At 39.1% G+C, this 56,261-nt stretch carries 61 protein-coding genes; 19 read left to right on the forward strand and 42 right to left on the reverse strand.

The genetic code is table 11. The features are described 5' to 3' along the window. Nucleotides 1–282: 282 nt before the first annotated feature. The 7 genes from ACRHOZ_RS19390 to ACRHOZ_RS19420 all read right to left on the reverse strand — a co-directional run bounded on the left by ACRHOZ_RS19390 (nt 283) and on the right by ACRHOZ_RS19420 (nt 6,099). Nucleotides 283–1,113 (reverse strand): RteC domain-containing protein, encoded by an 831-nt coding sequence (locus tag ACRHOZ_RS19390; protein WP_431129395.1) that lies wholly within the window; start codon nt 1,111–1,113, stop codon nt 283–285. 151 nt (nt 1,114–1,264) lie between these two features. Then, on the reverse strand, nt 1,265–2,848 hold the full coding sequence (locus ACRHOZ_RS19395) for a type IV secretory system conjugative DNA transfer family protein (protein WP_431129398.1): 1,584 nt from the start codon (nt 2,846–2,848) through the stop codon (nt 1,265–1,267). 16 nt (nt 2,849–2,864) lie between these two features. Continuing rightward, nucleotides 2,865–3,944 (reverse strand): MobB family relaxase, encoded by a 1,080-nt coding sequence (gene mobB, locus ACRHOZ_RS19400; protein ID WP_431129401.1) that lies wholly within the window; start codon nt 3,942–3,944, stop codon nt 2,865–2,867. Continuing rightward, complete coding sequence (locus tag ACRHOZ_RS19405) at nt 3,944–4,507, reverse strand: BfmA/BtgA family mobilization protein (protein WP_431129403.1); 564 nt, start codon at nt 4,505–4,507, stop codon at nt 3,944–3,946. The genes mobB and ACRHOZ_RS19405 overlap by 1 nt, the downstream gene beginning before the upstream one ends. Before the next feature lie 367 nt (nt 4,508–4,874). Beyond that, nucleotides 4,875–5,072, reverse strand: coding sequence for a hypothetical protein (locus ACRHOZ_RS19410; RefSeq protein ID WP_431129406.1), 198 nt, complete (start codon nt 5,070–5,072; stop codon nt 4,875–4,877). Nucleotides 5,073–5,082: 10 nt separating this feature from the next. Then, on the reverse strand, nt 5,083–5,532 hold the full coding sequence (locus ACRHOZ_RS19415) for a JAB domain-containing protein (protein ID WP_431129409.1): 450 nt from the start codon (nt 5,530–5,532) through the stop codon (nt 5,083–5,085). Nucleotides 5,533–5,616: 84 nt separating this feature from the next. After that, nucleotides 5,617–6,099: a single-stranded DNA-binding protein gene (locus tag ACRHOZ_RS19420; RefSeq protein WP_431129412.1), complete on the reverse strand. Its 483-nt coding sequence runs from the start codon at nt 6,097–6,099 to the stop codon at nt 5,617–5,619. A gap of 455 nt (nt 6,100–6,554) precedes the next feature. Here ACRHOZ_RS19420 and ACRHOZ_RS19425 point away from each other — a divergent pair, with 455 nt between their 5' ends. From ACRHOZ_RS19425 to corA, 4 genes are all read left to right on the forward strand, one after another. Continuing rightward, entirely contained in the window at nt 6,555–6,833 is a 279-nt protein-coding gene (locus ACRHOZ_RS19425) for a hypothetical protein (protein ID WP_431129415.1), read from the forward strand. A 193-nt stretch (nt 6,834–7,026) separates the two neighbouring features. After that, entirely contained in the window at nt 7,027–7,464 is a 438-nt protein-coding gene (locus ACRHOZ_RS19430) for an Hsp20/alpha crystallin family protein (protein ID WP_431129418.1), read from the forward strand. Between the two features lie 91 nt (nt 7,465–7,555). Continuing rightward, the gene (gene dps, locus ACRHOZ_RS19435) at nt 7,556–8,029 is read left to right on the forward strand and encodes a DNA starvation/stationary phase protection protein Dps (RefSeq protein ID WP_431129421.1); all 474 of its coding nucleotides are present in this window, start codon (nt 7,556–7,558) and stop codon (nt 8,027–8,029) included. Nucleotides 8,030–8,047: 18 nt separating this feature from the next. Next, a complete protein-coding gene (gene corA, locus ACRHOZ_RS19440; RefSeq protein ID WP_431129424.1) occupies nt 8,048–9,109 on the forward strand; it encodes a magnesium/cobalt transporter CorA in 1,062 nt (353 codons plus the stop codon). 8 nt (nt 9,110–9,117) lie between these two features. Here the strand turns inward: corA and ACRHOZ_RS19445 are convergent, their stop codons facing one another. From ACRHOZ_RS19445 to ACRHOZ_RS19485, 9 genes are all read right to left on the reverse strand, one after another. Continuing rightward, on the reverse strand, nt 9,118–10,278 hold the full coding sequence (locus tag ACRHOZ_RS19445) for a saccharopine dehydrogenase family protein (protein WP_431129427.1): 1,161 nt from the start codon (nt 10,276–10,278) through the stop codon (nt 9,118–9,120). 54 nt (nt 10,279–10,332) lie between these two features. Continuing rightward, entirely contained in the window at nt 10,333–10,905 is a 573-nt protein-coding gene (locus ACRHOZ_RS19450) for a DUF502 domain-containing protein (protein ID WP_431129430.1), read from the reverse strand. A 1-nt stretch (nt 10,906) separates the two neighbouring features. Beyond that, nucleotides 10,907–11,302 (reverse strand): hypothetical protein, encoded by a 396-nt coding sequence (locus ACRHOZ_RS19455; protein WP_431129433.1) that lies wholly within the window; start codon nt 11,300–11,302, stop codon nt 10,907–10,909. A 73-nt stretch (nt 11,303–11,375) separates the two neighbouring features. Next, nucleotides 11,376–11,627: a hypothetical protein gene (locus ACRHOZ_RS19460; RefSeq protein WP_431129436.1), complete on the reverse strand. Its 252-nt coding sequence runs from the start codon at nt 11,625–11,627 to the stop codon at nt 11,376–11,378. A 12-nt stretch (nt 11,628–11,639) separates the two neighbouring features. Further along, complete coding sequence (locus ACRHOZ_RS19465; protein ID WP_431129439.1) at nt 11,640–12,002, reverse strand: hypothetical protein; 363 nt, start codon at nt 12,000–12,002, stop codon at nt 11,640–11,642. A gap of 144 nt (nt 12,003–12,146) precedes the next feature. Then, nucleotides 12,147–13,082, reverse strand: coding sequence for a TerC/Alx family metal homeostasis membrane protein (locus ACRHOZ_RS19470; protein WP_431129442.1), 936 nt, complete (start codon nt 13,080–13,082; stop codon nt 12,147–12,149). Between the two features lie 282 nt (nt 13,083–13,364). Further along, nucleotides 13,365–13,949 carry an SET domain-containing protein gene (locus tag ACRHOZ_RS19475; RefSeq protein WP_431129445.1) on the reverse strand — a complete coding sequence of 195 codons (585 nt, stop codon included), beginning with the start codon at nt 13,947–13,949 and terminating at the stop codon, nt 13,365–13,367. Continuing rightward, the gene (locus ACRHOZ_RS19480; protein WP_431129448.1) at nt 13,946–14,734 is read right to left on the reverse strand and encodes an RMD1 family protein; all 789 of its coding nucleotides are present in this window, start codon (nt 14,732–14,734) and stop codon (nt 13,946–13,948) included. The genes ACRHOZ_RS19475 and ACRHOZ_RS19480 overlap by 4 nt, the downstream gene beginning before the upstream one ends. A 147-nt stretch (nt 14,735–14,881) precedes the next feature. Further along, complete coding sequence (locus tag ACRHOZ_RS19485; protein WP_431129451.1) at nt 14,882–16,066, reverse strand: cation:proton antiporter; 1,185 nt, start codon at nt 16,064–16,066, stop codon at nt 14,882–14,884. A gap of 106 nt (nt 16,067–16,172) precedes the next feature. On the opposite strand from ACRHOZ_RS19485, the gene ACRHOZ_RS19490 reads away from it, so the two are divergent. The 4 genes from ACRHOZ_RS19490 to ACRHOZ_RS19505 are packed head-to-tail and all read left to right on the forward strand — an operon-like array spanning nt 16,173 to nt 23,573. After that, complete coding sequence (locus tag ACRHOZ_RS19490; RefSeq protein ID WP_431129454.1) at nt 16,173–19,091, forward strand: PEP/pyruvate-binding domain-containing protein; 2,919 nt, start codon at nt 16,173–16,175, stop codon at nt 19,089–19,091. 3 nt (nt 19,092–19,094) lie between these two features. Then, complete coding sequence (locus tag ACRHOZ_RS19495) at nt 19,095–20,357, forward strand: serine hydrolase (protein WP_431129457.1); 1,263 nt, start codon at nt 19,095–19,097, stop codon at nt 20,355–20,357. 2 nt (nt 20,358–20,359) lie between these two features. Beyond that, nucleotides 20,360–22,291: a KUP/HAK/KT family potassium transporter gene (locus ACRHOZ_RS19500; protein WP_431129460.1), complete on the forward strand. Its 1,932-nt coding sequence runs from the start codon at nt 20,360–20,362 to the stop codon at nt 22,289–22,291. Between the two features lie 46 nt (nt 22,292–22,337). Then, entirely contained in the window at nt 22,338–23,573 is a 1,236-nt protein-coding gene (locus ACRHOZ_RS19505; RefSeq protein ID WP_431129463.1) for a cation:proton antiporter, read from the forward strand. A gap of 54 nt (nt 23,574–23,627) precedes the next feature. Here ACRHOZ_RS19505 and ACRHOZ_RS19510 read toward each other — a convergent pair whose 3' ends face one another. The 9 genes from ACRHOZ_RS19510 to ACRHOZ_RS19550 form a co-directional block, all read right to left on the reverse strand. Next, on the reverse strand, nt 23,628–24,044 hold the full coding sequence (locus ACRHOZ_RS19510; protein WP_431129466.1) for an MgtC/SapB family protein: 417 nt from the start codon (nt 24,042–24,044) through the stop codon (nt 23,628–23,630). Between the two features lie 4 nt (nt 24,045–24,048). Beyond that, nucleotides 24,049–24,348: a hypothetical protein gene (locus tag ACRHOZ_RS19515; RefSeq protein WP_431129469.1), complete on the reverse strand. Its 300-nt coding sequence runs from the start codon at nt 24,346–24,348 to the stop codon at nt 24,049–24,051. 21 nt (nt 24,349–24,369) lie between these two features. After that, nucleotides 24,370–25,008 carry a VTT domain-containing protein gene (locus ACRHOZ_RS19520; protein WP_431129472.1) on the reverse strand — a complete coding sequence of 213 codons (639 nt, stop codon included), beginning with the start codon at nt 25,006–25,008 and terminating at the stop codon, nt 24,370–24,372. Between the two features lie 11 nt (nt 25,009–25,019). Next, nucleotides 25,020–27,851 carry an NTP/NDP exchange transporter gene (locus ACRHOZ_RS19525; protein WP_431129475.1) on the reverse strand — a complete coding sequence of 944 codons (2,832 nt, stop codon included), beginning with the start codon at nt 27,849–27,851 and terminating at the stop codon, nt 25,020–25,022. A gap of 46 nt (nt 27,852–27,897) precedes the next feature. Beyond that, entirely contained in the window at nt 27,898–28,788 is an 891-nt protein-coding gene (locus ACRHOZ_RS19530) for a serine hydrolase (protein WP_431129478.1), read from the reverse strand. Beyond that, complete coding sequence (locus ACRHOZ_RS19535; protein WP_431129481.1) at nt 28,785–29,738, reverse strand: hypothetical protein; 954 nt, start codon at nt 29,736–29,738, stop codon at nt 28,785–28,787. The genes ACRHOZ_RS19530 and ACRHOZ_RS19535 overlap by 4 nt, the downstream gene beginning before the upstream one ends. Continuing rightward, nucleotides 29,738–30,799, reverse strand: a complete 1,062-nt coding sequence (locus tag ACRHOZ_RS19540; RefSeq protein ID WP_431129484.1) for a mandelate racemase/muconate lactonizing enzyme family protein — start codon at nt 30,797–30,799, stop codon at nt 29,738–29,740. The genes ACRHOZ_RS19535 and ACRHOZ_RS19540 overlap by 1 nt, the downstream gene beginning before the upstream one ends. 89 nt (nt 30,800–30,888) lie before the next feature. Beyond that, the gene (locus tag ACRHOZ_RS19545) at nt 30,889–31,962 is read right to left on the reverse strand and encodes a DUF1611 domain-containing protein (protein ID WP_431129486.1); all 1,074 of its coding nucleotides are present in this window, start codon (nt 31,960–31,962) and stop codon (nt 30,889–30,891) included. A 4-nt stretch (nt 31,963–31,966) separates the two neighbouring features. Further along, entirely contained in the window at nt 31,967–33,028 is a 1,062-nt protein-coding gene (locus ACRHOZ_RS19550) for a pyridoxal-phosphate dependent enzyme (RefSeq protein WP_431129489.1), read from the reverse strand. Nucleotides 33,029–33,151: 123 nt separating this feature from the next. Between ACRHOZ_RS19550 and ACRHOZ_RS19555 the strand changes: the two genes are divergently transcribed. After that, complete coding sequence (locus ACRHOZ_RS19555) at nt 33,152–33,673, forward strand: mechanosensitive ion channel domain-containing protein (protein WP_431129492.1); 522 nt, start codon at nt 33,152–33,154, stop codon at nt 33,671–33,673. A gap of 32 nt (nt 33,674–33,705) precedes the next feature. Beyond that, nucleotides 33,706–34,572 carry a universal stress protein gene (locus tag ACRHOZ_RS19560; RefSeq protein WP_431129495.1) on the forward strand — a complete coding sequence of 289 codons (867 nt, stop codon included), beginning with the start codon at nt 33,706–33,708 and terminating at the stop codon, nt 34,570–34,572. Nucleotides 34,573–34,612: 40 nt separating this feature from the next. Here the strand turns inward: ACRHOZ_RS19560 and ACRHOZ_RS19565 are convergent, their stop codons facing one another. The 4 genes from ACRHOZ_RS19565 to ACRHOZ_RS19580 form a co-directional block, all read right to left on the reverse strand. Further along, entirely contained in the window at nt 34,613–35,497 is an 885-nt protein-coding gene (locus tag ACRHOZ_RS19565; protein ID WP_431129498.1) for a bestrophin family protein, read from the reverse strand. Further along, nucleotides 35,494–35,676, reverse strand: coding sequence for a hypothetical protein (locus ACRHOZ_RS19570; protein WP_431129501.1), 183 nt, complete (start codon nt 35,674–35,676; stop codon nt 35,494–35,496). The genes ACRHOZ_RS19565 and ACRHOZ_RS19570 overlap by 4 nt, the downstream gene beginning before the upstream one ends. A gap of 68 nt (nt 35,677–35,744) precedes the next feature. Further along, nucleotides 35,745–35,915, reverse strand: a complete 171-nt coding sequence (locus tag ACRHOZ_RS19575) for a hypothetical protein (RefSeq protein WP_431129504.1) — start codon at nt 35,913–35,915, stop codon at nt 35,745–35,747. Further along, nucleotides 35,893–36,519, reverse strand: a complete 627-nt coding sequence (locus tag ACRHOZ_RS19580; protein ID WP_431129507.1) for an RNA polymerase sigma factor — start codon at nt 36,517–36,519, stop codon at nt 35,893–35,895. Before ACRHOZ_RS19580 ends, ACRHOZ_RS19575 begins: the two co-directional genes overlap by 23 nt. A gap of 130 nt (nt 36,520–36,649) precedes the next feature. Here ACRHOZ_RS19580 and ACRHOZ_RS19585 point away from each other — a divergent pair, with 130 nt between their 5' ends. Both ACRHOZ_RS19585 and ACRHOZ_RS19590 read left to right on the forward strand, forming a co-directional pair. Continuing rightward, complete coding sequence (locus ACRHOZ_RS19585; RefSeq protein WP_431129510.1) at nt 36,650–37,078, forward strand: TerB family tellurite resistance protein; 429 nt, start codon at nt 36,650–36,652, stop codon at nt 37,076–37,078. Between the two features lie 17 nt (nt 37,079–37,095). After that, nucleotides 37,096–37,941, forward strand: coding sequence for a hypothetical protein (locus ACRHOZ_RS19590; RefSeq protein WP_431129513.1), 846 nt, complete (start codon nt 37,096–37,098; stop codon nt 37,939–37,941). Between the two features lie 45 nt (nt 37,942–37,986). Here ACRHOZ_RS19590 and ACRHOZ_RS19595 read toward each other — a convergent pair whose 3' ends face one another. The 8 genes from ACRHOZ_RS19595 to ACRHOZ_RS19630 are packed head-to-tail and all read right to left on the reverse strand — an operon-like array spanning nt 37,987 to nt 44,786. Further along, nucleotides 37,987–38,799: a DUF4138 domain-containing protein gene (locus tag ACRHOZ_RS19595; RefSeq protein WP_431129516.1), complete on the reverse strand. Its 813-nt coding sequence runs from the start codon at nt 38,797–38,799 to the stop codon at nt 37,987–37,989. An 11-nt stretch (nt 38,800–38,810) separates the two neighbouring features. After that, nucleotides 38,811–39,752, reverse strand: coding sequence for a conjugative transposon protein TraM (traM, locus tag ACRHOZ_RS19600; protein ID WP_431129519.1), 942 nt, complete (start codon nt 39,750–39,752; stop codon nt 38,811–38,813). Nucleotides 39,753–39,764: 12 nt separating this feature from the next. Further along, the gene (locus tag ACRHOZ_RS19605) at nt 39,765–40,382 is read right to left on the reverse strand and encodes a conjugal transfer protein TraK (RefSeq protein WP_431129522.1); all 618 of its coding nucleotides are present in this window, start codon (nt 40,380–40,382) and stop codon (nt 39,765–39,767) included. A gap of 13 nt (nt 40,383–40,395) precedes the next feature. Beyond that, a complete protein-coding gene (locus ACRHOZ_RS19610) occupies nt 40,396–41,235 on the reverse strand; it encodes a hypothetical protein (protein WP_431129525.1) in 840 nt (279 codons plus the stop codon). Between the two features lie 3 nt (nt 41,236–41,238). Further along, complete coding sequence (locus ACRHOZ_RS19615) at nt 41,239–41,817, reverse strand: conjugal transfer protein (RefSeq protein WP_431129527.1); 579 nt, start codon at nt 41,815–41,817, stop codon at nt 41,239–41,241. Then, nucleotides 41,814–44,228 carry a TraG family conjugative transposon ATPase gene (locus tag ACRHOZ_RS19620; protein ID WP_431129530.1) on the reverse strand — a complete coding sequence of 805 codons (2,415 nt, stop codon included), beginning with the start codon at nt 44,226–44,228 and terminating at the stop codon, nt 41,814–41,816. The genes ACRHOZ_RS19615 and ACRHOZ_RS19620 overlap by 4 nt, the downstream gene beginning before the upstream one ends. Beyond that, on the reverse strand, nt 44,215–44,499 hold the full coding sequence (locus ACRHOZ_RS19625; protein WP_431129533.1) for a hypothetical protein: 285 nt from the start codon (nt 44,497–44,499) through the stop codon (nt 44,215–44,217). Before ACRHOZ_RS19625 ends, ACRHOZ_RS19620 begins: the two co-directional genes overlap by 14 nt. Beyond that, a complete protein-coding gene (locus ACRHOZ_RS19630; protein ID WP_350286901.1) occupies nt 44,499–44,786 on the reverse strand; it encodes a hypothetical protein in 288 nt (95 codons plus the stop codon). The genes ACRHOZ_RS19625 and ACRHOZ_RS19630 overlap by 1 nt, the downstream gene beginning before the upstream one ends. A gap of 201 nt (nt 44,787–44,987) precedes the next feature. On the opposite strand from ACRHOZ_RS19630, the gene ACRHOZ_RS19635 reads away from it, so the two are divergent. From ACRHOZ_RS19635 to ACRHOZ_RS19645, 3 genes are all read left to right on the forward strand, one after another. Then, nucleotides 44,988–45,617: an N-acetylmuramoyl-L-alanine amidase family protein gene (locus tag ACRHOZ_RS19635; RefSeq protein ID WP_431129536.1), complete on the forward strand. Its 630-nt coding sequence runs from the start codon at nt 44,988–44,990 to the stop codon at nt 45,615–45,617. Between the two features lie 140 nt (nt 45,618–45,757). After that, nucleotides 45,758–46,192, forward strand: a complete 435-nt coding sequence (locus tag ACRHOZ_RS19640) for a hypothetical protein (protein WP_431129539.1) — start codon at nt 45,758–45,760, stop codon at nt 46,190–46,192. A 269-nt stretch (nt 46,193–46,461) separates the two neighbouring features. Beyond that, complete coding sequence (locus ACRHOZ_RS19645) at nt 46,462–46,692, forward strand: cupin domain-containing protein (protein WP_431129566.1); 231 nt, start codon at nt 46,462–46,464, stop codon at nt 46,690–46,692. A 7-nt stretch (nt 46,693–46,699) separates the two neighbouring features. Here the strand turns inward: ACRHOZ_RS19645 and ACRHOZ_RS19650 are convergent, their stop codons facing one another. After that, nucleotides 46,700–48,352: a DUF262 domain-containing protein gene (locus ACRHOZ_RS19650; RefSeq protein ID WP_431129542.1), complete on the reverse strand. Its 1,653-nt coding sequence runs from the start codon at nt 48,350–48,352 to the stop codon at nt 46,700–46,702. Nucleotides 48,353–48,601: 249 nt separating this feature from the next. Between ACRHOZ_RS19650 and ACRHOZ_RS19655 the strand changes: the two genes are divergently transcribed. Further along, on the forward strand, nt 48,602–49,645 hold the full coding sequence (locus ACRHOZ_RS19655) for a hypothetical protein (RefSeq protein ID WP_431129545.1): 1,044 nt from the start codon (nt 48,602–48,604) through the stop codon (nt 49,643–49,645). A gap of 7 nt (nt 49,646–49,652) precedes the next feature. Here ACRHOZ_RS19655 and ACRHOZ_RS19660 read toward each other — a convergent pair whose 3' ends face one another. The 3 genes from ACRHOZ_RS19660 to ACRHOZ_RS19670 are packed head-to-tail and all read right to left on the reverse strand — an operon-like array spanning nt 49,653 to nt 51,571. After that, complete coding sequence (locus ACRHOZ_RS19660; protein ID WP_431129548.1) at nt 49,653–50,168, reverse strand: ORF6N domain-containing protein; 516 nt, start codon at nt 50,166–50,168, stop codon at nt 49,653–49,655. Nucleotides 50,169–50,170: 2 nt separating this feature from the next. After that, complete coding sequence (locus ACRHOZ_RS19665) at nt 50,171–51,286, reverse strand: hypothetical protein (protein WP_431129550.1); 1,116 nt, start codon at nt 51,284–51,286, stop codon at nt 50,171–50,173. A 3-nt stretch (nt 51,287–51,289) separates the two neighbouring features. Then, the gene (locus ACRHOZ_RS19670; RefSeq protein WP_410483452.1) at nt 51,290–51,571 is read right to left on the reverse strand and encodes a helix-turn-helix domain-containing protein; all 282 of its coding nucleotides are present in this window, start codon (nt 51,569–51,571) and stop codon (nt 51,290–51,292) included. Nucleotides 51,572–51,974: 403 nt separating this feature from the next. Here ACRHOZ_RS19670 and ACRHOZ_RS19675 point away from each other — a divergent pair, with 403 nt between their 5' ends. Genes ACRHOZ_RS19675 through ACRHOZ_RS19685 form a run of 3 tightly spaced genes read left to right on the forward strand, consistent with a single transcriptional unit; the run spans nt 51,975 to nt 54,506 of the window. Beyond that, a complete protein-coding gene (locus ACRHOZ_RS19675) occupies nt 51,975–52,859 on the forward strand; it encodes a DUF488 family protein (RefSeq protein WP_431129554.1) in 885 nt (294 codons plus the stop codon). Between the two features lie 5 nt (nt 52,860–52,864). After that, nucleotides 52,865–53,686, forward strand: a complete 822-nt coding sequence (locus ACRHOZ_RS19680; RefSeq protein ID WP_431129557.1) for a hypothetical protein — start codon at nt 52,865–52,867, stop codon at nt 53,684–53,686. Further along, nucleotides 53,661–54,506 (forward strand): HNH endonuclease, encoded by an 846-nt coding sequence (locus ACRHOZ_RS19685; protein ID WP_431129560.1) that lies wholly within the window; start codon nt 53,661–53,663, stop codon nt 54,504–54,506. The genes ACRHOZ_RS19680 and ACRHOZ_RS19685 overlap by 26 nt, the downstream gene beginning before the upstream one ends. A gap of 213 nt (nt 54,507–54,719) precedes the next feature. Here ACRHOZ_RS19685 and ACRHOZ_RS19690 read toward each other — a convergent pair whose 3' ends face one another. After that, nucleotides 54,720–55,952, reverse strand: a complete 1,233-nt coding sequence (locus ACRHOZ_RS19690; protein ID WP_431129563.1) for a site-specific integrase — start codon at nt 55,950–55,952, stop codon at nt 54,720–54,722. Nucleotides 55,953–56,261 lie beyond the last annotated feature (309 nt).

A 56,261-nucleotide genomic window follows, 5' to 3' on the forward strand; every position in this document is an offset into this window, starting at 1 on the left:
AATGAAAAACCCTGCTAATCAATAAATTAGCAGGGTAATGAAGACCGCCAAAAGGCGGTTCGTCGGGGTGGCAGGATGACAACCTTTCCACCTAATTCCTTCAAAAACCGAACTTTAGGGTATTTTTTTAAATCTTGTTCCCGAATTGTTCCCGATTTTCTTGATTTAACTTGTGTTAAATTCTAGGCAAAGATAGACAAACCAAAAATGCAAAACAACTTAAACCCTAATAAATATGCGACATTCCAGAGGTTTTTAAACCATTGAAAATGTGGCAAGTAATCAAATATCCTCCTTGTCCATTCGGAACAACAAACTAGCGGATAGCTCATCCAAAAACTTGGTACGGCTCTTTTTTCTTGCCTTGATTTCAGAGTAGGTCTTATAGAAATCCTTTAGATCAAAATCGAAAATCTCCTGAAACCGGGTAACGATTTCTTTCAATTCAATGTTTCCATTGTTGATAGACCTCGTGTGATTAAGTGCATAGATAAGTTCGACCAAAGCAGCTTTGGAAGATGTCCACTGGAACCCCTTCAAAACGTTTTTCACCTTTGCACCATTACGCCTGTTCAGATTCCTTAATCGTTCCTCTAGGTACTTGATCAATCTTTTATTGGCCAACAGTTTGGCCAAAAGCAAATCGTGGGAGGTACTAAAATCGGGGTCACGATAGTAGTATTTTGAAGTGGTGACATTGAACTTATTGAAATAGGCCCTGGTAAAATAACGGTCATCCAAATACATCCTCCCCTGCTCTATATACTGGTTGAAGTCCATATTGACTGTAAAGAACCTGTTGAGCTTGTTTATCTTCTTGACAACGGCTTGCTTTTGGACCGTCTTATTTCCTTTGGGAAACTGAGCTTCAAATGACCTTAAGTCAGAGAAATAAATCAGATTGGATAAGGGAATCTGCTTGGTCTCTTTAAAAAACTCTATCTCCTGACTTGGGTCTTCGCAACCATTTTCAAGCACCATTTTTTTGAATTTGGACAATAGGTTTCTGCAGAGCACGATGGATAGGTCGGCTTGTTTGATAATGTCCAGTGTCGTTGAATGAATGCTTTCCAGTTCATTCAATAATTCTTGAGCTAGTATTTTCTTTTCCATACATCCCCATTTTGTATAAATTGAATGGCCTATTTATGTAGGGAGGTTGTTTACTTCTATGCATCTTATAACCAATTCATTGAATTCTTTTTTTTAAGAATTTACATCAAGAATTGTGCCTTTATACCAATGTTACAAGTACCTACGCCGTTTAGGAATCAAATATGGACTGTGCTTCCCGATGGATTTTATCAAAGTTTGCCTTTAATTCCTGTTCCGTGATTTGGATAGGTTCTGGAAGTTTTCTCTCAATGACGGGCATTTTAAACCGTACTTTTTTATCCTTACCATCGAAGAATACAACGAACTCTCCCTGTTTTAAACCATAAAAAGCATCAGCGCGTCTTTTGGCGACCTCCTTTTCCCCTTGGGTAATTCTAGTATCAAAATTCAGGGAATGTCCTTTGCTCACGCTTCTGGTCTCTTTCTTTACAATCTCAAAGAACCTTTCGTAATATTTAGCGGTATCAGGGTCGTTTGCCTTGCCAAAAAATTGATATGAAAGATTGCTCAAAATGGCTTTGCTCGCCTTATCGCCATACATCATATCATTCTGTATCTTATCCTGAAGTACGTAAATCGTTATAATATCATAGCTCCTTAAGGTGGCTGGAATGCGATGCATATTCAAGAGTCTTAGCGTTGCAGCCTCTTCCATCAACAGAAAAGAAGAAAGTCGATTGCGTTCGCTCATTTGCTTCGTAATCGAATGTATGATGGTGGCAATCACGGGGGATAACGAAGTTTCCTTTTTAGGGTTGTTGACCACTGAAATTATGGAAGGGGTATCGGTATGGTTGATACCTAACGGCACTTCATCCGCCGATAACACCATAAATATCTTTTTTGTACTTATTTTTTTGAAGGCATTCGCCAAAGTACTTTTCACACCAGCGGTCTGTCGGTCGGAATCCACTCCAGAGATAAAGGCATCCGCCATTGCCTTAGCCGTCACATTGGCGCTTAGAAAATCCACCAGTTCTTCTGTGGTCAGATGTTGGTATAGGGCAATCATATGGGGTATGGTGCAATAATCGGGGTAGTTCTCCTTCAACCGCCAAATCAATCCCCCAATAAGCCCTTCCACGGCATCATTGAAAAATTTTGATGTTCCCGTACTTCCTGATTCTTTTAACTCCAACAGGTTTTCCAGAAGGACACGGGAGATTTCGTGAACACTTTCTTCATCGGGAATATAATGGGGTGCTATAGGGTTTACCCTGTTATATATCGGGTCAAAGGAAATGGTATAAAACTGCCTGTCCGTTTGCGTAAAGATGGGATAGGCCATTTCGGTAATCTCAAAATTCTTGTAATCGTGCATCACCCCACAAAAGCCAAACTTGCTTAAATGGCCGAACAGATTGTACACCACACTTTCGGTCTTTCCGCTTCCAGCCGAACCAATTATCGATATACCGCGACGGATGTTATCCAATTTCAATCGATACCCTTTTGTATCTAAGATGACCCTGTATTTTTCATTGATATTGCTTTTCGTTTCTTCTTCGGCCACAAAAACAAACAATAGAATGGCCGTAAACAAAAGCGGCAATCCTCCATATAAAACCAGCTTTAGAAATTGATGGAAAGGGACATTGTTTTTGAGCAACAATGCAGCCACTATTAAAAGTATCAATACGATATAAAACCCTTTTCTAAGGAATCGGATGAGAAGAACTTCCAGTACCAAAACTGAAACCAAAATCACAATAAAAAGACCTACATTTTCCATAATACTTGTTCTTATCTTATACACCTATAGAGCCTGATTGAATGGCCCTATCCAATCCTTTTTTGAGTTTGTTGAATGCTTTGATGGCGAGTTGCACCTTATTGGTGGGAATGCTTGGAACATTCAGCCCAGCCTTGTGCAACATTGTATAGAAAGCAGATTTTTTGCTTGTCGGTATTCCAATCTTATGCAAGGCCTTTATCGTCAATTCCCGCTCATTGGTTGGCAATTGGGCGACTAGTGCAAAGAACTTTACAGGGTCTTTTCGAAACAGATTTTTGCTACTGTACCTGTCTATAAAGTTCCTATCAAATTGAAAGGTTTGGTCAAATCTTTTCTCGGCAGCATCAAAAAATTTTGTCTTATTAAAACCCTGTTTAACCTCTTTCCCATTCAAAATTGTGGTGTTTTCCTTATGCTGTGTATCTGGGGAAAGGCTATAGGTATTGGTAACATCTTTTCGACTGACGATGATATGGATATGGGTCTGCATTCCTTCTTTTTTCATTCCTTCGGTCAAGATTTTGCCATTAACTTTATAGGGAGCTTCCGCAATCAGTTTATCAATTTCACGCTGTGTTTTTCTGGCACTTCCCTTTAGTTCTCCCCTATTAATTTTAGCAAGGTCGTTCTTAAGTTTTGCAATTCGTTTCCGATAGGGTTCATTGGCCTTCACCTTTTTTTCGAAGCCCCTGTAGGTTCGTTCGTGTTCAATTTTTGCATAGTACTTTATGTCATCTACGGTAACCTTTCTGTCCCTATAAAAAGAAGCTGCATAATCCTTCATCAACTCCCTGGTATACTTGCGAAGCAAGGCAGGGTCATTATTGATATGTTTGAGTTCCTTGGCACTTGGACTCACCACTATGGAATAAAACTTTGGGTCACGTTTTTTCAATTTTTTGGTGTTCCCATCAATCTCAGAGATGACAGTTTCAGGACTGATTTGATTGTTGTTTTGGTCAAAGAAATGCTCCTGTAATTCTGGATGTTTCCCTTCATTTTCCTTTTCCAAGTAGTTGACATAATCGGTCACACTACCGTTATAGGTCTCGAAGTTTTCTCCAATCTTTTGAGGTGTGATATTGATGTGCATTACATATTGTTTTTTAATATTCTTTTGAATTTTTCCAATTCGGATTTGGAGATGTTCAATCGTAAATATTCCTTTCCAAAACTGCCTTTTACCAGCTCCACATTGCCCAAAATATGTCCATAGTCCCTGACTAGATTTTGCATCTTTTCAGATAGTCTTTCGTATCGGATTTTGGGGACGGTGATCTCAATTTCAGCAGCACTATCCGCTTCCTTTTCCAATCGTTTCCTTTCTTTTCTCACAGGCTTTTTGTTCTTTATGTTCTCACCAAAAAGCGAAAGCAGCATTGCATTATTGGGCTTGGTCTGGTTGATTTCTATGTCCCTGATAATGGCAATGGTGGCCTCATTACGTTTGATGGAGGTATCGGTACGTGCTCGGTTCTTAAGTATTTCCTGAACGATACTTTTGGCGAATTTCTGGGATGGATTCAGCCCGTGCCACTCAAAAAAATCCATTATGGATTCCAAACACTCTGAATAGGATTTCGCCATTTTCTTGGAGAATACCCTAAACCTTTTCACGGTGCTTTCCTTAAAGCGTATCGATTTGAATCCGTCCATTGTCACAATATTTTTCCCTGTTTATAGGGCTTCCCATTTGATTTGTCACAATCCCTCAATATTTCCAATATTGAAGAAATCCATATAAACACCTGTGTTTATAGGCCTTTGCGCAGCAAATCAAACTCGTAGCGTCGCTTTAGCGCGCTACCCTCTTGCTATTCCTTTTCGCCCGCATACGGACGAAAAACAATACAAATACCAAGGTATTCGCTGGCTCTTGGTTTGATGTGAAAAGGATTGGTTTTAAGAAAGTTGAAGGAGGGATATTAGCGTATTCTTAGGGGATATTCCTTTTTGTTGAATATGCATCAAAGAAAAAAGGACAGTCGTAAAACTGCCCTTTCAAATTGTCCATCTGTATAGTTTAAATATTGAAAACGTAATCATAGGAATATAGATTACGTTGTGCTTCTTGTTCTAAAACATCGTTGTAATCCGAATTATTTCTTTCGGCAAACTTTTTCAGTTCTTTACCGTATCGGTCCTCAACATCTTTTTTTGAAAGCTGTATCAAGTACTGCTGAGTTTCCTCGTCTAGATTTGTGAAGTTTAAATAAATCATAACCCAAATTTTACAACAGTCCTTCATCTGCAAAACTGAAATATTCCGCATTGGGCGTTATGATAATATGGTCTAAAACCACGATGTCAAAAAAGGCTGTGGCAGCTTTTATCTTATTTGTCAGGCTTTTATCGGATGCGCTTGGGACAAGTGTCCCGCTCGGGTGGTTATGGGTCAAAATAATTCCCACGGCAAGGCTTTTTAATATGACTGCTAGTAATAACCGTAGGTCAACGGGCGTACCTGTAATGCCCCCTTTTGAAAGTTCAAATACCCCCTTGACCTTGTTACCATTGTTCAGTAACAATACCTTAAAACTTTCGTGGGCTTCAATGGTGTCTTTATCCCAATAATCATATATAAAGGTCGCTGCACTTTGTGACCCTTTTATCTTTATCCATTTATCGGATTTTATTCGGTCTTTGTAACTAATCTTTATTTCGTTAACTTGCTCTCTCATTGTTATCTGTATTACGTTAATAATGAAAAAGAGGGCGGAACTTTTGCGGGTGCGCCCTCTTTACTTTTTAAAAAACTACTGCATTTAAGCTACTTTCTCCGTGTTATTCTTACGGTTTGCTGTTCTTCTCGTCCGTGGACTTTTATTTTCTGTAGCGGTTTCTTTTTCACCCTCATTTGGACTTTCCTCTGTTGTTTCTTCCACTTCAATTTCATTGACGGGAACACTTTCATTCTTGGAACCCAACAATAAAATTTCACTGGCCACAATTTCGGTCACATAGCATTTCACACCCATTTCATTCGTATAGCTTCGTGAAATCAATTTCCCCTCAACGGCTATCTCTTTGCCCTTGTGGGTGTACTGTTCGATAATGTCCGCTTTCTTATCCCAAGCGACCACATAATGCCATTGGGTTGACTGTACCTTTTCCCCCTGTGCGTTTCGGTAGTACTCATTGGTTGCCATTGAAAAACGGGCAACCTTATTACCGCTTTCAAGGTTCGTGATTTTTGGCTCATTACCAATGTTTCCGATCAATTGAACTTTGTTTCTTAATGTACTCATAACTTAAAAATTTAAAATATTACTACTTGATTTTGCCTTTTCCATAAGGCTATTAAAACTGATTTACTTATTATATCCAGAGCGTTTTCCTTTTTTTGATTTTTTAACTTTTGTATCGCTTCGGTTTTATTGTTTCTGTATGATTTCATCTTTTTTGTTTTTGATTTACTTCCCATAGAGCCGTCACTGTTACCTTTTTTGATGCTGTTGTAGACTCAATATTTAAAGCGTAGCTGGCGTATAAATAGTGGAGTTAACGAAACGGCTTTATGCCGCCCGCTACGCTTTAAATGTTGTTGTTTTGCTGTCAAAAAAGAAACTGTGATGGAACTGTAATTGGGGAAATAAAAACGGAAATGTCAGAAATACAGAAGCAATAGAAGTGATATAAAAAATTTGTTCAATACAGGTGACCCAAATTCACATTGGGGTCATAAAGGAAAAGTGATTTCAAAATGAAAAAAGTAAATATTGACTATGAGTATCTAACGGCAGACCTATTAAGAAGAGTGGCCGCTGCCTATCCTGATGGTTTTAAGGAGAACGACGTAATTGTGTTTTCGGAAGTTGAAACCGAGTTAGAAGATAGGGTAAAGATAGTGTTGGACAACAAGGTATACCTAGTTAAGAAATCCTTGGTTGAAAACTTGCCCGATACCTTTGATGATGAGTACTTCAAATCCATAGGTGGAGAGCCGGAAGGCAATTGTGACGCAGAATACTGTGAGTCGTAAAAAAGGGCAAAAAAAGGAGTGACCCTTTTTGTGGATTGGGTCAAAAGAAATACAAAGGACGGGTTGGTTGAGCACATTCGAAATCGTTTCTGAACCGTTAAAGTTCAGGATGACAAAGTTTCGACCGAGGTTGGTCTCCAACAGCCCCTCCTTTTAAGAAAGATATAAAAACAACAATTAAATAGTTAAAACAATGTCATTAATTAGATGGAACAATCAAGACGAGGTGTTCCCCTCATTATCATCTTTCTTTGATGACTTTTGGGGACGCGATTTTGTAAGTGGCGTACAAACAGGGACAACTGTACCCGCAGTAAACATTACGGAGAGTACAGAAGCTTTTGATATCGAGGTGGCAGCACCTGGGTTGAAAAAAGAGGATTTTAAAATTAACCTAGAAAACGGTATGCTCACCATATCTTCAGAAAAAAGTGAAGAGAAAGAAAGTGAGGAGAAGAAAGTAACCCGAAAAGAGTTTAGTTTCAGTCGCTTTCAAAGGTCTTTCACATTGCCTGAAAGCGTACAGGCAGATAACATTAATGCTTCTTACAAAGAAGGTGTGTTAAAAATTAAATTGCCAAAGAAGGAAGAGGCCAAAAAACAGCCTCCAAAGCAGATTGAGATTAAATAATGTTTTGGCATTTCATGATGGTTGATTGATGATGGCCGGGATTAAGGTTCCGGCCTTTATATTTTAAGTTGTAACTAAAAAACAGTAAAAAATGATACGATATAAAAGTTCCATTAAAATGGGTAATAAAGAAGAGCTGATAGGCCTTTTGAACCAGCAACTGGCAGATACTTTTGACCTTTACAGCCAGCTGAAACAGGCGCATTGGAACGTTAAGGGAATGGAATTTCATGCCCTTCATAAGTTGTTTGATGAACTTGCGGCAGAGACGCTATCTTTCGTAGATATGATTGCCGAACGAGCCACTGCCTTAGGGGGCGTAGCCCGAGGTACAATTCGAATGGCCTCCAAGCTTACCCGATTGGAGCAAAGCCCCGATTCTTTTGACAATAGTGAATATACAATTACCAAGTTGGTAGAACGGTATGCGCAACTTTGTGAGTCCACAAGAGATAGTATTGATGTAAGTGAATCCTTTGGAGATAAAGCCACAGCAGATTTATTTACTGAAGTTACCAGAGGTCTTGACAAATCTCTTTGGATGTTAGAAGCGCATTTACTTTAAACTAAATCAGGCGCACTCATGGGAAAATCAAAAAATATTAAAAAGAGTTTGGGACAGGCACCGGGCACCATAGTCTACACCGGTACCAAGGAAAGTATCGAGCTGTTTATAGATGTGTTCGATTATGATGTTGACTTCTTTGAGGAGAAGGAACTGGGGACCATTGAGGATTCCTTTCCGTACATTGCTAGTAAACCTGCAACATGGATAAACATCAACGGATTGAACCATGTAGACGCCATTGAAAAGATTGGTTCGCACTGCAACCTGCATCCCTTAATTTTGGAGGATATTGCCAACACGCACCAACGGGCAAAGATTGAAGAATATGACGAATACCTCTTTGTGGTACTCAAAATGCTTCACATCAATTCTGATGGACAACTACACACAGAGCACGTTAGCTTCATATTAGGCGAAGGTTATGTGCTGTCATTCCAAGAAGCAGAGGGAGATGTGTTCGACCCCGTAAGAAACCGGTTAAGAAATGCAAAAGGACGCATTCGTTCCAATGGGGCGGATTATCTGTTATATGCACTTATGGATGCGGCAGTTGATAACTATTTCACACTTATGGAAACCGTGGGTGAAAAGATTGAAACCCTAGAAGATGCACTCTTCGAAGATAAACCCAACGACGATATTGTTTATGAGATACAGCAACTAAAAAAGGAAATTCTTAGGATAAAAAGGGCGGTGTCTCCCTTGCGTGAGGTTGTCAATCGATTGGAAAAAGGCGAACACAGGCTTATTTCTGAAAAGACAGAATTTTATCTTAGAGATTTACATGACCATGTCATTCAAGTTTCTGAAAATGTTGAGATTTATCGTGAAATGATTTGGGGTTTGATGGATATGCACATGACCACCCTAGGGAATAAAATGAACCAGATAATGAAAGTACTGACCATTGTAGCCTCCATTTTTATTCCACTTACGTTTTTGGCGGGTGTCTATGGAATGAATTTCGAGAACATCCCCGAACTAAAATTCAAGTATGGCTATTTCGTACTCTGGGGCATTATGATTCTCATTTTTATTGCCCTGCTCTATTACTTTCGGCGGAAGAAATGGTTATAGGATTCAGCTTATTTTTTGACCAATGTATCAGTATCACCATAAACTGCAGTGATATAATTGCCGGCCAAAAAGGTTTTTGGGTCAATTTTGCTTTGAAGAATTACCCCTTTCAGATTCGATTCTAAGAGCAGTTGAGCAGACTGTATCAATGGAACAGCCGTGGTAATTTGTATGGCACGTAAAAGATGCTTGCCTACCAACTGTGGAAAGATTTGTTTAGCGACCTCTCTTTTGTGGAGTCTTCCCGTTTTATCCCTCCCTTCTACTGTGGCATAAAGTATTACTTGGTCATCTTCGGTATGTGGAATATGTTTTTCCATCTTGCTCTGTAACTTTTCTATGGTGTCCATCTTACTTTCAATATTTTTTAGTTGGTCTTTCACCCAAGTATAGTGTCCAGGGTAGCGCAAGGTCTTATAATCGAGCGTGCCTACTTTTCCAGCCAATGCGTCTGGCAGGTCTGACACACCTCCTGAGGTCAAGTCCTCTTCATAAGTGACACCATTAATAATGAGTGTTGCACTTTCGGATAAAGAAGGCAGGTTTTTTCTTTGATACTTTCTGATTACTACCGCATCCTTAATATACTCGGTAGCCACTCCAACAGGGCTCCAAGTAAATCCATAGTAATGTGGTGGGGTAGCGTGTTTGGTCAATGCGCCTACCCTAAATTTTAGGCTTTCCACTTTTGTAACCCTAAATTCAAGGCAAAACTCTTGAAATAATTTATGTGCTAGCACATTGATGTAACCTGGAGCCAACCCTGTTTGCAAAATAAACCCGGTTTTGGCATCCTTAGCAAAATCTATTATTTGTTGGGTCTCATCAACATACTCGGTAAGGTTGGCATAATGGAGATGGTATGTTTTGGCGTAAGAGGCCATACATGGGGCAAGGCTACCGGGAAGGCAGTCCAATAGGATATCCCCCTGTTTTAAAATTGTTTCTACTTCAGGGCTAAGTATGGCATCACTGAGTTCAAATGTTTGAATGGCACAGGGCTTGTCTGTACCTTTTAGGATCCATTGGGCCATATCCTCTGCATTGGAAAGTGTTCGGTTGCCAATAAAGAGAGTTGGGGTAACCTTGCTCCATTCCACGAGAATAAGCCCTACTGCTTGCGCGATGCCGCCTGCTCCGGCAATGATGATGTTGTGATGTTTGTTCATATACAATGATGTTTAACTACCCTGAACAAAACCTTTTGGGCATAATTGGTTAAGCTACTTTTCCTGCCCCATGAGTCCCGCTGAAACTATAAACTTCATCACTTCGCTGGATGGGATATCAAGGGGCGTTATATTTTCCTTTGGTACTATAAAAAGTTCTCCAGAGATATTGTAAGAGTGCGGAAAGTAGACGGCAACTTTGTTCTTTTGCCCAAGAAAACCTAAATCGTCCTCGGTTATAAAACCTAGTTTTTCAAGCGCATAATGCAGGTTCAGCTTTACCAAAACGGGTTTATTGAACTTCTTTTCCTTTCCAACAAAGGCCGAGAACAAATCGGTCAGGGCAGAATGTACAAAGCGTAACAAGGGAACCTGGTCGATGGTTCTTTTAAAAATGCGTTTCAAAGGTTTGGCAATTATGGTATTGCCCAAAAAGCCAATAAATATTAAGAACAACAATAAGGTCAGAATTCCCAAGCCAGGTATGGTGACGTCAAATACATCCACAATCATCTTTTGCAACAGACTATCCGCAACTATGAAGACTCTGTACAGTATATAAATTATTATGGCCAACGGAGCTATATATAAAATACCTTGAAAAAGGTAGTTGATAATTCGTTTCATTTTAAGGGTCTTTAAATAAAAGCTTATGTGTTTTGGTAAGCAACACCAGTTCTGATTTGTTCCTCCTGGATGCCGAAATTGCTATACTATCTATTGTTTCCATCAATTTTTTATTTATTTCGAGTGGAAACTTTTGAGGATTCTCGTTGAAGTATGTTTTAAAGATTTGGAAAGCTTCTTCAGAACTCACTTTTTCTTTGATAAGAACTCTAAGGGTTTCGTATATGATTTCAGCACTATTAGTACTTTCGAGGGAGACCATCCAATACTTTTCTACATATGCAACAATTTTGCGCTTTTCATCCACGACCATTTTTTTATCGGCCATGGCAATAGAATAGAACAAATAGGCAAGTTTTTTGTAAAATTCCTCGGTATATGATGGTTCAAAAATCATTATTTTCTAATTAAAATGCTATTAAAGAATGCCCACATTTTTGTGGGCATTCTTTACAAGAGTTGAGTTGATGTTACTCCTCAACAGATAAAGAATCTATCTCTTTTTCTGATTCTTTGATTTCATTCTCTTCATCGTTATAACCTTCGTCATCATTAAAGTTCTCGTTTTCATTATCATACTCTTCAGTAATTTCTTCTTCCTTAGGAGTTACTTTTTCGGTTTCTGATTCTGCATTCGGTTCTTCCTTTTTTGTATCTCGACAGGAAGTAAAAGTTAAAGCGAAAAGCAGTACGAAAAATGTCAAAATTCTGTATAGTTTCATTGTATTTAAAATTTAGTTTAATTGTTTTAAAGAAATAATGGTTGTTTTGGTATATTCCAATTCTTCTCCTTCCTCATCTTCCTCCGTTTCGGTGGTTTCCTCATAGGTTACCTCAAATTTTTTCCCTTCCAATTTTTTGGATTTCAGGTCAAATGCCTTTAATACTTCGTCAGTGGCGTAATCAAAGAAGATACTTTCTTCTTCACCTTCACCGTTAATGAATGTGAAACTATAGCTATTACTTGTAAAACCGTCATAGGTTGCAGTAATTGTTACAGGTTCTCCAGAAATTTGCTCATCATCTTGTGCCATAATGGTGTAGCAAGTAAATAAGGCAATCATGGTAAGGCCGAATACTTTTTTTAATTGTTCCATTTTTAATTTTGTTTTGGTGTTATCATCTATTTTTTCCAGTACATATCACATCAAAGCTGGTCTTCTTTATGTGGATTATGTTCAATCCATCATATATGCGATTGTTATATCCTTATGACCCCATACAAGAATTGGGTCACCCTGTTATTTTGTGTTTTTATGCAGTAACGAAACCAAAATACCCAGGAGCAGGGAAACCCCTATAAAACTTAGGGAAAACCATTCAGGAAACTTAAAAAAGTGAATGGTCATTAGTTTGAGGCCTACGAACACCAAAATGGTAAACACACTGTACTTTAGGTATTTAAACTGTTCAAGCATATTGGCCAAAAAGAAGTACATTGACCTAAGACCGAGCACTGCAAAAATATTTGAGGTAAGTACTATAAACGGGTCCGTGGTAACGGCTAAAATTGCGGGGATGCTATCTATGGCAAAAAGTAAATCGGTGGCCTCAATCATTAGCAAGGCAATGAATAGAGGCGTGGCGAACTTGATGCCGTTTTCTACCACAAAAAACTTGTCGCCGTTTTGGGTGTCGCTCACCTTAAACTTTTGGTACAAATAGCTTTTAAACCTGGAAGGTTTCTCGCTATCCCCTTCATCCTTTACCAACATTCTGAATGCGGTAAACAACATCAATACTCCAAAGATGTAGGTAATCCAACTTATTTTTTGGATAAGCAGGATACCTGCCCAAATCATCAGTCCCCGGAAGACAATAGCCCCTAAAATTCCATAGAAAAGTACCTTGTGCTGGTGCTTTAAGGGAATTTTAAAAGAAGCAAATAGCATGGCGATTACAAAAAGATTATCCACACTCAAGGACAATTCTATAAGGTAGCCTGTGATATACTTTATGACCGCTTCCGTAGGGCTTAGGTTATTGATATTCTGTACCAAACCATTGTTGTATAACCAATAAATGACAAGGGCAAAAGACATCGCAAGGGTTATCCATAAAAAGGTCTCTATGGCTGTTTTCTTATGGGTGAACGCAACCCCTTTTCGGTTCAATACAAGCAAGTCGATGAGTAGCATCACTATTATAAACACAATAAAAGCAATCCAGATGACCATTGGTATATATGATTTGATGAAAACTTTAAGGCACTTCCTTCTTTGTTATCTTAGCATTAAAGCTCTACTATTATTATAGATGAAAAGACTACACTCCTCCAGTTGTACTACATCCGAAGGTGTGTAGTCCTCTTTTCTATGACTTTATGACCCTATTTATTTTTTGGGTCACCCTTAGTTTCAAGAGATTATAGACCACTATTAAAAATGTAGCAGTTGCCTGCCCAGACATATTGCTAGCAGACCAACAAAGCCAGAAAGTAAATGTATACAGAGACTACTTTAGGGTTTATAATAGTTGGCGAGTATTGATTTCATAGGTGTTTTCCTATTTTGGATATCTATGCAAATACCCCATAATTCCCTTGAGATAAGTTTTGCTAAGGGTTGTTCGACTGCACCAATTTGATTAAAGGCTAGTGCAAGCTTTTTGTCCCAACCCTTGTGATACTTCAACAAATCATCGGGATAGACCGTCTTTCTTCTCGTCCCTTCATCAATGCCCTTAAATGGTTTGTCCATATTCAAATAGCCATAATCATCGGTAAGTTGTTCCCCGGGTAAAATGTCCCTTATCGCCAATTCAAAATTATAGGCTGTAGTTAAACAATTAGAATTGAAGCTATGATTTACAAACCGACCATTATCCCAACACAGCACCATATTGCCCAAATTGTTCTTAAAGGCATATGTGTCCAAGATTTCTTGGTAAACCGGAGCCATATTTCTTATTTGTGTTGGGGTAAACTCTTGGTCAAATTCGTCCAAAACCCATGTTATGGTACCCATGGGTATAAGCGACTTGGCCACTACGCCATAGCCTATTTCGTCGTTGATGTATTGGATTTCAGTATTGGGATGTATCATTTGAAAATCTTTAAAATGAACATATCTATGACTTCCACCAAAATCAGAATAATAATAATCCACTCCAATCGACTACTTTCCCTGTGGTACATAATGTCCTTAAAAAGTTCAAGATTTTCCTTCACGATATTAAGCTGTTGGTTAATGGTCTGGTAACGGTCTTTAAGGTCAAACTTCTTTTTGAGTTCAACGTTCAACTTGTTAAGGTCTTCATCGTCCCAAGCCACATCTGGAGAGTCAAAAATGTATAGGTTCTCTGAAATCTGGTTCTTCACGTTCAATACTTTACCAATATATTTTTTCAGGGTTCTACCACTAATGTCCAGCTTTCCCTTGGCCTCCAAAAAATTTGTATGTTGTCTGGTATCTTCCAAAAGCTGTTCCGTAATCCCTGCATAGTAGTCCAAGGCTACGGATTGGGATGCATTCAGCATAGTGAGACATATCTTTTCTTGGTTATTGTCGATTAAATAAACACTGTTGAAATCAACCTTTACGGTTTTCGCATCGGTTTTTACTTCAACGGTTTCAACCAAAGAATCTTCTGGAAATTTTGGAATACTGCAAAATGGATATAAGGCTCTTTTAAGCTCTCCTATCTGCGCCAAATCAAGGTTGTGAACGCAAATGGTACCGTACCTAAAAATATAGACAAAGCTCTGCTCCTTATACTTCAGTAAAAGTTCATCTTTGTCAGCAAAGAGTACTTCATCTTTAATGTGCTTTTTACACTCCAATATGTCAATACTGTCAGCAATTTGTAGTGCGGTAATTTTTGTTTTCATTAATTAATGTTCAGCTACACTCTTTTATCTGTGTGAATAGATAAGCCACACTCGTCAAATTGTACTACAACATCCAAAAATGTGCAGCTATCTTTTTGTTACCATATGACCCTATTTATTTTTTGGGTCACCCTAAATTGTAAGAGATTATAAATTACTTTTTCTAAAAAAAGTATGAATCATTTTTTCGGTAGTTGCTATCCAAAAGGGGCTAATGATAAGGGTCAGTGATATGATACTAATCGTAAAGTGATAACTGAACGCTTCGATGATTCCATAGGCAAAGGCCGTTGCTGCCAACAGAAAACTTAATTCCCCAATTTGGGCGAGGTACGCTCCTCCCAAAAATGCATCCTTCCAGTTGCCCGAAAAATAGCGGATGATAAGTGTGTTGAGCATATGGTTGCATAAAAAAACAATTGCAATGGCACTACCTATGGTCCAGATATTATCCTTTATAAAGGCCAAATCTATTTGAAGACCTATGCTAATAAAGAAAAATGAAACAAACAGTATACGGAAAGAGTGTAACGTGTTCTGAATCCAGTGTGCCTCCTTGGTTGCATTGATGAGCATTCCACCGACAAATGCCCCGAGGGCGGCGGAGAGGCCAAAAGTAGAAGTAACAAGAGCCCCGCCAAAACAAAGTAACACCGCTACAAAGAATTGTAGTTCATGGTCTTTCTCTATACGTTTTAGAAAAGGAAAGTGCAAACTTCGTTTAATATAGATATAGGCTAGTAGCCCAATTATCAGTACAGAACCAAAAATCATAAGAACTAAATCCCAGCTTGTCATTTGAGAACCTCCCAATTGGGAAATAATCAGAAGAAGTGGCACAAAGGCAACATCTTGGGCCAAAAGTATACTCAAAACATTTTTTCCCATTTCTGTATCTATGAGCTTTTTGTCCTGCAAAAGTTTTATTACTACGGCCGAACTGCTCAGAGCGACCACAAAGCCCAAAACAACAATACGGGCCGTACCCCAATCAAAATAGGTGCCGATACCAAATATGAGCAGGACGCTTAATGAAAGTTGGGCGATGACACCTAGTACAGCAATTTTCCACTGCTTCACAAAATCCACCAAATTAATTTCCATACCGATAAAGAAAAGTAATAGGATAATGCCCAATTCACCGAGTAAGTGCAAATTATCCATGTTTTCAATGGTTTCCAGATTACTCTGCTTTATTAAGATACCAACCAAGATGTAGCCAATGATATAGGTTTGTTTCATACGCTTTAACAAAAGGCTTATGACTACGATGCCTACGGATATGAGCGCGATTAACGCTATATAAGGGTCTGTGATATTTGCTAGTACCATTAAGAATATTGATAAAGGTTTGCTTTAAGACCTCATTTTAGGGTTAGGGTCACTTTTAAGGGTGACCCAAAAAATAAATAGGGTCGTAACGGGAAAATACATCAGTATGTTTAGAGTGCTATTTCGATATCTATTTTTAGGGGTTGGTCTGTTTGTGTATAGTCAACCGCTATTGGGTCAGGAGATTCCGACGGAATTGATTAAAAAGCGTATTGCATTTTATAAGGAAGATACCAGAGGGACCTATGAGAGCATTCGATGGTTCTGTAAAGATGGTACCATTAGAATGCCCAAAGACCCATGCCCCGATGCTATTGAAGGAATACAACATGCCACCTATAAACCCGAAGTAACAGCTCTTGGGAAATCGAACCATATCTATTTGGGGCAAATTTTGGCCTATACGGACAAAAATGATTTTTGGGATGCCTCCAATGCGCACTCCCGATTAAAACAGTACCAGTTGGGCAGGTATTTGATGCGGGTAGATGATGGCTGGGTCAACCGCAAAGGGCAATACTACCGCGGTGCCATTCAAATTGAGGATGAGGAAGACTGGGGAGTAAAATTCTATACATGGCTATTATCTAAAAATGAAGTGCTTGAAAAGGAATATTACCTGGTTTTTCAATCGCTTAAAGATATTCCACATAAAGGGGACGATGACCTCTCCCAACTCATGCGTGCACAGGCCAAAGCAATTTCGGACCAGTACAAGGCCTTTATGGACCTCAGGGTTAAAATACACAGCAATCCTGAACCCGTCGATGTTGATAATACCATAGAATTCCTAAAGAAAAACAAGTCTAAATTATCCACCTCCCAGAACAAGACTGTGGAAGCGCTTGTTGAAACCATGCGCAAATTCCATGAACCTGTAAATTTTCAAAATCTGGCGAAAAGGATAAACGCCTTGTCAAGCACCAACATTCTAAAACAGGATTTACAACGTTTTACTGCCACAGCTAATAATTCCAACAATCCCAAGCAGTTAATAGGGACATCGGCCAACATGCTTCTAAAGCTAAGGGAAACTGTTACCAAGGAAAAAAGTGCTGCCCAGCGACTGGCCTTAATGGATATTGCCCACCAGTTGGAGGCCATTATTTTTAAACAGTCCCAACTATGGCAGCCTTCAACGCTCGTAGAACTACTGGAAAAGAATTATATGCTTGCCAAGGCGGCGACGGGAGTCGGGCTCGTTGAGCTTTGGGAATGGAAGGCGGTAGAATCCCCTCTAAATCCTACAACTGCCAATAACATTAAACTCTATCAGCTTACGGAAAAAATGGAAGCTGCCCGCGGTGTGTTGGAATGGAGTGCTGGAATGGTAGATGCCGTGTATGGAGATGTAGTTGACACCTATGTGAAGTTTGAACCGCTTGCACATGGATTCATTGATGATAGAATTCGTTCGTCGGTCGCCCTGCCTTTAGGAAAAACAGTGGGTGAATTGGGAACTATCATTGCCAGAGAATCACAGCTAACGAACAAGGTGTTACAGCTCACTAACCAAAGCACCATCCGTGGGTTGAACCCGGGATATGCCTTTGGTGAGTTGGAGGTAGTGGAAGGCAACCACGAAGATATCGAGGTTTCCAATAAAAAAATCTATGTGTTTGAGAAGGCACCTTCCGATTTAAAACCCGTGGCAGGTATTGCTACAGTCGCTGAAGGAAATTTGGTGTCACACGTGCAGCTTCTGGCTAGAAATCTTGCTATTCCCAACATGGTACTGTCCAAAGAAAATCTCGATGCCCTTAAGCCATATAGCGGTAAGAACGTATTCTTTGCAGTCTCGAACAAAGGCAATGTGATATTGAAATTGGAGCAAGACATGACTCGGGAAGAGGCACAACTATTTATCATCACGGAGCGTAAGGAAGAACGCATTGAAGTCCCTGTTGAAGCACTAAAATTATCCGTAAACAGCATTCTTGACCTTCGAAAGGTGAATGCCGATGATTCTGGGGAATTATGTGGTCCCAAGGCCGCCAATTTAGGTCAATTGAAGGCACTTTACCCCGATAAGGTGGTAGAAGGTTTTGTAATACCCTTTGGCATTTTCAAAAACCATATGCAACAACCTATGCCCGGACAAAAAGGCTCGTACTGGGATTTTTTAAATACTGTTTTTGCGGAAGCCGAAAGGCAAAGGAACAATAGAGTTAGCGATAGCGAGATTGAAACCTACCAGCTGCAACAATTGGAGGTTTTGAGGGAGGCCATAAAAAAAATGCCGTTGAAACAGACCTTTGTTCAGGATATCGAAAGCTCGTTTCAAAACATCTTGGGCAAACCCATAGGGAGTGTCCCTGTTTTTTTACGCAGTGACACCAATATGGAAGACCTCAAGGATTTTACAGGGGCAGGGCTCAACCTTACCATTTTCAATGCCCTTCAGAAAGAAAAGGTTCTTCAGGGTATCAAGGACGTATGGGCATCCCCGTACACCGAACGTAGTTTCAAATGGAGGCAAAAATACTTGTTGAACCCAGAAAATGTATACCCGTCCATCCTGGTCATTCCTTCAGTAGATGTAGCGTATTCCGGGGTGTTGATAACCAAAGGGGTGGTGTCGGGAAATGAAGAACAACTGACGATTGCCTTTAGCCGGGGTGCAGGAGGAGCGGTAGATGGGCAAGTAGCGGAATCCTATGTGATGGATACCGAAGGGAACCGGAAATTAACGGCTCCTGCACGTGAAGCCAACTATAAGACCTTACCGGTTTCAGGTGGTACGGGAGTGGGCAGGGCAACTTTTGAAACGCCTATTTTGAACCCTAAAAACCTGCAAGACATAAGTGATTTGGCTATCTCCGTTAGAAAACGTTTTGCCAAAGACACCAAATCAAAGTATAAAGGGGCGTATGATGTTGAACTAGGGTTTAAGGATGATAAGCTCTGGCTTTTCCAAATTCGGCCATTTGTGGAAAATAAAAAAGCCCTTGGGTCAGATTATCTGGAATCCATCACTCCGAAAATTGATAAGAACAAAGTGATTTCACTTACCAAAAGACTGTAAAAAATGAAAAGAATCGGTATCATATTCATCACTTTATTGGTATGCACAGCTTTTACTGTACCTTACCATTATCCCATTGACGGCTACGAAACCACAGGTATCAAACGCTTAAAACGTTTACAATTGGCCAAAGAAGGCAAATTGCCCGATGCCGGGCTTCCTGCAGGGGCCTATAAATCCATCAAGGACATCAAATTGCATCTACTCTCCCGTAAAATGGACAGTACCCCCCAAATTTTAAAAGGTGAAACTGAACTGCAAAAGAAAATAGATGCCGTGTTCCCAAAACTGCACCGGAGTTATTCAATCACCATTTTGGACATTACCAACCCTGACAAGTTACGCTATGCACAGCAGAATGAAACCAGTGGTTACCAACCCGGGAGTGTTGGCAAACTGGTCGTAGCAACAGCCTTGTTTGACCAATTGGCAAAGTTGTATCCGAACTCTTGGGAAAAACGGATTGCATTATTGCGGGATAAAAACGTAGAAGGTGGTAATTGGGTGCTTACCGACGAACATACCATTCCTGTTTTTGATATTACCACAAATAAGTTGGTGAAGCGTCAGGCAGTGGTAAGCGATGTGTTCTCATTGTTCGAATGGGCAGACCATATGTTGTCGGTAAGCAACAATGGCGCGGCAAGTGTTGTATGGCGCGAGGCGTTACTTATAGCTGCGTTTAAGGATAAATACCCAACAATGACCCAAGAAGATGCGGATGCCTATTTTAAAAATACGCCCAAGACTGAAATCACGGACTTGGCAATTTCTGTTGTAAACCAACCGCTGCGCAATTTGGGAATTACCGAGGACGAATGGCGTTTGGGCAGTTTCTTTACCCGTGGGGCAAATCCATATGTGGGGAGTAAAGGAGGAAGTATAGGCTCACCATTGGGGTTGATGAAATGGATGTTGCAACTGGAACAGGGAAAGGTAGTTGATGAAAAATCAAGCCTAGAAATCAAAAGGCTGATGTACATGACCGACAGAAGAATACGTTATGCGCAAGCCCCTGAATTGAAAGAGGCAGCGGTGTACTTTAAATCGGGGAGCCTTTATAAGTGTGATAAAACCAAGGATGCTTCCTGTGGCAAGTACAAAGGCAATGTGTACAACTATATGAACTCCGTAGCCATAGTTGAACATCCAGACGGCACCAACTACATGGTGTGCTTGATGACCAATGTATTGAGTAAAAACTCGGCAGGAGACCATTTGGCCTTGGCCAGCAAAATAGACCGGATGATACGGGAAAATAAATAAGAATGCAGTATTCAACCGATAAGGTAACATATGGCGGTTTGTTGGTTACACTGGGTATTGTCTTTGGTGATATTGGTACCTCACCCTTGTACGTGTTCAGTGCCATCACCGACGGGAAACACTTCGACAGGCAACTCATCATGGGAAGCCTTTCCTGTGTTTTTTGGACCTTGCTGCTTATAGCCACTTTCAAGTACATTTATCTGGCGTTGAATGCAGATAACAAAGGAGAAGGAGGCATTTTTGCCCTATATGCGCTTTTGTCCAAGACAAAGTCAAAATGGATTATTTTTCCGGCCTTAATAGGTTGTGCGGCATTGATTAGTGATGGTTTTATAACCCCTGCCATTTCCATATCATCGGCTGTTGAGGGCATTACACATATTTACGAAGAAGTACCCACATTGCCCATAGTTTGTGCAATTGTAATCATACTGTTTGCAGTCCAACAATTTGGCACACTGCGTATAGGAGGTGTTTTTGGCCCCATAATGTTTCTATGGTTTACCTGCATTGGCATTTTGGGATTGATAAATATTGTAAAGTTTCCTGCGGTCATTGAAGCTATTAATCCAGTTTATGCCTTTAGTTTTCTCACAGAATACCCAAGAGCTATTTGGGTATTGGGAGCTGTTTTTCTCTGTACCACAGGGGCAGAGGCCCTTTATTCAGACTTGGGGCACTGTGGAAAGAAGCACATCCGTTATTCTTGGTATTTTGTACTGACCACTCTTTTGTTGAGTTATTTTGGGCAGGCGGCATTCTGCCTTTCCCTCCCTGTGGACCGTGAAGTGTCCTCTGTTTTCTATGCCTCTGTGCCATATGGTGTTTTACCCTATGTAATTGTTGTGGCAACCGTAGCCGCTATCATCGCAAGTCAGGCTCTTATCACGGGGATATTTACCCTGGTCAACGAAGCTGTCAAATTGAAACTTTGGCCCTATGTGAAGGTAAAGTATCCTGCACTGCTTAAAGGACAGGTATACATACCACAGGTGAACTATTTTTTAATGGCAGGCTGCCTTGCCATCATTTTTTTGTTCAAAAAGGCCTCCAATATGGAGGCTGCTTATGGCATGGCCATTATTGTCAATATGTTGATGACAAGCCTATTGCTGGGCTATCTTTTGTGGACAAACCAAAGAAAGCAATGGGTGATTTTAGCAGGCTTCTTGGTTATAATTGGGGTTGAAATACTATTTTTTGTTTCCAATCTGGGTAAAATATTCCATGGTGGCTGGTTTACACTTTTGGTAGCAACCGTACTATTTACCCTGTTGTACTATTACAAAAAAGCGAGGAACCTGCGCAGTAGTGTCTTGCAGTATAAAAAAGTAGAAACCATACTGCCGTTGTTGAAAAAAGTACAGGGAGATAGTAGTTTGCCTTACTTGGCATCAAACCTAATTTTTCCTGTGCGTTCCTCAAAAAGCAACTTAATTGATGCCGTAGTGGTTCGCTCGCTTTTTTACGGGCAACCCAAAAGGGCAGGTATTTATTGGTTTTTACATCTCGAAATTGACGATGTGCCCCATGGTGCTTCCTATACGTGTGAGACCCTTATCCCCGAAAAAGCTTTTTTTGTCAAGTTGAAGCTGGGCTTCAAAGAACCTCATTTTATTGAGGATACCATGCGAACCATTCATGATGAGTTGACAAGCAACGACGAAATCGTTGGCACCAATGTTTTTTTTAAAGAAACTGAAGCCACAGTGCCTCCGGACTTCAAGTTTGTGCTGGTTCAAACCGTTATTGCAAGCGATAGAAACCTTAAAGTACACGATATGGTTGCGGCGCGTATATATCGGTTTATGAAGACCATTGGGCTTTCCATCAAAAACGACTTTGGGCTGAACAGTGCAGTTACCATAAACGAGGAAATAGGCATTAATGTTTCCAGCGACAGGGAAGTTAAAATAGAAAGAATTAATTGATGGTGGCTTCAATGAACAGGAATTGCCCAAATAAAATTTTGACCCAATGGAATACGCAAGTATGAATTTTATAGAATTGCCTTTCTTTACGAACCTGTTACTTTTGTTGGTTTTGGCAAGGGTGCTGGGAGAATTGGCAGAACGCTTGGGCCAACCTGCCATGATTGGTGAAATACTGGCTGGGATAATGTTGGGGCCTTCTGTTTTCAACCTCATCCACAAAACCGATGAAATAGGCACTATTTCCGAACTTGGCGTTTTCCTACTGGTCATTATTGCTGGGCTTGAGATTCGTCTTGACGATATTTTGAGGTCGCTCAAGGGGAGAAACATTATCATTTCAATTTTGGCCTTTTTTCTGCCGTTTTTCAGCGGACTTGGTGTAGGCTATTTCTTCGGGAAAGAAGCGATGGTAACCGTATTTCTGGGTTTGTGTATTGCCATAACCGCTTTACCTGTTAGCATTCGGATGCTCATGGATATGGGTAAACTGGATTCGGAAATCGGAAAAAAAATTATAACGGTGGCCATTTTTGATGATGTACTCGCGTTGACCATACTTGGACTGATAATCAATATTGAACATACCGACAAATCCTTGACCGCCATTGCCACGGTGGCCTCAATTTCCTTGGTGAAATTGGCATTGTTCCTGCTTCTCTTGGGCATCATTCATTACGCCATGAAGCGGTTGTCAAAAAAAGAGCATTTCATAGAGGAGCAGTTGAACAAACTTGTCAACGGGTTAAAAGCAAAAGAGTCGTTGTACGCGTTGCTGTTTATTTTCATCCTGATTTTTGCGATGATAACTGAATCTTTAGGATTCCACTTTATTATCGGAGCCTTTTTTGCAGCCATGTTGCTTGATGGCAACCTAATTGGAAAAAACCATGTACATGCTTTTGGAAAGACCACCAATGGGATGGCCATGAGCTTTCTTTCCCCAATTTTTTTCGCCGGCATTGGGTTGGAATTCAGTTATGCTTCCATAGCGGATTACGGATTGTTATTTACCGTACTCGCCGTATCCTTTTTCTCAAAAATTGTGGGAGGTTACCTAGGGGGTAAACTTTCCGGATTGGACGGAATGAGTGCATTCACTATTGGAATAGGACTCAATGGCCGTGGTATCATGGAATTGGTAATAGCCAATATTGCCTACACTTCGGGGATGATAAATCTGGAAATATTTTCAATTTTGGTCATTATGGGCATCGTTACCACCCTCACCACACCAATTTTACTCAAATGGAGTTTTGCTCGCCTGGATAAAAGAATGTAAAATCCAAAAACCAGAATTACTTTGAATAGTGACATAGGTATATTCAGTGTATGTCTATTTTCTGGCCCGTAACCATTTGTCCAAAGGTTCAACAATAAGGTTGATGACAATTATCAGCATTGCCGCAAATATGGCTTCCTTCACAAAACCTCCCCCTGCCATACTTCCAATCGCTGCGCTGCACCAAATGGTAGCGGCAGATCCCAACCCCTGAATGTTGGCCCCTTCGCGAAAAATCACCCCAGCGCCCAAAAAACCTACACCGGAGACAATCATGGCGATGATTCGGGTAACGTCCCCATCTTTTTCTGTAATTAGAAGGGACAATAACACAAAAATGGCAGAACCCGTAGATACCAGCATATTGGTTTTGACCCCGGCGGTTTTATTTCGCCATTGTCTTTCAAAACCGATACCAAGCCCCACGGCAACAGCCAAGAGTAGCCTGGTTAAAAAATCAAGTGATGTCATATAGTTAAGTTTTTGATTTTCGTAAAATAGTTCCTATGTCCGAATTGCCGTAAGTGCCATAGGCATCAATGAGTACTCCCTTGCACCCTGAATCAATGTCGATAACATACAGTATGGCGAGGTCACCAACATCGGAGTCACTCTCAAAATGATGTACTTCGGTAATCGTGATTTGGTCCGCGGTAAAAACTTTTTTTGTCAAGGGACAATAGAGTCCCTTTGGGGTCAGGCTAAAGGATTGGATATAACCTCTTGCATTGAGGTCATCCAAGGCTTCCAATAGGTTTTGATATGTTTTTTTCATTTTTAGATTGTATTAGGTAATTCAAGTTTTTGAAAATGATTTACGTAAAAGAGTTACCAACAAAGGTATAAGCGTTAGTATGACCAAGGAAAGAAAGATAAGGCCATAGTTGTTTTTCACCCATGTAATCTCCCCCAAAAGGTTGCCAAGACATAGAAAAAGTGAAACCCAAAGGATGGCACCTATGGAAGTGTTCTTAAAGAATGCCCTTTTTTCCATCCTGACCAGGCCAGCGACAAAAGGAATATAGGTTCTGATAACGGGAAAGAAACGCCCCAATATGATGGCACGCCCTCCATGCTTCAGATAAAATTCCTCAGCTTTTGGAAGGTGTTTTGCGATGTAGGCTCTTATAAAGTAATTGTTGCTGCCTCGAAAGGAACCTCCAAACAAGGCTCCGGTCCTATAGTTTATGATATTTCCCGAGATAGCGGCTACTATCAAAATGGGCAATAAGATATATAGGTTGAGTTCGGTGGTTGCTGTTATGACCCCGGCAGAAAACAGGAGTCCGTCCCCTGGAAGAAACGGAAATAAGATAATTCCGGTTTCAAGCAAGATAATTGTAAATAATACTAAATAGGCCTTTATAACATTGTCAGATACCAATGCCAGCAATGCATCGTCGGTGTGTACTATAAGGTCTATCAATTCATTCATAAGAATACAATTTAATGGCTTTCCAACAAGGGTGCCTTCATATAAGCAAGATGGGCGAAATGCTTTAGCTTTGGTTCCTGGTGGTTCAAAAGGGGTTCTAATAGGGGTCGGTATTTAGCATCTTGCTGTTGTAACATGAGATATAGTACGGCCAGCTTTAGTCTTAGGTCTTTCCCTTCAAGGATATTTTTAAAGCAGTCGAACTCTGTATAACTGTTGTTGGCTATATGGGCGATGACCTCTTCGGAAGACGTATCCAGTATAGTGGCTTCAACTATGGGGATTAGTGTACTCTTTAGGTCAACGTTCAATAGCAAATCCAAAAACTCAATGGCATTGGTACGTCTTTCCTGCTCCTCGCTCAATATGCCCTGATACACCGAACGCACGTCCCTGGGATTATAGCGTAGTTCAAGCAGTTTAAAAATACGTTCAAGACCGCCTTCCAAACGGCGCTCCAACAGCAACATTAAACTTTCCCGTGCCTCCATTTCACCTGCCTGTATTGACGGTCTCATCTTTTTTCTTCGAAGGTAGTGCACGATAATTTGCGTGTGCATCGCCATTAGGGTTAGGTCGTACAGCTTGCATTCTTCAAGAATTAATCTTGCTACTTTCTTTTCATCAAAATGGAGATGAGGGGCTGTTTCCTTTAGCTTGGTAAGCTGATTAATACAGTTGAGACGTACCGTTAGGTCCTCGGCTTCAATAAACCCCTCAAAAAGAGCGTGTACCGCTTGCTGGGAGCCAAAAGCCCCAAGGAGTCCCGGAAGCGTTCGCTTGGTATCCAATGGCACCTCTTTACTGTTAAGTTTGGAACTAATAATTGGAATGATGCGAGTTCCATAACCCAGAAGGGAACGGGTGGCAAAAGGTTTAAGTTTTTTGTCTGGAAGTACTGAAAAGAGCATTTCCAAAAAACGGAAGTCACTGGTAAATACAGCGGCCGAATACGCCGCTTCCACGGTTACGGGGCTTTCACTCTTCAATCCCTCAAAAATAGCATCATAAAAGGTCTCATACTTTGACCACCCCACCAATTGAAGAAAATCTGCATGTTCTTGTGTTTTTGTGGCTTCGTTGATTTTTAAGTACTGTGCTTTTTCATGGATGCGTCGATGCAGTTCAAATCTCCCAGCCAATTCAGGATGGTCACTCGATGCCTTGGCAAGACAGACCAATGCTGCTTTGGCAATTGATGGATTGGAATGGTCAAGGTAAGTTTCAAAAATAATGTCCCCATTCAGTTCGGCATGGAACAAAAGGTACTCAAGTACTGCCAGAACTACTTCTTCATTTTCGGTGTTGAGCATATTTCTTACCTCTATCGGAATTGTTCCCGAGTCAAACTGATGCAAGGCTCTTAAAGTGGCAGCCTTAACTTTATGGGATGGGTGCTTCAATAGGTTCAATATATCATCAGAGAGCCTCTTATCGTTTATCTCTTTTGCTTTTTCCAACATGAATAGGATTTCCCGTTCCTCACCCTCAAGAAAAACACGCTGCATTCCATTTAAGAAAGATTCCTTGGTTACCATTTTCTTGTTTTTTTTATCGGAGTTGTGAAGCTGGACAAGGTTTTTTCTAAAGGTCAAGAAATATTCCTTACGAACCTTTATGATGAAGTAAGACCATACCAGTGTCAATACCAGAATAAGGACAATAACATATCTGCCTTGAAGCTCCAAGCCCTGAACAAGGAAAATGAGTAGAGTCCCGCCAATACCCGTAGCAACACTGTCCACAACAACATCGATAAAGGATTTTGTCTTCTTTTTTAGGGCGTAAGGCAGTGGAAGGGCAATCAATTCGGTAGCAGACCGATTGATGGATTGCTTAAGACTGCCATCTGTGGCTCGCATAAGAATGACCACCCATAACTCTGGGAATACCAGGAACAGTACGCCACCCACAAAAAGCAGTATGGGCAACAAGAGCAGCGAAAAGCCCACTCCCCATACACCCACAATTCTTTGGGTGATAAAAAGCTGAATCAACAGAGATATGACATTGAATGAAGATAGCCAAAACCCAAAAAAAGAGGCAAGTTCATCGCTGTCCTGTATGTTTTGTGACGCCGCATAGCTAAACTGATAATCAACCAAACGTGCGGTAAGCACTCCCAGGCCAATGATTCCTGCGAGATATAGTAGATGTTTTGAACCCAAAATGAGTTTGAATGCACTTTCTTTGGTCTTTACCGGGCGTCCTTTTTGCTTTGAAAATTGAAACTTTTCAGGAAAGCTGGTCTTAATCTTGCCCAGTACCGGAAAACAAAGGAGTAGCAATAGGGCAGCCAGTAACATCAGGTTTCTGTTTCCTATGACAGGAGCGAGAATTGTGGTAAGATATCCGCCAAAAATACCCCCAACAATAGCTCCGGCACCTATAAAACCAAATAGACGCTTGGCTTGCCTGACGTTGAATATAAGGTTGGCCAATACCCAAAATTGGGAGCTTGCCAGTACTGCGTATATGGCCACCCCCGCATAAAAGAGGAATAATACCCATCCTTTGGCAAACTCCAGATATAGTAATAGCCCTAAAGCCAATATGCAGAAAACACTGATTAGTAATGTGGATTTAATAAGGTTTAAAATTGGAAGTCGCTCACTAAGCGCGGCATAAATGACCGAACTTAGTATGGCGGTCACGGCAACCAACAAATAGGCGAACGGCAACTGTTCCGGACCAGGACCAGTAAGGAACAAGGAGTTTACAACAGGTTTGATAATAAGCAAAGTGGCAATGACAAGGAAAATATAGGCCTGCATGTGCAGCACCGTTCTGAATTCACCTGCGCTAACTTTGAATATTTTTTTTAGTCTATTGGATAGTGTCATGGTTTGGTTGCGCCTTATGCCCTTAAGACCCTCCTTCTACAGGAGGTCACTTTTTGAGCACTCTTTCTATGGGCTCGACAAGGTTTCGTATGATTTGCTCCCCATTGGCATCATCTATCAGCGCAACCAGAATATAGCGTCTAGAGGGTTTTCCCCAAACCAATACTGAATCAGAATGGTAGGTTTTCCACGAACCTGATTTTCGAAACAAGCGCGCATTTGGGGCAATACGGTCGAGGGTGTTCACAAACTTATGATGTAAGGCTGGGTCTTCCATGATGTTAAGCATTTCCATGGAACGTTCTTCGGTCACCAGTTTGCCTTGTGCCAACAAAAAATAAAAACGGCACACCTGTGTTGCTGTAGCTGCATGGCTCAAATTTTTTAATGGCTCCCTATTGGTTGTGCCTCCACCGCCATATCGTTTTCCAACCCACAGACCTCCACCGCGTTCTTCGTCATAAAGGTTATAGCGTTCGCTGGTAAGTACGGTTTCAATTTTCTCATAGCCCAAACGGTCTATCATCCTTGTGGTTGCAGCATTGTCTGATTTGCTTATCATGAGTTTTAAATCACTTTTTACTTCAGAAGTTTCGACCAGCTCCCCTTTTTCAATAGCATCCTTGGCTGCCAATAGGACTGCTATTTTGGGCAAACTTGCCGCATACATCATATGGTTACCATTGATTCGGGCAAACCGTATGTGGGTCGTATCAGAAAGGTCTACCACCCCAATGGCCATTTTCTTTTGGTCAATGAGCCTCTTCCACCTAGGTTTTTTTCCTATTTCCTTGATGAGTTCGTCTTGTAGCTTTTCATCAATGAGCTGTCTAAGGGTTGTACTGTCATTGGAGATATGGATGGGCAGCTCCTGAGCATTTGTAACTACAAAAGCACTGAATATTGTTAGTGTTATAAAGGTTTTGATGACTTTCATGATTTAAAAAGTTGAATACCATAGGCTACCAGGACACTGATAATAAGTCCAATGTTTACCTTGGCCAAATCCTTGAAAATTACAGTATAGGTATGGTTGAGTTGTTTGCGGTTCAATAAATAAGTGATGGCAATTTCGCGTCCTGCCAAAATTCCTATGAAGGTCCACGTGGTACTCATAGGTATTGAGCTAAGCGTGCTAAGTATATATAATAAAATCCCATAAATAAAATCGATAATGGTGGCAGAGCGAATATTTTCGGTATTGGCTTTTTTGGTAACGATATCCTGAATCTTACCTCCCTTGCTCTTAAAGATATACGCCATAATAAGCAATATCACGGCTAAGGAAAGCAACAACTCATTTAAAGAAAGTTGCCTTGGAAGAAACACATAGATATTGGCAAAGTCCTGGATAAGCCATTGCGACCATAAGAAACCCGTGGAAAACCATTGGGCTATTAGCCAGTATTTTTTCTGCTTCTTGATGCTCATAAGTCTCAACGAGGCTTTGGATTCCAGCCACTTTGAGACTGCCCAGTAGATAACAATAGCCGCTACAAATGCCAATGCATACCCAAAAACCGATTTTAAAATCATCTTCTCGATGACCTGACTTGTTGAAAACACACTGAGAATCATAAATGTTGTACTTACAGGTACTCCATATCGGGTGATGACCAAAAGTGCCACAGGTGCCAATAGGTACCACCACTGAACCACTTCGGGCAAAGGTATTTTGCTCAATCTGCCGTAGGACACATCACCATTATTTACCTGCCAGCCATAACACAATGTTAGGGTTAATATAAGGCCTGCAAAAACCCAAAGCAGCCACCATTTTATCTTTTGGTTTGAGGCAATAAAGGTGCCCAAAGTCTGTATGACGTCGTTTGCGATTACGGCGTAGGCCGTTATGATGAAACCCGAATAGATGATAAGATGTTGCATTATAATTTTATTTTGCCCAATCCTGGGTGTTTGGATGGGTAAAGTATACCATTCTCTAATTTGAACAGTCCTTTGAAAGGGTCGTTTTCAATGCCCAAATGACCATCTAAATCGGCATACTGGATATTGGGGCGTGAAAGGGCAAAATGGAGACCCGCTGCTATCCCAAGACTGCATTCATCCAAGCAACCTACCATGGCTTCGAGACCTGCTGCCTTGGCCACCGAATTGATGTGCATGCCCTCACGGATGCCTCCTACCTTCATAAGCTTTATGTTGACCATATCAATAAACTTATTATGGGCTAAGTGGTAAGCATCTTGCAGACTTTTAACACTTTCATCCCCCATTACGGGAAAGGCAACTTTCTCGGTTACCGCCCCTATCTTTTTTCCAGAACCGACCTTAGTAGGCTGTTCAAAGATTTCTATTTTTAGGTCTTTGGTCGCTGCAAAAAAACCTAGGGCTTCTTCTACTGAATATCCTTGGTTGCCATCAAAACGTAAAGTGATATCGGGGAACTTCTCTCGTAGCCGTACCATTTTTTCAATATCCTCTCCCAAAGAAAGCCCCCCTTTTATTTTTAGGATGAAGAAGCCTTGACTTATATATTCCTCGGCCGTCAATAAGGTTTCCTGTAAGGGCAAAATTCCTATGGTTATACTGGTAGGGATATGGTCTCTATATCCACCTAAGAATTGGTAAAGGGGTACTCCGGTCTTTCTTGAAACAATATCCATAAGTGCCATGTCTACCATGGCCAAGGTGGATGATTTTTTGTTAACTAATTCTGATACACCCTCCAGCAGTTGGGATACCATATAAGGGTTTTTACCTTTTAGAAAAGGAACAATTAAACTTTTTATATTGCTTTCGACCTCATGAACGGTTTCTTGGGTTACCTCTTTATCGGGAGCCGCACAGCCATAACCCACTATTTTGGAATCCGTTTCAATCTTCAATATAAAATTCACAGCACTGGATACCGTCTCATAGGCAATGGTATAGGGCTCTTTGAGTTTCAAGTCCAACCGTTCAAAGCTTACTTTTGTTATCTTCATCAATATCGTTTTTGATATGGTTGCCCCAAAGCAGTGTTTTTAAAACCTCTAGGAAGCAAACAATATATAGCTTCACTCCACATTTTGTATCACTTTATATGCTTCTTAATCAGTTGAACAAGGGGTTCTGCACCGTGCTTCAACACATCAAAGGCAGGCAAGCCGGTTTCGATGGAGATACGTTCGCAAGCAGGAATAATCTCATCGTCCTTCAAACCTTCATGGTTAACTGTTATGGCAATGACTTTTTTACCTGAGATGGTTTGTATGGCACTAATCTGTTTCTTTAATGGATGTAGTTTATATCCCGGAAACCCATCATATTCCTTTCGAGTTGGAGCGTGCTGTAAGATGACATAGTCGGGTCTTCCAGCTGCCAAAATTTCAAATCCCCCGGGGTAGGCTGGGTTCATTAAACTGCCCTGCCCCTCAATAACAATAACATCAGGATTTTCATTTTTATAGGCACTAACTACCGCATGCTCAATTTCACCCGATACAAAGTCGTTGATACAACTGTCCATTATCATACTATATTTGGCGCCCTGTAACCAGGCGGTTTGGCCGGTACCTATCATTTCTGCCTTTTTGCCCGCTTTTCGTAGGGCATGTACCAATAACCAAGCGGTTGTGCGCTTGCCAATCGCAGAATCGGTGCCTAGTATAGCGAGTTTAAGACAATCTACCTTTTCAATAGCTCCTGTAAAGAAATGAAGTTTGTGCCTTGGAGGTGTTTTTCTAATGTCCCTGATTCGGCCACCATACTCTTCAGCGAGCTCCACCATTTCGGTATCATTGGAAATAAAATCGTGAAGACCACTGTCTACATTCCATCCATAAGTCAAAGCTTTTTTAATGACCGCTTTGGCCTCTACAGGTAAGCGGCCCCCATCAGGAGCAAGACCAATGACTAAGGTCTCTGGGGTGTCTCCCATATCACGCAGCTCCCGGATGGCTGATTCCAAATTTTTAAAGATGGAAATACCATTCTTTTTTCCATCCAGTACCATTCCTGCATCTTGATTGGAATAGGTGCTATCCAGAACCCCCACAATCTCATACCGCTCGGTAAACCGAACTAGTCCGTGAGCCGTTTTGCCATTTGGGGTATTGAAGGCACCCTCACAATATACCAGCGCCTTGCCATCTATAGTTCTTTTCATTTACTTAATTCTTAGCTGTTAGGACCGCCACAAAGCGGTCGAGTTCAAAATTTATTTTTTCGTCCAGTTCCAACAGAGCGATAAGACCTGCTGTGGAAGCCGGAAGTATTTTCATGCCCTCTTTCTTTAAAAGGAAGGCAGCCATATCCTTCATTTTCTTGTCGCTGATATGAAAAGCTTCTCCTTGCGATTCGCGCAAGGCGTATAGAGCTTCCTCACCGTCAAAACTGTGCCAGTTAATAAGGGGTTCATTGTATTTGCTCTCTTTTACCAATTCTGGGTTCAAATCTTCACAATGCTCCAATCCTTTTTTGAAGGAAGCAATGATGGGGTTTTTAAAGCTTGAAGACGCCGCTATCATTTTTGGGATTCTGGAGGTTTTTCCCCTTTTGTAAAGGGTTACAAAGCCACGATAAATGCCAGCGAACAGGGTGCCATTGGAAACAGGTACTGCACAGTACTTTGGGGCATCCCCCAAATCCTCATAGATTTCCTGTGCTATTTGGGCATAGGCACTTATTTGTAAAGGTGTATTGGCCCCTCCTGGGTTGGCATCGTACCAATCATATTCCATGGCATAATCCGAACTTGACCGTACAACCTCTTCATAACTGCCACCAAGACGAATGACCTCTGCGTTCAAACTTTCCATTTCCTTAATTCGCTCGGTATGGTAGGACGAAGGAATAAAAATCTTGCAATTGAGCCCAGCCAAATTTGCGGCCAAAGCAACTGCTACTCCATAGTTGCCACAGGTTGCCAAAGCCACGGTATCAAAATCTCGCCGCAGTGCATCATACACCTGTGCAAATGCGATGCGGTCTTTCTGCGTACCCGAAGGATTTTCACCTTCGTTTTTAATGTAGAGTTGTCGCATATCAAATTCACGCTCCAATGTTTTAGCACGTGATAGGCTTGTATCGCCTATTTCGATATTAATGATGTCTTCAAAGCTCTCCAAACGGTCTATGAGTGTCATGGTCTTGTCTTTCACAAAAGCACTTAGTTTTTGCGTCTCGGATGACACTTTGATATATGATGACTTTACACCGTCTCTTAGGTTCATTGTATATACCGTTTATTTTCCTTTGTGACCCCCTATCGTTTTTTGGGTCACCCATTATTTTTGAATACTTAGAGGGTGACCTGTTTTCTGGTAATGGGTCACAAATGCAAATACCAAAAACCTATGTTTGAGCTTAAAAAAGAAATACTGTTTACCCTTGTTCTAATTGCAGCAATTATATTGATTGTTTTACTGGTAAAAAGGGCTGTAAGGCAGTTTACACTATTGCGTAAAATTGAAGTAAACCGTAAAAAAGTTATCCTAAATTTGTGCTATTTGTTATTGTATATTTTTGCCTGTTCAGTACTTGCATTGATATGGGGAGTAGAAATTAAACAACTTACTTTATTCATCTCTTCTGTACTTGCTGTATTGGGCATTGGTTTTTTTGCACAGTGGTCTATTCTTTCAAACCTGACGGCAAGTGTAATTCTATTTTTGCACCATCCTGTAAGGATAGGGGACAGAATTCGAATTCTGGATGCGGATTTTGATTTTACCGGAGAGGTTAAAGATATTACAGGTTTTTACTTCTTCATGAAAACCGATAAAGGTAAATACATTTCTTTGCCTAATTCACTAGTGATTCAAAAGGGTATAGAAATCATGGAAAAATTGTCCCAAGAAGAGGAAAATTACGATTAATATAAAAGAATCTCATCTTACAAGTTTATAAAATGAAACGTATACTAATTCCGATAGATTTTTCAGAACATTCAATGAATGCCATATCGTATGGTCAAATGTTGCTTAAAAATTCAGAAACCACTTTTTATCTTTTTGCTGCATTCCAGAGTTATACTCCTAGTACCATTACGGATGACTGGGGGAATGAGTGGTCGAACGAATGGGAGAGCGAAGATTTGGATTTAGATGCCTATATTCCAGTAGATGACTTGGAGAAGGTACTGCAAAAAGTAAAACAGAAGAACACAAATGCGAAACATCACTTTAAGATTGAGTCTACTGTTGCTGGTTTGGAACAGGGTTTAGAAGAATGCGTCTCAAGATTAGGTGTGGATTTTATCATGATGAGTACTAAAGGGGCCAAGGGGCTAAAGCAATTCTTCCTGGGCAGTAATGCGGTTAACGTCATCAATAAGGTCGTGGACTGCCCCGTGATGGTTGTCCCTAGAAGTTATACCGGCTTAAAGAGTCCCAAACAGGTGGTTTTCTCTACCAATTTTAAAAGGCCATTCAATAAAAAAGAAATTAAGCCCTTACTTGACCTTTTGCAACAGTGGGACGCTGAACTCAAGATAGTGCAATTAATGGATGAGTCTTATTTGGACAACAAGCAAAAATTACATCGCGATGCGCTGGTTCACCTGCTAGGTGAGCTACCCCACTTTTTTTACAAAATCGTTTATGAAACTTCGGAAACCAATGCGATACGTGATTTTGTGGCTGAAACCCAAAGTGATATGATAGCACTAATTCATCATAAGCAAAGCTTCTTCTATGACCTTCTTCAAGAAAGTGTGGTAGAGAAAACAGCCTTTGACAGTACGGTTCCTCTTTTTGTTTTGAGAGGGATAGAGTAAGCTCTCTTCCTAGAAAATGATGATTCTAAGAGATAATGGGTCAAAGAATATAAAACTTTTTTGAGGTCAACGGTTCAGGAACATCTGTATCACCGATAAGTTGTTTTAGGTTAATCTCAATGGTTCTGGCAATGGCCGTCATTGGGGTATCCATAGGTCTGCTCTCAAAAGGGTCTTGAATGCGAAATGCAATTTTTTCCAGAAGAAAAAAAGGCAATGCGATAAGCATTAAAAGGGGAATTTCTATAAAGCTGTCCAGTTCTGTTAGGGACAACGATAAAATCACCAAAAAAAGATAAATGAAGAATTGAAGCGTAAGCCGATATGGTCTGGGGAAATTGGTATTTTTAATTCGTTCTGCCATTCCCATTGAGGCATTGAGACGTGCAATGGTACCATCCAGTTGGGTTTGGTGAAAGGCGTTGATTTTTTCATCCTTAAACAACTTGGAAATATCCATTGAATGTTCCATTAGAAGAGCCAAAGGAACATTGTGCTGCTTTGAGACCGACTGGATTTCATCTTCTGAAACATAGTTATCAAGAAGTTCCAAGGCATCCAGACGTCTAAGGTGTTGTCCTAGTGAATAACACCATCCTATTTGCCGATAAGCCATTTTTTGGTTGACCTCTTCATCCAAAGTATTGAACGCCAATAGCTGAGTTATAAGTGTACGGGAATCATTTACAATGGCACCCCAAATTTTTCGAGCTTCCCACCAACGGTCATAGGATTGGCTAAGTTTGAAAGAAAGAATGAGTGCAATTGCCGTTCCCAAAAAAGCTGCAATGTTTATGGGCAAACTAAAGTGTACGATATGTTCTTCAAAAAAATGGAAACCCGCAGAGAAAATTAGTGTAAAAAGTATGTCCCATTTAACCAAACTAAATGGATAACTTAAAGGAATTCTTTTATTGGTTATCATAAATCGATGTCTGTCTTGAACAATGAGGACATGGCCACTTTAAAACTTTTATCAAAATCATCTGATAATTCCTTAAGAAGTTTCAATATCACGACTTTCTGCATGATGATTTCCTTAAGTTCTTTGGGAACCTCTTTTTGAGGTAAACCAATGTCTTCAAAAGGGTTTTGTTTTTCCATAATCCATAACAATATGAAAACACTTTCCCCTTGTGACCCATTAGTAGTGGAAGGGTCACCCTAAAATTTTATTCGTTGTTGCCTTCTTCTGTATTTAGGTCGGATTCCTCGGTATCAGATGCGTTTTCTGTTCCCTCTTCTTGAATAATTTCCTCTACCTCTTGGATAATTTCTTCCTTGAGGTCTTCTGGCAATGATATGTCTGGTTCGATGGATTTAAAAGGATTTTTTTTGCTCATTAGCTTCAAGTTCTATTTTTTCACAAACCTTAATCAATCTTAATCGTGCACGTCTTAGCCTCATTTTCACTGCACTTTCATTAATGTCAAAAATAGCCTGAATATCTTTGACCATAACCCCGTCCTGATATTTCATGAGTAGCAAGGCTTTGTCGGCAGGCTCTACCAACTCAAGGGCTTTTAAAAGTGTTGAAGAGTGGAGTTCAAAAAGTGCATCCTCCTCAACATCAAAATCCTCAGGAGCCTCAAGGTTGTCTTTTTTGTTCAACCTTTGCCAACGTTCACTCAATTTTTTATGAGGGTCACGTTTTATGTATTTTACCAAAAAATTATAGGTAAAACTATATAACCATGTAGAAAACTTGGCCTCGGCTCTATAGGTGTCTAGCTTAAGAAAGAGCTTCAGGAAAATGTCTTGGGTCAAATCTTTGGCCTCATCTTCATTTCTTACAAAACTGTAGCACTTTCGGTATACTTTTTCACCATACCGGTCATATAATTTTCCAAAGAGAGCAGAATTTTGGGTCTCTAAAATTTTGGCAACAAGTTCATTATCAGAAAGTATTGTGGCGTCTTTTCTGAAATTAGGAGGTGTAATCTCCATTAGGATAATTATGTTGCTCTTGAAGTTTGGCAAAAGTCATTTAGGTAAATTAATGCAATAAAGATAAGAAAAATGAGTGACCAAAAAATGGAATAGGGTCATAAGGTTACATAATCAAAAAAATATAAAAATGTCTATTTCTGAAATCTATGCATCCGGAGAACAAAAAAGCCACATTGCACATTTTGCTGCCATTGCCAATATCGCTGTAGTGGATGGTCAAATGAATGATGACGAGATAAAATTATTAAAACAATTTGCCGGAAAGCTTAATATAGATGAGCATCAGTATGCTACTGTTATTAAAAATTTGGATAAATACCCCATTCCTTCTGCCAATTCAAAAGAAGAGCGTTTGGAATATATTTTTGAGCTGTTTCGGATGATATATGCGGACCACAAGATTGACGAGCAGGAGCTTAAACTGATTCATAAATACGCCATTGGCCTAGGGTGCAATTCGGAAAGAGCGAAGGATATCATCAAAAAATCCATAAAGATTTTTGGTGGGGATATCTCTTTTGAAAACTACAAATATTTGCTGGATACTATTGAGTAATCAATCCCCATAAGACCATGAAACATGTTCTTTTAATAGCAAATATAGATGGGCATTCGCCACAATTGTTACGGTATGTAGCCAGATTATGCAAGGATTTGGACTTACGTCTCCATATCCTTCAAATCGAAACGAAAAGCGAACTTGTCTTGATATCCTCGCCTTATTATATTAGCAAATCGGGTTTAGTCTTCAATTCTGAAGTCCAAGACAAGAAAAAGATACTATCCAATTATGTATCAGAACACACCAAAGACCTGATCGATTCCACGTGGATTTCCAATCAACTGGTTCAGGGTAACATTCAAGAAAGCCTGAATGCCTTTATCAATAAAGAGAAAATTGATTTTGTAATTGCCAGTCAAGCTGTGTTTAGAAATACGGCAGTAGGGCAAAACAATGTCTTTACTCAATTATTATTGAACATTGCAGACATACCCACCTTGGTCGTACCCAATGACCATTCGTACAACCCTTTCCGCTCCATAGGTTATTTGACTACCTTAAAGGGCAACGATTACGATAATATGGTATGGGTAAGGGAGAATTTTCCCAAATCCAAATTAAATGTATTGCACTTTTCTTTCACAGAACCTTCAGCTATTGAGCAAAAGAAAGTAAACTATTTAAAATCGGAATTGGGAGCAAATAGTTTTACGTACGAGAACAGGGCTATAGATATTGAAGATTTCATTGCCAAAGAGGTGAAAACAGCCGACAACGAATTTGATTGTTTGATGGTCAAGACCAAAAAGCGCAACTTTTGGCAACGTCTCATTGACCCAAGTACAGCTTTAAACTTAATTCTAAGAATTGATTGTCCTACTTTGGTCTTCAAGTACAAGGAAGAAGAACTTAAATAGCAAAGAGCCCTAGGAATTAGGGCTCTTTCTGTATTAAGACATAAACTACCGCCAAGATAGAACAACCTTTCGAGTCGTCCCCAGCTCTTGCAATTGAGCCGCTATTTTTTCATTTTTCGCAATGGCGAATTTAGGTACAACATAGACCATCTTAGCCTTTGTGTTCGGTAATATTTGTGAAGGTTTATTGTGCACGTATACGGGTTCTAATGGAAGTTCTTGATAGGAGGCGTTCCGTTTTTGGTTACCATTCACCTTGAAGATTTTCAGGTAATCAAAATCAAAGCGCACCCCCGATTTGTTTTCAATTTCAAACTGTAGAAATACATTATCCCCGTGATACTTTAGGTTCTTTAGGCTAAGAACAATCCCTGCCTCTTTTTTCCTGATATGCTTTTCTTCAGGAAGTTTCAATAATGATTCGCAGGATCTGTGCAGCAGTTCCGGATTAGCATTGACCGAAATGTTCACATCCATATCGTCCACTTCTAGTATATCCCCTCTTGCTTCCCTTTTGGCATCCCCGATACTTTCTTGAACAGAAATAAATCGATTGGGATTCTCTAGATGCTCTGCATACTTTAAGATGTAGGAGTATACTTTGCCATCCGTAGTAATCACCAATAAATTACTGGGTTCTCCTTTTACGGCCTTTAATAGTCCCAAGTTTTGCTCTTTTTCACGATTGTAGGTGAACACAAAATGTTCTGAACCTGTAATGCCCTGCTTTATATCCGAGGGAAAGAACAAGGCCATCGTCATTGTTGAATTGGCATAAATAGTGTCCAATGTTTTTGTGTTCGTTGCGTGAACTGGGTAAAACAGACCCAAGCTCAACAGTATAATCAACTTTTTCATATCCTTTATTTTTATTGCCGAGTATCGACTTTTACTATGAGTTTATAATTGGGATTGACCGTCACTTTTACCTGTCGGTTAGAGCGTTGGAACAACCGTTTGATTCCCGTGACCTGTGGTACACCAGGTACATTGATATCATCTACTACATCTCCCAAAACCTGTTGCCGCAACTCTTCGCGAAAACTGTTTTTGATGTAGATGCCTTCCAACCTGTCCCTAAAATCATATGCTTTAAAAGAGAACGGAACATTATCAATGTTTTCTATTTGTAACAAAACGCGATTGGGTTTAAAGCTGACAATACCAAAAAGGGTGGAATTTTTTGGAATCGACACACCGTTAATTTCGACATCGTCCAAGGTGCGCATTTGCAAACGGTCATTGACCTTAATAACCTGCTTCTTATCAATCATTACGGCAATGCTCGGTGCATTTTCCGTATCTTCTACAGGCAAGGGATTTGAAGCAAAAAACAACTGCTGTTCCAAGGCCAATGCTTTTGGGTCAATTTCTTCAACCAATGTTGAAGTTTCTTTTTTTTGTGCTTTCTGTTTCTGGGTAATGGCATTGACCACACTATCCCTAACAGGATTTGTTGCCCGAAAAGTACCCGTAGTATAATCGATACGGCTGTTGTTATAGATACTGTCCACCATCCGTATCTTTTCTTTTTCCAAAAAATCAGGGTCAAAGACACCTGTGGAATCCAGATACTTTTCATCATAGATACTGGGTGCGTTGGTTTGCCTGACTTCTTTTAAATCATCCACAGCATCCAATCTGGATGTGTAATCATCAACACGGTTTTCCAGTACAGGAACCTGTGTTTGTTGCAGTTCATCTTTTTGGGTATCATCCTCACCAAATGCCAAAATGGAATAGGTGATGATAAAAATGACCACTGCTCCGATAACTGCGATAAACGTTATTTTTTTCTTATCCAATTTCATAATCATAATTTTTTACTGTCGATTATCGACTTTCTTTAAAGTGTTCTCGAAATAGTCTGTAATCAAGAGGGCGTGGGTGTTCTTAGGAAAGTTTCGCTTTTCCAAATGCAACAATTTACCCGTGGATACCAGTTCATAGGTATCGATTGCGGACCCCCTATTGATTTCAAAAACAGTGACCGTTCTGAAGGGGTATGGCTCTGCGGTAAGGTCCAATTCCGATTCAATGCTGATGACCTTTTGGACTAAAGAATACTGCATCAAACGGTTATAGACACCATCAGCTTTTTTCTGTCGATATACATTATCAACAGAGCTATCACCCAACCATAGGGCTTTTTCAATATGGCTTTCAAAATTTGTAGCGTCCAATCCATAGAAGTATGAATGAAAAAGCCGTAAATGCTCAAGTGCTTCTACCTCTAAATTTTCCTTTTCCTGTACCCATTGCAAGGGAATAACTTCTCCATTTTTGCCAATGGCAAAAGAGCCGTCCAGTGCTTTGTTGTACATTTTGTAGGATATCAAACTTGAAATGATGGTGGATAGAAAAGCCATTACAATAACAGCCAGGACTATAAACCGATTCATCTTCAATACCTCGTATATGTTTTTATATGGAGTTTTCATAAGCTATTTTTTATTACGTGAATAATTTAAAGGTGAACGAGGTGGCGCGCTTGTACAGTTTGAACTTCAAAAAGACGATAAAGCCAATCGTACCCAATTCAATGATGGGCGCAAAAAATGAGCTTCCAAAATCAAAGCCAAAGAGGTTTACCCAAAAATTGGTGGTAAACTCTGTGTACAACGCATTGACAAATACATTCACCAGAAAAAAGGCGGGAACGAGCATATATACTGCTGCGTACAATTTGAAAAAGGTATAGGCCATTGACCTGAACTTCTCGAAAACCGCAAGACTTATCACCAATGGAAAAAAGGCCTGCATTATCCCTAACAAGAAAAACCGTTCAGCCAGAAACAGGGGATAAATGAACAGGTCGAGCAACCAAAGGAATACGCTCAGAATAAAGGCCAGTATTTTCAAGCCGAACAACGGGGAACTTAATGCCTCGAACAATAAGGCCAGCCCTTTACTGGCCGCTTCCAACCCTCCTGTATCGTCTTCAATCTCGACATCCTGCAATTGCAAAGGCAATAAGGATGGAGCCGTATTGCGATACTGTCCTTCAATGGCTACCAAAATATTGTCAAACACCTCCAGTACCTGACTTGAAAAGATGACCAGAATGACAATAATGAAATTCTTTATCAATTCTGTTGGGGTCAATCCCCAAGTATACCCATCCCTATTGGCAACACCCTCATTGTATTTTTTAAGGATGTTGATTAAAAAGAATAGGATGGCGAGGGCTTTCATCCCCACGATGGTATACTGTAGAAAGTCACTGTCCTTTATGGTCTGAAAGACAGCGTCCACATACTCCAATCCTCCTATTAACGGGATAGCCAGTTGCATCGTTTAATAATTTGTAGCCCTGTTATTGATTTTGTCCTGCATTTCCCGAAAGGAAATGATGTCTTGGTACCGCTTGGTCTTACGCTCTATTTCGGCGACCATTTCCTTAGAGCGTGTTTCCCGTTCCTTTAATACCTCAGCCCGTTCAGCATCGGTCATTTTCAGGTAGTCACTGGAAAGTATCTGCTGCACAAAGTCCAAATCCTCCAACGAGTTTTCAATGATATTCTCAAAGGATTGCGATACTCTTGTGATTTCTTCTGCTTTGATATAAGGCGAGTTTAAAATATTACGCACATCATTTCGAACCACATCAAAGAGGCGTTCGTTGTTGCGGGCCAATTCCCGTACCGCTTTCAATTGTTTTACCACATTGCTCACCTTTTCAATTCGTTCTTTTTGCTGCTTCATAAACTCTACCGTCTTGATCAGGTTTTCTGTTTGTTTAGCAGCTTCCAAAATTTGCTTGCCCAGTGTAATAAAATTGGTGTTGTCATACACGGGCATTCCTTGGCACGTAGCACGTGCAGGCAATAATAAAGTTCCGAGTGCCAAAAGGCACATAAAAATGAATCTTCTCATAACGCTTTTGTTTTTAAATGAATGAATTCTTTTAGGGCTGTTTCCATACAACCATTTTTGTTATAAAGGGCCATTATGGCCTCGTTATCCGCGCCGTCGGTGAGGTAGGCAGCAAATACCTCTTGGGGTACTTCCAGTCGAAAGATGTTGCTCTCTTTTCCGATTTTGATAAAAATCTCGGTGTACTTGCGTTTTCCCGACAGGTTGTTTTTTATGGATTTCAATTGATTGAGGTCGTGGCTGGATAGGTTCAACCGTTTCACCAGTTCGCCATAGCCCTTTTCATTGTTCAAGCTATAGATGACCTGTGTATTCTCCAGAATACTCGCTGACGTGGAATTGTCGGGCAATTGGTTGATGGACTGTAAAATGATACCAATGGCACCTTCTTGTTTTCGGATGGCTTGGTAATAGAATTCCACCGATTCCAACACATTCTCAAACTTCAATTGTTTGGCAAACTCATCAAACAGGATAATACCTTTTTCTTCCTTGTTTTGCCAAATGGTACGCTGTATGGCTGTCTTAATCAGTTTGAGCATCACGGATAGGATTTCCTTGTTGTCCTTCACCTCATCCAACTCAAAAACAATTAAACGCTTGTCCTCGATTTTATAGGATTGGTCTTCGCTAGTTTCAAATAGAAAGCTGTATAATCCTTCACGCACATACTCCGATAAAATGTGCAGAAACCCTTCTACATTGAAGTAATCCGGATGGATATGGAGCTTGGTCAATAAATCCTCCCGCTGTGATTCGATATAGGTATAAAAACTATCTAAGGAATGTTCCCCAAAACTATTTTTATAGTAGGAATGGAGTATCTTTTTAAGAGCTACGGACTGTTCCTTTTTAGGCTTGGTGCCCTCTCCTATAAGTTCAAAAAGAAATACGGACAAATCCTCCAATCGTTCGGGACTGACATCGAGGGGGTTTGTTATATAGAAAGGATTGATTCCAAGGCTCTTTCCACTTTCATAGCGCAATACGGTATACTGTTCGGGATATAGACTGGCAAACTTGGTATACGAACCGCCCAAGTCTATAATGACCAAGCGCACATTCATTTCAAAGTACTGTCGTAGAATGTTGTTTGCCAGAAAAGATTTGCCCTCTCCTGTGGGCGCAAAAATGGCAAAGTTGCGCGCCTTGATTCGCTTCTTTTGTTCGTCCCAAACATCTTTCAGAACTGGAATGCTGTGTTCGCGGTCGTTAAAGATGATGCCCTGTCTATCCGTTCTGTAATTGGTATTGTTCAGATAAAGACAGAGTGCGTGTTTTAGATCGGTCACATAGACATCTTCATTGGAAAAGTTGGAAGCAAAACAAGGATAGCTGTTCAGGATATAGTTTTTGCGTTCTTCTCCCCTGGGATAATATGGGGTTATGTCCAATTCCTTGAACTCAGCTTTGATACGAGAGCCAATGCGCTTTAACTCTTGGGCTTCCCCACTCCAATACACAATGTTCAGGTGCCCTCTTATGATTCTGGCATTGTCGTCATTGTTGATTTGACCAACGATATGCTCAATCTTTTTAAGGATGATCTTGTTCTGTGTTCCAAAATTTGAACTCTTTTTGAGTTCCTCGATTTTCTTATCCAGCATTTTGCGCCATTTCCGCTTATCGTCCAGATAGATGATTTGGTTGACGATATGGTTTTCATTTAAGGAAAGCCCCAGACCATCAATATATCCTTGATGAAACACAAAATCATCTGAAGTGAACCGCTCGTTGATTTTACTGGTCTGGACGCTCTCCCCAAAACAGGCTTCACTATTGACCGCCAATACATCAAAATGATTGTTACCTACGGTCACTTTGGACTTTTCCAAAAGTATATCCGTATCATATCCGATATTGAAGCCGTTGAAATAATTACGACTTAGTTCAAGAATCTGTTTTTTATCTAGAGGTTGCAACGATACCTTTCGGCTATTGTTGATATAGGTGATGGAATCATTAACAGAGCCAATGAAACTATGCACGTTCTGATTTAATTCTTGATGAATCCCTTTACTGACCTTTCTAAATGGGTTGACATATTTGGGGTTGTTCAAGGTTTTGTTTCGCACCAGCGTTAAAAACAGGTAGCATTTATGCTCGATATATTCTCTTCCCTTAAAATGGTCGTGGGTGGCTTTCGCCAAAAAGGTATCGTTGGGTAAGTATTCAGAATCGAACGCTTTTTTGAGATATACATCCTGCTTATGGATAACACAACCAACGGGCAATGACTTTAAGGCCTGAAACCAAGTGGAGTGCAAATCCTCAAAATCCTTCTCGGACAGAGAATACACTTCGGGCAGTTCTCCTTGATAACAGGCTATGACATTGCCATTATTGGCAAAGATGACATTGTCCTGTATCTCAATGATGGGATTGTATGTTGCGATATTAATAATTGACATAATGCGTCAGGTTTTCTTTTTTATTACTGATGATTTTTGGGAACACCGTATTGAAATTCAGTGAAATGGCTTTACGGGCTATTTTGGTGAGCACGATGTATAGAGTGCCGTTCCATAGCATTGCGATTATGATGATTACCAAACTGAATGAAAAGATGATGACCAGTAGGGATGCCAAAATGGAGAGCATCATCATTGCAAAGAGTGATATGGGAAGCCCCCATATCATAGCCCCTTTGCGAATGTTCTTATATACCTCGTACTTTCTCATCACACTACAATTCCAATGAGATAGGTAAAGATGCCCACTACGGCACCTGCAATAAGTACAAAGACCAATACACGGGTAATCCCTTTTTTAAGGTCTGCATTCTCCCCAAAGAAATGTCCCGCATTGAATAGGAACCCGATAAGGAAAATGACACCGAGCAGCAAAGGGAAAATAGCCCGAATCGTATCGGAAACATCATTTACGGAATCTTCAATGCCCCCAATTTGCGCAAATGTGGGTAGGCTCATCAGGAGCATTGCCCACGTTAGATACATCGCTTTTTTCATAACGCTTACGTTTTATGGCCTCCTAAATGACTAAGGCGACCTTGTTAGAAATTACTTTTTGCGAAATCTATAAGCGAATGCCCGTTACGGGAGAAAAACGAAAAATATTAACGGTTTTGAGCGTTAAATTTTGAAGGAAAATGAAGTATTGAACGAAATCTTTAAAAATTGTGTAATGAGAAATTGAAAAACATAGCTGCAATGAAACCGTTCAAAATACTGCTTATGGTGCTCTTTTTAGTTCCTTTGAATGCATTGTTTTCACAGGAGAAAAAGGTAATTATCATTGATGCTGGACACGGGGGAACGGACTCTGGTGCCATAGGAACCAATAAAGCACAAGAAAAGGATATCACCTTGGCAATTGCTAAAGCAATGCTGCTATATAACAGAACATTACTTGATAATCCTTACGAGTTGTATCTAACCAGATATGAGGACACCTTGATTTCATTGAGCCACCGAACCCAATTGGTCCGTGCCTTGAAACCTGACCTTTTTATTTCGTTGCACTGCAACCACGCTAAGAATGAAAAAGCCACAGGCATTGAAATGTATCTACACAATAAAACGAATTTGAAAAATGAAAATCAAATGGAATCCAAAATTGTTGCCCTTTCTATGATTGAGATGCTTACAAAACGATTGGGCTATAGAAACAGGGGAATCAAAAGAGCAAATTTTCAGGTATTGCGAGAGTCGATAACAACAAGCCCAGCTATTTTGGCGGAACTTGGTTTTTTGTCCAATACCGATGAAGCCTCCTACTTGGAATTAAAAAGGAATAGCAACGCAGTGGCATTGGCCTTACTGATGTCCATTAAAATTTAAGATGATGAAAGAAGTATTTGTTAGCCTATATGAAGTGCTCAAAGAAATTACGACAACCGTAGGCAAGGAATTATGGGTATTCATAAAACAGCGGTTTTCATAAAACCCTATTGGAAATTAATAACTTAAAATAAAAGACAATGAAATTTAAAATTGAATCAAAGCCCAGTCCATTAAGACAATTGGACAACTTCAAGCAATTAAAGAATGCCCTTAAACCGATTAAGGCAGATGAAAACGGAAAGTTTTTGGAGGCTTTATTAGAACATTGTATGATTATCAATCGTGCTATTGGTAAAGATTTTAGCTTGGCAGACCACTCCCATATAGATATTAGTTGTGATGTATATTTCAATATTCCCTTGGTTTCCTCTGCTCAACTGGGTAATGGCTCAAACGCTTGGCTCCACGAATACCAAAAAAACGAACACGGTATGATGTTCGAAAACAAGAAGGAGTTGGGCGAATACTTACAGAAGTTGGAACGTATACCCAGTACCATCATACCCATTAAATTGGAATTGACGCAAAGGATTGGAGATGCTAAAAGTAAGTTTGTTTATGAAATTCTATAAATAATGAACTTTTGGATGTAACTCTGCTAAAACAGATTCATATCCGATACTTTATTGACGCACTTTTTAAAGCGATAGTATTTTCTTAAATTATCAGCACTGAAAATACAATCCATTATGAAAAAAATAGTAATCTCGATACTGCTCTTGTTTCCTGTATTGGTTATATCCCAAAACTCAGAATATAATATCAATTCATATTCAGAAGTGGGAACAAAGGCTCCCAATACGCATTATATTGGCATAAACACGCATCCCCTCAGATATTAATTTATGTAGAAGGGGAAGGATATTATCAAGAACGAGGAAAAGAACCCATCATTCTCAAATCTGGAGATGTTATTAAATGTGAAAAAAACACAGAGCATTGGCACTCTTCTACTAAGGAAAGTGATGTAACCTATTTGGCCATATATGGAGGTGATACACCCACTACTTGGACTGAGGTTCTGACCCAAGAATATTATGACAGTGTGGCTGAAAAGTTCAACAAAAATTAAGTGTTAGTCAAAAAATATTGATTTTTCGATTAATCTTATTTAATAGTTCTTCTTTCCTTCTTTGAAGAGACGCTACATTCCATTGATTTTCTTCTAGAACTTGTTGGGTAATGACATATGAAGTACTAACATTATCCTTATCCCGATAAGCGTTTTTCTTTTCTTCGAAATTATTGTTTTTGGCCTGGACATTTTTACGAAGAGAAAGCAGCGTCAAATTTCCAATAGAATCTGTCCACTGTTGTATTTCATCGGAAGTAAAATTTTCTTTCCAAGAAGGTGTTAATGTTTTTGGCAGAATATGTTCTAAATGCAATTTTGGCCCTAAAGGAATGAATGAGTTTTTATCTTCATCCGTGGAAAAATATTCAATTAAAAGCAATACTGCTCTATCCCATTTTCTTCCGTAAACCGTATTACTCTCAATAGACTCTTTAAATGTGTTCGTAGTGGCATATTTTTCAAGATTAGATTTAAACTCATTTTCAATCTGTTCAATACCACTATTGTTTTTTACCAATTTCAAAACATTAAAGGAAGTCTGCTTTATTCTTGCTACTGTAGCGCCAGCAATCCAATTTTGATAGTAATAGGCCACCATTAATTCCCGTAGTTTCCCAATATCAGGATACTTTTCAAAGAGCGCCGTGGTTAAAATACTATTCCAATAAATTTTATGTCTTAAATATTTTAGGCAATAAATGTATTTATCCTCTTGATTGGACATTTCAATGAAGGAATCCGAAAAATCATTTATTTCCTTTATAATCTGGAGCGAGGATTTACCCTCTTTAGAAAAGACTTCAATCAGCTCCTTATCCAATCGATTTTTGGGGTTAGAGGTTATTTTATAATACAAATAGGTATTTAACATACTATCTATCTCCAAATTGGAAAACTTTAAATTTGAGTTTATAAATTCCCATTTGGTTTTAAATGCCTTCCTGTCTTCTTTTGAACTCAACTTGGACATTAGATTAGATTTCAAAATATCTATAGAACTCAATGGCATCCCTCTATCATTGAGCACATTGAATATTTGAATAGCGCTATCTTGAGAAGGACAAATTATTGTAGTTAATACAATGCTTTCATAAAACCAAATAATGAAATCTTCAATATTAACCTTATTTATTTCAATTCGCTCTTCCAAAAACCCTTTTACGAAGTGCGCATTTTGTAAATATCTATTGTCGGGAAAAGATTTTTCGATGTTTTTTGTATCTATGAAATCTATCTTTTTCAGGACGGTTTCCTCAAAATCAATTTGATACTTGTCATTAGTGAGAAATTTTAATTTTCTCTTGCTTTCCTCGTATTCATCTTGAATCGAGTTGGAAATATATTTAAGTGGCTTTTTCCCTAACACACTTCCATATAGTTCTCTGAAAACACAAGCTATGATGGTAAAGGTTGTTATACGTTGTTGTCCATCAATGATGTCGAAGCGTCCGTCTGATTCATTATTTACCAAAACAAGGGAGCCACAAAAATAATGTTCACCATCATTCCGCAAAAAGGCTGTAATCACATCGTCTATTAAGTCTGAAATATTCTCCTTGTCCCACGAATAAGGCCTTTGATAATCTGGTATTTGAAAGAAGTTTTCATCATCTACTAAAATTTTCTTTATGTTTTTTATTTCTGCTTCTAATTTCATCTAAAGTTTCGATTGATTTGATTCGGATAACATACAATTTAATAGGAAAATAATTATAAGGAAAAACGTATTTTTTTATAAAATACTCTATATTAAAGAGTAAGCAAACTACTTAGAAATAAGATAACCTTTTTAGATATGAATTTTTCGTGCGAAGAAATATTCTCAACGTATGGGCAGTTTGACAAGTTTGTGTCAATCGAGTTCACCTATAACAGTGAAGAGTATCACAAATTTGGGTTTCGTTTAATGGGAACTTTTCTTTTTACCTTAGAGGAAAGAGTTGAATTAGAAAAGTTGTTACAAAACAACGATATCCCCAGAACGGATAGAAAAATAAAATTTAAACCATCAAGAATAGCAGAACTAACCGACCACCAAAAAACTGACTTAGATAAAAACGGAATTCTGGCTAGCAGTATTGACACAATTTCTACTCTCAACACTCCAAAATTTAACAGGTTCCTAGAATCTGGAACTAAAGAAATTCAGAACACCGTAAATATAAAAGCACCAAGTTTCAATGGCTGGAAGGGGTTGAATCAATTTAGGTTCGGTTTTCTACATTCAAGGCATTCTAAAGGACAAGCTTTTTCTCCAAGAGAAACAATACAATATTGGGCGTTCAGAATTCATTATAACCACTCTCTGGAAGAGCAAGATTATAAGAATTATCTAGAGTTTGCCAATGATGAACTAAAACAACAAGTGAGGCTCGAAGAACTTAGATTAAAGTATCAAGAGTTGACCATCAACGAAGAAGAAATTAAGGAGTTTGTCAAACTTGTGATTGATGAAATTCAATATAAAAATCAGATTATAGATGCTGAAATCAATCGTTCCACAGAAAGAATAAATACGGTTGCCGAGAATTATGGTGAGGAGATAGAATCACTTAAAAAAATTTGCAAGGAATATGATGAAAGGGTTATTGCATTTGGAGAAAAAATCATCTTTTTAGAATTTGAAAGATTTGTACATATATATGCTCGACACGTTGCAGAAACTCAAATTGGAGAAAGGTTCGCTATTAAATCTGTATTTCAATATAAATTTGAAGATATAATTCGAGTTATCAAGTTGGTCATAGAAAGCATAAACAAAGAGATTCAAGCACATTTTAAAGCTACGCCCGAAGCACCATTTAGACGAATGGGAAAAAGAAGTGTTTATTTTGATGGTCATTATTATAGAATTGAAATTGAGCCAACTGGAAGCTTAAAAGATTTTCATCCATATAATGATGAAAGGGTAGTAAAAGACATTGTAGAGTATCTGAGATTGATGCGGTAGTTATATTTTACTTTTTAAATCCTATCCTATTACGTTTTTTATGGTCCGTTTCAATTTTATCCTTTTGAAGTAGAAAATTAATCGCCTCAAAAACATCCTTAAATTGCCTATCGTACTTAGTTTCCAATTCTTGGAGCTTTTGGGTCAATTCCGAATGGGATAGCGCATATTTTCTGAGAAAAACAAAGGCACGTACAATCTGTATATTGACCTCAATGGCTTTGGGGCTACGTAACACACTTGCCAGCATTGCAATACCTTGTTCGGTAAACGCAAACGGATTATACTTACTGAACTTACCCCGCCCGTCTTTTTCTAAGGTCACAAATTGTGACCTTAAAGATTTGTATTCCCCATTGGTCAATTCAAACATAAAGTCGGACGGAAAACGCTCTATGTTTCGGCGAACGGCCTGCTTTAATTTTTTGGTTTCGGTTTCATACATTGCGGCGAGGTCAAAATCCAAAAGCACTTTTTGCCCCCGCACTTCATAAATTCTATTTTGTATCGTCTGTAGTTCCATTTTTATCCAATTTTTAGTTGTGACCATACCAAAGGATGTTCGCTCGCCATATGTGTTTCGTTCTTAATGCTTTTAAGCATTTCCCATTGCGGTCGTTTTTTAAACCAAATCCCTTTTCTAATCAATCCGCTATTTTTTACAGCTTTGAATAATCTGGTTGAAAGCATCAAATAATCACGTTGTTTGATGTTCACGCCCATTTTGTAGGCTCCTAAACGGAAATATCTGGAGTCCTTTCCCTTATCCAAATCCACCTCAAACGTACGGTGTTTTGAAACATCTTTTAAATCGGTTTCCTCTGTTATCGGCAACAGTGATTTACTATATGAAGGCACATTTAAGGTGCCCACAACAGCTATTAAATTATTGGACTTATTCATTGTTTGATATACCTCTGCTATTCGTTTGGATTGGACTTCAATTTTGGTATTGGATTGTGTGGGATTCTCTGCATCATCTAAAAAGCAAGTCGATAGAACCGTTACGATTTTCCCGTTGGGTGTACTGATTTTATATTCCTGCAAATCCATATCAAAAATGGGATTCCCATTAGCATCAAAATCATTGACGTGGGATTTCATTGATTTTACTTTGTAGCCCTCTTTGGTCAGAACCCCGATACCCCTACCATACACATCATTGGTTTCTAAATACAGTATATGGGTATAGGCATTTGACAAGAAATAGGTATTGAATTCCAATAACGAAGCTCTGTCTTCGACTTCCAATAAAATGAGCACATCTGCCGAAGCTTCTTTGATGATTTTGGCCTTATTCTCAATAGCGGTATCATTAATGGGGTTGGAGTTTAGTTTTACCCAACCGTTCCAATCTGTTAAATGTGTTGCCTTGTAAGAATTTGCCGCCACATCCTTCTTTAAAAATAATTGCCCTGTTTTGTGCATCATTGTGAGATACGGACTGTGCTGCGAATCTTCAAAACCCAAAAGTTGTGACAAGGCACGCATACGGTTAAACTCTTGAATGGTTCGCATTCCTTTAAGCATCAATGCTTCAAATTCCTCAACCCATAATGCTTTGTTTTCTGCTCTATATTTTTTAATCAAGGCCCTATCTCGATAAAAAATGTTTTGAATGTTATATGTCGCGATTCTCATAGCCTACTTTTTTAAAAAGAAATTCTTGTTTTTCAGAAGTATTTCGTTGATTTCTTCTTCATCGTAGTAAATGATACCACCCAATTTGGAATAGGGTATCGTTTCGTTGATTCTGAAGTTCTGTAATGTGCCTGGACTGATTCCAAGCTTCGCCATTACGATATTCGACTTTACCCATCTATCTATCGTAATCCTATTGTATTGCAATAGCATTTCTTTGATTTCTTCAAGTAGACTTTTTCTGAAATCTTCTAAATCTTCGGCTGTTAAAATACTTGCTGGCATAACTATTCTATTTTATTGAGAATGAGGTTAAAACTTTTGCTTAAACTCAGTTCCTATTGTTTGACATTCCTTGTACAAACTTGAATAGTTTTAGCAGATATAAATCACCAGTTCAACCCGAGTCGGGTTAAATTTTAACACAAATAAAATGGAAATTTAGAGTGTTTTGAAGATTTCACATTTCAAATTTTCGAAAGAAATACTAGTAAAAAAGGAGTCATTATAGGAAGAAGTTCTGAGTGTATTCCAGAACAATTTATATGCTAATTTGAAGTAAAGCAAACATTTGATAAATCACCTAGAATACCAATAACTTATTGTTCAACAGGTTTTAAATCAGCATTTTAAAACAAAAAAAGAAATAATATTATTTATTCAGAGTTATTATAAATAATTTTGCATTATGTTCTATAGGAGAAAAATAATATTGGCTTTATTTGAAAAAATTGAGGTAAACCTTGAGAAAACAAGGCTTTACAAGCTAATGTTTTTACTAAGCCAAAGACAAAGCAATCCCAATTATGACTTTGTGCCTTATAGATTTGGATGTTATTCCTACTCGTTGAAAGCCGATTTAAATACAATGGTAAAAAAGGGTTGGCTATCTACGGCCGACAATGGATATGAATTGTCTACAGATAAAAAATATTTTGATGAGTTAGACCCTACTGATAAGTCAATATTATTGGATACCATTAATCTATATGGCAAAATGTCCGTTGACACCATAACAAAACATACATATTTAAATTTTCCATATTTCGCAATAAACAGCACGATTGCTGAATCAATACTTCCAGCGAAATATTTTGAAAAGGTAAAGAGTGCTAAACCCCTCAATTCAGAAACGGTGCTCTATACTATTGGATACGAGGGCATATCTTTAGAAGCATACCTTAATAAACTTATAAAAAATGATATAAAGCTTCTTATCGATGTTAGACGCAACCCTCTTAGTCAGAAATACGGATTTAGCAAAAAACTCTTAAGTGACTTTTGTACTAGATTAAATATTGACTATATCCATATACCAGAAGTCGGTATTGACTCAAGTAAGCGTAGAGAATTAAATAGTCAAGATGACTATGACACACTCTTTGAAGATTATAAAAACACTGTTTTATTAGAAACGGCAGAAGCCCAAGACAGAATATTGCAGTTATTAAACAAACATAAAAGAGTGGCGTTAACTTGCTTTGAAGCTGATAATTGTCAATGCCATAGAACTCATTTAGCTGAAAAAATTGAAAAGTCCCCTACATTTAAGTATCACATAAAACACCTTTAAAATGTATGGCGACTACAAGGGTACTAATTACAGTAAAAACTTACCCAACAATTTCTAGTAAATATGAAGAACTGGTTTGCACCGCTGGTTTATTAGAAGATGGTTCTTGGATTCGAATTTATCCTATCCCTTTTCGAAAAAAAGACTACGAACAACAATACAGCAAATATGACTGGGTAGAAATAGACCTAGTCAAAAATACAAGTGATTTTAGACCTGAGAGTTTCAGACCATACTCTATTGACACTCCAATAAACATTGTAGGTCATTTAGATACAGCTAGCAATTGGCAAGCAAGAAAGGACATAGTGCTTCAAAATGTACACTATGACCTTTCTGAATTAATAAAACAAGCCAAAGACAAAAAGGTCTGTACTTCTTTGGCAACGTATAAGCCAGCTGAAATCCTTGATTTTATAGCAGAACCAACTGAACGTGAATGGAATAAAAAGAAAATAGAAAAACTAATGGCTTCGCGTGAGCAAGGAAATCTCTTTGAACATCCAGAAGACCCTTTTGAAGTTGTAGATAAATTACCTTATAAGTTCAAATATATTTTTAAGGACTCAAATGGCAAGGAACGTAGAATTATGATTGAGGACTGGGAAACTGGTGCATTGTTCTGGAGACAACTTGCCAAATATGAAGGTGATGAAAAAAAAGCAGTTGACGATGTGATTAAAAAATATTTGGATGACTTCGCCAGAACCAAGGATTTGTTTTTCTTTCTTGGCACAACTCAATTACATCATTATACCTCTCATAACCCATTTGTAATAATCGGAACTTTTACTCCAAAAATTGAATTACAAACAAAACTCTTCTGAATGGGATATGGGAATTTGTATTTTTTGTCAAAAAAATTCAGACAGCTCGAAAAGTGTCGAACACATAATTCCTGAGTCTTTAGGAAACAAAGACATCATTCTCCCTAAGGGTGTTGTTTGCGATACTTGTAATCAATATTTCGCTACTAAAGTGGAAAAGCCCCTCTTGGAATCAACTTACTTTCAAAATGTTCGTTTTCGTAATCACATTCTTTCTAAAAAAGGTAGAAGCACACCTGGCAAAGCCTTAATACCGCATCTCAAAGGGGGTTGGGTAGACCTGTATAGTGATGAACACGGTTTTTCATTGAATATTGAAAATCCAGATATTATAAATATAATCAGGGAGAATAAGGTTAATAAAATGATAGTCGAAGTAGCTAAAGAACCAATAAAAAACAACTACATAATGTCTCGTTTTTTAGCTAAAACGGCCCTCGAATCTTTGGCATTCATTGGATTGGGTGATAAAAATTGGCTTGAAGAGGTTAGAAATATGAAAGAGCTGGATCCACTAAGGAGATATGCTCGTTACGGAGAAGGTAAACAATGGATCTATCATCAACGGAGAATCTATGGGGAAGAAGTCCGATTTACTGACCCTATAAGACATCCTGAACCTTATGAAGTACTTCACGAAATGGACTTTCTGTATATTGATCCAGGCATCTATTATTATGTTCTTGTGATAATGGGAGTAGAATTTGTAATTAACTGTGGAGCTTCGGAATTGGATTTATTTAATGATTGGCTTGAAAAAAATTATCAAATTTCTCCCATTCGTAGGGGTTCCGAAAAAATGATTCAAAAAGGGCCATAAAATCGTATCGGAAAAATTGTTTTTCAGTAAGGCATTTATATTGAAGTGTTTAAAAAAACCACCGCTTCAACTTGTTTTGTATCTACGGTGGCTACAGTGATTTAACTTTCATCAATCAAAGTAATTTAGGTAAACCAGCTTCAATTTTGCTTATCCTTGGTTTAACACTATTGTTCGTTGATTTTTGAAGTATTCTCAAAAAATTACGCATTTCTATGCGCTTATTTGATTACGATTTAAGGTGTCTTGTAAGCTATTCATATCGTCACGTAACTTTCTTTCGACCACATTGGCATAAATCTGAGTGGTAGAAAGTTTGGCGTGTCCCAATAATTTAGAGACTGTGGCAATGGGTACGCCATTAGAAAGTGTTACCGTAGTCGCAAAAGTATGGCGTGCAATATGACAAGTTACTTTGATGTCAATTTCACACTTACCTGCAATTTCCTTTAAATATGCATTCATTTTTTGGTTAGAGCATACAGGCAACAATCGAATAGATTCTTCAAAGTTTTCATACTTCTTCAAAATCGCTTTCGCCTTATCCAACAAAGGTATTTTAACAGGTTCATCGCTCTTTTCTCGGCAAAAAGAAAGCCATAACATTCCATCAATACCCATTACAATATTATCCTTGGTAAGTAGTTTCACATCGATATAGGAAAGCCCCGTATAGCAACAGAATACAAACACATCGCGTACCCTATTCAGTTTTGCACTTTCTAGTTCCTCCGTTTCAAAACGTTCTAGTTGCTGTTCGGTCAAAAACCCATTTTTGAATTTGGTATAGGAAAGCTCATATTTTTCAAAAGGGTGCTTATCAATCCATCCTAATTTGTGTGCAAAACCCATTAACTTATTAAGCCGTTCTATATGCTTCATTATACCGTTGTTCTTAAGGGTTTGGACTTTACTTAAATGGTTTTTAGGGTCTTGGAGAAACAACTCAAAATCGACCACAAAGCTATACTGGATATGCTCTAATGGTAAATCTGATGCTTTGTATTGCTTCTTTACAAAGGCAAGTAAATATGCTTCTGTGGTCTTGTAATTCTTTAGTGTACCCTTAGCAAGTTTAAACTTGTTTTTCTCATAATGGTACTTTGACAAGCCCAGTAAAGTTTCATTGCTATGATCTGTACCTTGATAACGCGCTTTTACGGCTTGGGCAGTTACAAAACGCCGTTCTCTAATTAATTCCTTGTAAGACTCCTTTAAATCTACTCTAATGATGTCTAGTTCATCGTTTAAGCTTCGAGCTCTTGAATTCCTACCAATCGCTTTTCCCGCTTTGCTATCCCATTCTTCCATAGGATAAAACAAATCTGTACTAAATTCTGCACGTTTTCCATTTACAGTAATACGTACATAAATAGGCGCACCATTGTTTTTCTTTCTGGCTTTAACTAGCCGAAATAAAATCTTGAAAGTTTTTGAAGTTTGCATTTGTTCCCGTTTTAAGGTTAAACTAATCCTTAACACGAAAGTCAAATCACGTGGAAAGCCTTGCTTTCACTAGAGAATATAAGGAAAAAAAGATAAGTGAACTGTTCCCGTTCTGTTCCCGAATTGTTCCCTTTTTTATTGGATTTAAAGGAAATCAAATGGTATCAAATTTTATTAAAATTCTGAAAATCAATTTATTAGATTTTCTTTGATACCATTTGATATGGTCTTAGTCGGGGTGGCAGACTGAGATAACACATCTTACCACGTTGACCTTCAATATTTTAACCTGCTAATTCCAAACTGTAC

Origin of the sequence: Flagellimonas flava (assembly GCF_050617915.1) — a bacterium.
Classification (GTDB): domain Bacteria; phylum Bacteroidota; class Bacteroidia; order Flavobacteriales; family Flavobacteriaceae; genus Flagellimonas; species Flagellimonas flava_A.

Bases quoted from the DNA above. Each gene is read 5' to 3' on its own strand.
- ACRHOZ_RS19500 (WP_431129460.1), top strand. From the start codon at position 20,360: ATGCAGTATTCAACCGATAAGGTAACATATGGCGGTTTGTTGGTTACA.
- traM (WP_431129519.1), bottom strand. From the start codon at position 39,752: ATGAAATTGGATAAGAAAAAAATAACGTTTATCGCAGTTATCGGAGCA.
- ACRHOZ_RS19520 (WP_431129472.1), bottom strand. From the start codon at position 25,008: ATGAATGAATTGATAGACCTTATAGTACACACCGACGATGCATTGCTG.
- ACRHOZ_RS19390 (WP_431129395.1), bottom strand. From the start codon at position 1,113: ATGGAAAAGAAAATACTAGCTCAAGAATTATTGAATGAACTGGAAAGC.
- ACRHOZ_RS19620 (WP_431129530.1), bottom strand. From the start codon at position 44,228: ATGTCAATTATTAATATCGCAACATACAATCCCATCATTGAGATACAG.
- dps (WP_431129421.1), top strand. From the start codon at position 7,556: ATGATACGATATAAAAGTTCCATTAAAATGGGTAATAAAGAAGAGCTG.
- ACRHOZ_RS19445 (WP_431129427.1), bottom strand. From the start codon at position 10,278: ATGAACAAACATCACAACATCATCATTGCCGGAGCAGGCGGCATCGCG.
- ACRHOZ_RS19415 (WP_431129409.1), bottom strand. From the start codon at position 5,532: ATGAGAGAGCAAGTTAACGAAATAAAGATTAGTTACAAAGACCGAATA.
- ACRHOZ_RS19495 (WP_431129457.1), top strand. From the start codon at position 19,095: ATGAAAAGAATCGGTATCATATTCATCACTTTATTGGTATGCACAGCT.
- ACRHOZ_RS19505 (WP_431129463.1), top strand. From the start codon at position 22,338: ATGGAATACGCAAGTATGAATTTTATAGAATTGCCTTTCTTTACGAAC.
- ACRHOZ_RS19665 (WP_431129550.1), bottom strand. From the start codon at position 51,286: ATGAGAATCGCGACATATAACATTCAAAACATTTTTTATCGAGATAGG.
- ACRHOZ_RS19625 (WP_431129533.1), bottom strand. From the start codon at position 44,499: ATGAGAAAGTACGAGGTATATAAGAACATTCGCAAAGGGGCTATGATA.
- ACRHOZ_RS19585 (WP_431129510.1), top strand. From the start codon at position 36,650: ATGTCTATTTCTGAAATCTATGCATCCGGAGAACAAAAAAGCCACATT.
- ACRHOZ_RS19490 (WP_431129454.1), top strand. From the start codon at position 16,173: ATGTTTAGAGTGCTATTTCGATATCTATTTTTAGGGGTTGGTCTGTTT.
- ACRHOZ_RS19690 (WP_431129563.1), bottom strand. From the start codon at position 55,952: ATGCAAACTTCAAAAACTTTCAAGATTTTATTTCGGCTAGTTAAAGCC.
- ACRHOZ_RS19425 (WP_431129415.1), top strand. From the start codon at position 6,555: ATGAAAAAAGTAAATATTGACTATGAGTATCTAACGGCAGACCTATTA.
- ACRHOZ_RS19530 (WP_431129478.1), bottom strand. From the start codon at position 28,788: ATGAAAGTCATCAAAACCTTTATAACACTAACAATATTCAGTGCTTTT.
- ACRHOZ_RS19395 (WP_431129398.1), bottom strand. From the start codon at position 2,848: ATGGAAAATGTAGGTCTTTTTATTGTGATTTTGGTTTCAGTTTTGGTA.
- ACRHOZ_RS19575 (WP_431129504.1), bottom strand. From the start codon at position 35,915: ATGAGCAAAAAAAATCCTTTTAAATCCATCGAACCAGACATATCATTG.
- ACRHOZ_RS19610 (WP_431129525.1), bottom strand. From the start codon at position 41,235: ATGCAACTGGCTATCCCGTTAATAGGAGGATTGGAGTATGTGGACGCT.
- ACRHOZ_RS19590 (WP_431129513.1), top strand. From the start codon at position 37,096: ATGAAACATGTTCTTTTAATAGCAAATATAGATGGGCATTCGCCACAA.
- ACRHOZ_RS19615 (WP_431129527.1), bottom strand. From the start codon at position 41,817: ATGAGAAGATTCATTTTTATGTGCCTTTTGGCACTCGGAACTTTATTA.
- ACRHOZ_RS19420 (WP_431129412.1), bottom strand. From the start codon at position 6,099: ATGAGTACATTAAGAAACAAAGTTCAATTGATCGGAAACATTGGTAAT.
- ACRHOZ_RS19460 (WP_431129436.1), bottom strand. From the start codon at position 11,627: ATGAAACTATACAGAATTTTGACATTTTTCGTACTGCTTTTCGCTTTA.
- ACRHOZ_RS19475 (WP_431129445.1), bottom strand. From the start codon at position 13,949: ATGATACATCCCAATACTGAAATCCAATACATCAACGACGAAATAGGC.
- ACRHOZ_RS19470 (WP_431129442.1), bottom strand. From the start codon at position 13,082: ATGGTCATCTGGATTGCTTTTATTGTGTTTATAATAGTGATGCTACTC.
- ACRHOZ_RS19455 (WP_431129433.1), bottom strand. From the start codon at position 11,302: ATGATTTTTGAACCATCATATACCGAGGAATTTTACAAAAAACTTGCC.
- ACRHOZ_RS19525 (WP_431129475.1), bottom strand. From the start codon at position 27,851: ATGACACTATCCAATAGACTAAAAAAAATATTCAAAGTTAGCGCAGGT.
- ACRHOZ_RS19635 (WP_431129536.1), top strand. From the start codon at position 44,988: ATGAAACCGTTCAAAATACTGCTTATGGTGCTCTTTTTAGTTCCTTTG.
- ACRHOZ_RS19450 (WP_431129430.1), bottom strand. From the start codon at position 10,905: ATGAAACGAATTATCAACTACCTTTTTCAAGGTATTTTATATATAGCT.
- ACRHOZ_RS19655 (WP_431129545.1), top strand. From the start codon at position 48,602: ATGGGAACTTTTCTTTTTACCTTAGAGGAAAGAGTTGAATTAGAAAAG.
- ACRHOZ_RS19555 (WP_431129492.1), top strand. From the start codon at position 33,152: ATGTTTGAGCTTAAAAAAGAAATACTGTTTACCCTTGTTCTAATTGCA.
- ACRHOZ_RS19535 (WP_431129481.1), bottom strand. From the start codon at position 29,738: ATGCAACATCTTATCATCTATTCGGGTTTCATCATAACGGCCTACGCC.
- ACRHOZ_RS19630 (WP_350286901.1), bottom strand. From the start codon at position 44,786: ATGAAAAAAGCGATGTATCTAACGTGGGCAATGCTCCTGATGAGCCTA.
- corA (WP_431129424.1), top strand. From the start codon at position 8,048: ATGGGAAAATCAAAAAATATTAAAAAGAGTTTGGGACAGGCACCGGGC.
- ACRHOZ_RS19560 (WP_431129495.1), top strand. From the start codon at position 33,706: ATGAAACGTATACTAATTCCGATAGATTTTTCAGAACATTCAATGAAT.
- ACRHOZ_RS19670 (WP_410483452.1), bottom strand. From the start codon at position 51,571: ATGCCAGCAAGTATTTTAACAGCCGAAGATTTAGAAGATTTCAGAAAA.
- ACRHOZ_RS19410 (WP_431129406.1), bottom strand. From the start codon at position 5,072: ATGATTTATTTAAACTTCACAAATCTAGACGAGGAAACTCAGCAGTAC.
- mobB (WP_431129401.1), bottom strand. From the start codon at position 3,944: ATGCACATCAATATCACACCTCAAAAGATTGGAGAAAACTTCGAGACC.
- ACRHOZ_RS19675 (WP_431129554.1), top strand. From the start codon at position 51,975: ATGTTCTATAGGAGAAAAATAATATTGGCTTTATTTGAAAAAATTGAG.
- ACRHOZ_RS19650 (WP_431129542.1), bottom strand. From the start codon at position 48,352: ATGAAATTAGAAGCAGAAATAAAAAACATAAAGAAAATTTTAGTAGAT.
- ACRHOZ_RS19480 (WP_431129448.1), bottom strand. From the start codon at position 14,734: ATGAAAACAAAAATTACCGCACTACAAATTGCTGACAGTATTGACATA.
- ACRHOZ_RS19545 (WP_431129486.1), bottom strand. From the start codon at position 31,962: ATGAAAAGAACTATAGATGGCAAGGCGCTGGTATATTGTGAGGGTGCC.
- ACRHOZ_RS19550 (WP_431129489.1), bottom strand. From the start codon at position 33,028: ATGAACCTAAGAGACGGTGTAAAGTCATCATATATCAAAGTGTCATCC.
- ACRHOZ_RS19580 (WP_431129507.1), bottom strand. From the start codon at position 36,519: ATGGAGATTACACCTCCTAATTTCAGAAAAGACGCCACAATACTTTCT.
- ACRHOZ_RS19430 (WP_431129418.1), top strand. From the start codon at position 7,027: ATGTCATTAATTAGATGGAACAATCAAGACGAGGTGTTCCCCTCATTA.
- ACRHOZ_RS19680 (WP_431129557.1), top strand. From the start codon at position 52,865: ATGGCGACTACAAGGGTACTAATTACAGTAAAAACTTACCCAACAATT.
- ACRHOZ_RS19640 (WP_431129539.1), top strand. From the start codon at position 45,758: ATGAAATTTAAAATTGAATCAAAGCCCAGTCCATTAAGACAATTGGAC.
- ACRHOZ_RS19540 (WP_431129484.1), bottom strand. From the start codon at position 30,799: ATGAAGATAACAAAAGTAAGCTTTGAACGGTTGGACTTGAAACTCAAA.
- ACRHOZ_RS19515 (WP_431129469.1), bottom strand. From the start codon at position 24,348: ATGAAAAAAACATATCAAAACCTATTGGAAGCCTTGGATGACCTCAAT.
- ACRHOZ_RS19570 (WP_431129501.1), bottom strand. From the start codon at position 35,676: ATGGAAAAACAAAACCCTTTTGAAGACATTGGTTTACCTCAAAAAGAG.
- ACRHOZ_RS19660 (WP_431129548.1), bottom strand. From the start codon at position 50,168: ATGGAACTACAGACGATACAAAATAGAATTTATGAAGTGCGGGGGCAA.
- ACRHOZ_RS19405 (WP_431129403.1), bottom strand. From the start codon at position 4,507: ATGGACGGATTCAAATCGATACGCTTTAAGGAAAGCACCGTGAAAAGG.
- ACRHOZ_RS19605 (WP_431129522.1), bottom strand. From the start codon at position 40,382: ATGAAAACTCCATATAAAAACATATACGAGGTATTGAAGATGAATCGG.
- ACRHOZ_RS19485 (WP_431129451.1), bottom strand. From the start codon at position 16,066: ATGGTACTAGCAAATATCACAGACCCTTATATAGCGTTAATCGCGCTC.
- ACRHOZ_RS19595 (WP_431129516.1), bottom strand. From the start codon at position 38,799: ATGAAAAAGTTGATTATACTGTTGAGCTTGGGTCTGTTTTACCCAGTT.
- ACRHOZ_RS19565 (WP_431129498.1), bottom strand. From the start codon at position 35,497: ATGATAACCAATAAAAGAATTCCTTTAAGTTATCCATTTAGTTTGGTT.
- ACRHOZ_RS19510 (WP_431129466.1), bottom strand. From the start codon at position 24,044: ATGACATCACTTGATTTTTTAACCAGGCTACTCTTGGCTGTTGCCGTG.
- ACRHOZ_RS19465 (WP_431129439.1), bottom strand. From the start codon at position 12,002: ATGGAACAATTAAAAAAAGTATTCGGCCTTACCATGATTGCCTTATTT.